Here is a 57,671-nt window from a genome sequence, read left to right as displayed (position 1 = left end):
GTCAGTGTCCCTGCGCCCGGTCTGCGGACCTGCCCCATGAGGTGTTGTGTCACTGTCGGCGCGAGGACGGATTCTCCTCGGGCGGCCGCGCGGACGGCTCGCGTCAGTTCGTCGGGGAGGGCGTCTTTGAGGAGGTATCCGATGGCGCCGGCTTCGATCGCGGGCAGGACGTCGCTCTCGCTGTCGAAGGTGGTCAGGATCAGTACTCGGGTGCCCGGTGCCTGCTCGCGCAGGGCCGCGGTGGCGGCGACGCCGTCCATGCCGGGCATTCGCAGGTCCATGAGCACGACGTCGGCTGCGAGCTGCTTCGCGCGTTCGATGCCCTCGGCGCCGTCGGCGGCCTCACCGACGACGATGATGTCCTCGGCGTCGGCGAAGGTGTCGCGGAGGCCGCCTCGCACGATCGGATGGTCGTCGACGATCACCAGTCGAATCAATGCTCGGTCTCCCCTTCTGCCCTCGTGCCCCCGGGGGCGATCGCCGGAACGCGCGCGCTGACGGATGTCCCTTCACCGGGTGCGCTCTGCACCTCTATGTGTCCGCCGACCCCTCTGATGCGCTGGCGCATGCTCGTCAGGCCGAAGCCGGTGCCGACCTCCGTCGCGAACCCGCGTCCATCATCGCGCACGTCCAGCAGCACCTCGGGGCCCGTGTACGACAGCGTGACGCCGACGCGTGTGGCCTCCGCGTGCTTCGCCACGTTGGTCAGGGACTCCTGCGCGACCCGGAAGAGCGACACCTCGATCGCCGGGCTCAGCGGCTCGCGGGTGCCGGTGACCTCCATCCGCGCGCTGATCCCGTGGTCCCGCGACCAGCGTTCGGTCAGCGTGCGCAGCGCGTCGGGGAGGTGCGCCCGCCCGAGTTCCCGGGGCGCGAGCGCCCGCACGGACCGTCTTGCCTCGGTCAGACTGCTGCGCGCGAGCCGAAGCGCCCGCGCGACGTGCTCTTCGGTCTCGCCTCGCCCACTCGCCGCACGCTGTGCCGCCTGGAGCTGTGTGATGATGCCGGCGAGTCCCTGGGCCAGTGTGTCGTGGATCTCCCCGGCCAGTCGCTGCCGCTCATCCTGCGCCCCGGACTCACGGGCCTGCGCGACCAGCTGCGCGTGGAGTCCGGCGTTCTCGTGCAGCGCCGCTTCGAGTCGCTCGACGAGTTCCTCCCGCTTGCGTTCCTCGGGTTCGCTGCGCGCGGTCAGCAGGATGCCCACCCCGATCGCCGCGGTCTGCACGGCGACGATCAGCACGAACTCCGCGAGGACGTCGGCGGTCGGCTCGGCCCACACGCGCATCGCCGAACCGTTGAGGACCACGGAGGTGGCCAGGACTCCGAGCACTCCCAGCGGCCACGGCCTGAGCAGGTACGCGTGGAAGAAGCCCGCGACGGTGAAGACGATGAAGATGTCGGCGTACGTCATGAGGGCGACGCACAGCACCAGCAGCCCGACGAAGAAGACGGCCGTCGACACGGGCCGAAGCGTCCTCCTCTTGATGGGCAGCGTGTGACCGAACAGCACCCACGGCACCGAGACCGCGACCAGCCCGAGGACGGATGCGCCCTCGGGCCAGAAGCGTTCACCGGAGGCCGGGAGCACCCGTGTGAAATAGATCGCCGTCGAGATCGTCAGCAGGAGCCAGGGCGTGATCAGCTGCAGCAGGTCCCAGACCCGCAGCTGCTCCTTCTTCCAGGCCAGCCGGGAGCGGTGGGCCTCGGCGACGGCGGATTCGTGCGTGCCGAAGCTCGGGCGCTCGCCGGTCCCGGCATCCCGCGTCATCGACATCTACTCCCAGCGGAAGAGTTTGGCGGCGATCGCGCTCCCGGCCACCGCGATACCCGCCATTATCGCGATCTGCAGCCAGAAGGGCCGGCCACCGGCGGTGGCGGTGATCTCGCCCGCTTCTGCCGACCACGCCGCGGTGAGAGCCTGCAGGCCGGGCGGCACGGATTCGCCGGCCTCGCGCAGCACGTCTGGCATGAGCGTTCGGGGGAGGAAGGCTCCGCCGAAGAACATCAGCGCGACGAACAGGAGCGTGCCGATCTGGTTCGCGGCGCTGCTCGTGCGGGCCACGGCCGCGGAGATCATGCCGATCCCGAGCAGTGCCGCGTAGCCGACGACGAAGGCGGCGAGGAATTCCAGGGGACGCTCGGGCGGCGCGATGTCCAGCACCGCCCACGCGAGGAAGATCATGAGCGCCGCGGAGACGACCACGGAGGCGAACGCGACGATCATCTGGGCGAGCAGGACACGCCGCGGCGGCGCGGGAGTGGTCGACAGCCTGCGCAGGATGCCGCGCTCACGATAGGTCGCGATGACCGCCGGGACGTGCTGCACGGCGATCATCACCATCCCGAACACCAGCGCGGTCGGCGCCCAGATGTCGATGGACCGCAGCCCGCCGGTTTCCGGCGACGACTCCTTGAGCGCCGGGATCGAACCCAGCACGAGCAGGAGACCCGCCGGGAACAGCACACCGAACATGACGGTGGCGGAGTCTCGAAGGAAGAGTCTCGTCTCGACCTTGACCATCTTCAGGAGAGCGGGCATCAGGCGCCCTTCCTCTCGGAGGATTCCGGGGACTGCGGGGCGCGTCCGGTGAAGGCCACGAACGCGTCGTCGAGGTTGCGCTGGTCGACGCGGAGGTCCTCCGCCACGACCTGCGCCCTGGCCAGGGCCCCCGCGACGCTGCTCAGCAGCTGCCCCCTGCCGGTGACCAGCCAGCGGCCCTCGGTGATCTCGACGTCGGTCACGTCGGGAAGCCGGGTCAGGACACTCGTGTCCAGCGGTTGACTCACCCGGAACCGGACCTGCTGTACCGGGCTCGACCGCGCGATCAGCCCCGCGGGCGTGTCCACCGCGGCGACCCGGCCACCGTCGATGACGGCGATCCGGTCGCTGAGGCGCTCGGCTTCGTCCATGAAGTGCGTGACCAGGAGGATCGTGACGCCGGTGTCACGAACCCGTTCGATGAGGCTCCAGGTGTCGCGCCTCGCCTGCGGATCCAGTCCCGTCGTCAGCTCGTCGAGGATCGCGATCCGCGGGCCGCCGACCAGGGCGAGCGCGATCGACAGCCGCTGCTTCTGCCCGCCGGAGAGGGCCTTGTAGCGCGTGTCGCGCTTCTCGGTGAGGCCGAGGAGTTCCATGAGCTCGCGCCAGTCGGCGGGGTCGCGGTAGAAGGAGCTGTAGAGGTCGAGGGCTTCGGCGACCTTGATCGCGTCGGGGAAGCTGCTCTCCTGCAGTTGGACGCCGAGTCGCTCGCGTACCTCCGCCCGGTCCTTGATCGGGTCGAGTCCCAGTACGCGGATCGAGCCCGAGTCGGGTGTTCGCAGGCCGGCGATGCTCTCGACGGTCGTCGTCTTGCCGGCGCCGTTGGGGCCGATGATGCCGAAGATCTCGCCTTCCTCGACGGTGAAGGAGACGTCGTCGACGGCGATCTGCCGCCCGTAGCGCTTGTGCAGGTTTCGCACTTCCAATGCGGTCATGCCGCGAAGTTACGGGCGCATCCGGCCCCGCCACATCGACCGCGGCCACGGGGCCGGGGTTGATTCCCGCCTCCACCATTCGGTGGATCGTGAGCGCCTCGCCGGTTCAGGAGTGCCCGAACCCCGGCGTTCCCGCCGAGCCCTCCACCCGCTCACAAGGGCCCGTTGTCCACCACCACGAACGACTCCAGTCGCGACAGCACCTGTTCGCGCCGGTACCGCTCGGGCAGGACCTCGACGCCGTCGCGGTCGATGGCGCCCCACTGCCCGAAGGACGTGCACACCGCGAATCCGCCGGGGTGCGCCAGCACCTGCCGGTACTTCGGTGGCACGACGAGTTTCCCGGACCGGTCGACCGCTCCCTTGCCGCCGCGGCGGTCGATGCCGACCACCCCGTCGACGAACCCGTCGACGGTGCGTCCGTCGGGCATCTCGGTGCGCATCTCGTCGTAGAGGAACGGGACGACGGTGCGGCCCTCGCGGGTGATGGCGCCCCACAGGCCGCGCCGGACGGTGGCGACGCCGCCGCGGAAGTCGCCGACCTGGTCGAAGGCGCTCATGATGACCGAGCGACCTTCGGCGTCCTTGTACCCGTAGCGGCCGGATTCGCGGTCGCGGAAGGGGCGCGGGGCGGGGTGGTGGGCGCGTTCGGCCCATGAACGTGGACGCGGGCCGAAGCCGTAGGCACCGGCGCGGCGGTGGGCGGCGTCGAGGGCGTAGGCGGCGATCGACGTGAGCCATTCGTCGTTGTTGGAGTCGTCGAGTGCGCGCTCCAGGTGGATCAGCGCCTCGATCAGGCGGCCCTGCGCGATGCAGGACAGGCCCGCGTGCAGCCGCACGGAGGCGACGAAGGAGCGGGGGAGTTCACCGGCCTCGGCGAGCGCGAACAGGCGGTCGGCCTCGTCGTGCTCGCTGCGCCAGGCGTGGACGCGGGCCAGTCGCGCGCGGGCGGGGGCGACGATGAGGTCGCGGCCGGTCGCCTCGGCGATCTCCAGGGCCTGCTTCCCGTCGGCCATGGCGGTCTCGAAGTCTCCGAGCAGCCGCGAGGCGACGACCTTGAGGCCGAGCAGCCGGGCCCGGTCGACGTCGAGGTGCAGCGTCGGGAGACGACCGCTCATCTCCTCGCGCACAGCCCACAACGACTCGGCGTCGTCCACGTACTCGCGCAACGTGTTGGGGTCGAAGCGCATGGTGGCGCGCTGCAGCGCCCTGGCCAAGCCTGCCGTTTCCGTCATCTGGGTCCCGATACCGCCCGGTGGCCGCCGTATGCCACCTGCACTAACCACACATCTCTGGCGCCTACTCTGCCATGCCGCCCGAGGCAGCGGAAGATCTGGCCCCGGTTGATATCCCGTGCGCGAGCGCGGTGTACCGCGGGTAAAGTACCCCGTTCGCGCCCTGGACTCGCGAGCCGTAGCCGCTCGCCTGGACTCGTGATCATTTCGTGCTCGTTCGTATCCAGGGAGTTCCTTTGAATGTGCAGAGCGTCGCCATGGGCGCCGCCTTGGCACGTGCCGGTTTCCGCCGTTATTCCACGTATCGACAGGCGACTCTCGCGGGCCTGTCCACCAACATCGTCTTCGGGATGCTGCGCATGTACGTCCTGATGGCGGCCTCCGCCGCGGCCGGCGGCGCCATGGCCGGCTACACGGTCGAACAGCTGGGCACCTACATCTGGGTCGGCCAGGGCCTGCTGGCCACGATCCTGATCTGGGGCTGGTCCGAGCTGGCCGACCGGGTCCGCAGCGGCGACGTCGTCGCCGACCTGCTGCGCCCGGTGACCCGCTGTGGACCTACCTGGCCACCGACCTCGGCCGGGCCGGCTTCGCCGCGCTGACCCGCCTGCTGATCCCGGTGCTGTTCGGCGCGGTGTTCTTTCCCTTCTACTGGCCCGAGCGGCTGGTGAGCTACCCGCTGTTCCTGGTGAGCCTGACGCTGGCGGTGACGCTCTGTTTCGCCTGCCGCTACCTGGTGAACCTCACCGCGTTCTGGCTGCTCGACATCCGGGGCGTGTCCTCGCTGTGGATGGCCGCGTCGAGCGTCCTTTCCGGGCTGTACTTCCCCATCGCGTTCCTGCCCGAAGGCCTCGCCGCCGCGCTCCAGTTCGGCACCCCGTTCCCGTCGCTGATGCAGTTCCCCACCGACGTCGCCGTCGAACGCGACGGCCTGCCCGGTCAGCTGACCCGCATCGGCGTTCAGTTGGCCTGGACGGTGATCCTGTTCGGACTCGCGCTGTACGTGCAGCGAAGGGCCCTGCGCAAGCTGGTGGTCCAGGGTGGCTGAGAACGCCTTCACCGCCTACCGCCGGATGCTCGGCGCGCAGGTGCGCAGCATGACCCAGTACCGGACCTCCTTCGCCATCGACCTGAGCACGCAGACCGTGTTCAGCGTGCTCGACATCGTCGCCATCCTGGTCATCTTCCGGGTCACCCCGAGCCTCGGCGGTTTCAGCCTGGAGCAGGTCCTGCTGGTCAGCTCGCTGTCCGCGCTCGGTTTTGCGACGGCCGACCTGCTGGTCGGCAATGTCGAACGGCTGCGCCACTACGTGCGCACCGGCCTGCTCGACGCCGTCCTCATCCGTCCGCTCTCGGCGCTCGGGCAGCTGCTCGTGCTCGACTTCGCCCCGCGCCGCTTCGGCCGGGTGATCTTCACCGGAGGGCTGCTGGCGACCGTGCTCGCCGTCTCCGACATCGACTGGACGCCCGCGCGCGTGATGCTGCTGGTCGTGACGCCGGTCGCGGCGACGGTGTTCTTCAGCTCGGTGTTCGTGCTGACCGCGTGCGTCGCCTTCTGGTGGATCGACTCCGGGGAGTTCGCCAACTCGCTGACCTACGGCGGCCGGGACTTCACCAGCTACCCCCTGACCGTCTTCGACGGGCTGTTTCGGCGGGTCTTCGGCTTCGTCCTCGGTTTCGGCTTCGTCGGCTACTACCCGGCCCTGGGGATCCTCGGCGTCGCCGACCCCCTGGGCATGCCGTCCTTCTTCGTGTGGGGCGGGCCCGTGGCCGCGGGCGTCGCGGCCCTGCTGGCCGGCATCGGCTGGCGCACCGGACTTCGGCACTACAAGGGAGCGGGATCATGAGCGGGAGAGAAGCGGTCGTCGAGGTCACCGGCCTGCGCAAGGACTTCACGGTCTACAAGAAGATCGGGCGGCTGCGACGCGAGAAGCGGATCGTTTCGGCCGTCGACGGTGTCGACCTGCGCATCGAGCGCGGGGAGATGCTGGGCTACATCGGCCCCAACGGCGCGGGGAAGTCGACGACCCTGAAGATGCTCACCGGCATCCTCACGCCCTCGGCGGGCGAGGTGCGGGTCTGCGGCCTCGCGCCGGTGCCGCAGCGGCTGGCGCTGACCCGCCGCATCGGCGTCGTCTTCGGGCAGCGGTCGGTGCTGTGGTGGGACCTGCCGCTGCGGGAGTCCTTCGACCTGCTCCGGCACGTGTTCCGGGTCCCGGCGGCCGAGCACGCCGCCCGGCTGGAGATGTGCCGGACGCTGCTCGGCCTCGACGAGTTCGCCGACACCCCGGTCCGGCAGCTCTCGCTGGGCCAGCGCATGCGGGGCGAGCTGACCGCGGCCCTGCTGCACGGCCCGGAGATCCTGTTCCTCGACGAGCCGACCATCGGCCTCGACGTGGTCAGCAAGCAGGCGGTGCGGTCCTTCCTCGCGGAGACCTCCCGGCGCGGCGACACCACGATCGTGCTGACCACGCACGATCTGGCCGACATCGAGCGGCTGTGCCGGCGCCTGGTGGTCATCGACCACGGGCGGGTCGTGCACGACGGCTCCCTTGAGGCGCTGCACGACCGCTACGGTTCGCGGCGGCAGGTCGTCGTCGACCTGGAGGACCCGTGGACCGGGGAGCTCTCGGTCGGCGGCGCGGTCGGCGAGCTCGACGCCGAGGACCCCCGCCGGGTCAGTTTCGCGCTGACCAACGGGACCTCGACGGCCGGCGAACTCGTCGCCCGGCTCGCCTCGACCGTCGCCCTGCGGGATGTGTCCATTGTGGAGCCCGACATCGAGGACGTCATCGCGCGCCTGTACGCCACCGCGCACTGAGGCCGGGGCCGCCGGCCCGCGAAGCCGGCGGCCCTCCGCCTCAGCCGACGGCCGCGCGCAGGCAGTCGCCGGTCACCGATCCCCTCGCCGACAGCAGTTCGCGCGGCGTTCCGGTGAACACGATCTCGCCGCCGCGCTTGCCGCCGCCGGGCCCGAGGTCGACGATCCAGTCGGCGCGGGCGATGACGTCGAGGTTGTGCTCGATGACCAGCACGGTGTTGCCGTCGTCGACGAGCCGGTCGAGCAGCGCGACCAGGCCGTCCACATCGGACATGTGCAGTCCGGTGGTCGGTTCGTCGAGCACGTAGATCCCGCTCTCGGCGCCCATCCGGGTCGCCAGTTTCAGCCGCTGCCGCTCGCCGCCCGACAGCGTCGAGACCGACTGCCCGAGGCTCAGGTACGACAGTCCGACCTCGACCAGTGCCTCCAGCTTGCGGGCCGTGGCCTTCCCGCCTCGCAGGCCCTCGACGAACCCGGTCGCCTCCTCGGCGGTCATGTCGAGCAGGTCGGCGATCGATTTGCCGCGCACGGTCATGGCCAGGACCTCGTCGTTGAAGCGGCGCCCGCCGCAGGCCTCGCAGGTGGTGCGGACCGGGTCCATGAACGCCAGGTCGGTGTAGATCTCCCCGCGTCCCCCGCACTCGGCGCAGGCGCCGGCCGAGTTGAAGCTGAACATGCCCGGCTTCACGCCGTGCGCGTCGGCGAAGAGTTTGCGGAAGGCGTCCATGACGCCGATGTAGGTGGCCGGGGTCGAGCGGGCCGAGATGCCGATCGACGACTGGTCGACCACGATCGCCTCAGGGTGCTCGGCGGCGAACACACCCGAGACCAGGCTGCTCTTGCCCGAGCCGGCCACGCCCGTGACGACGGTGAGCACTCCGGCCGGGATCTTCGTCCCGGCCCCCTTCAGGTTGTGCAGGTGCGAGGCCGGCACGTCCAGGTGCCCGTTCGCGGTCCGCACGTCCTCCTTGACCACCGGCGGGCGGCGCAGCCCCCGGCCCGTGGGCGTGTCGGCCTGGATCAGCGCGTCGACGGTCCCTTCGAACACGATCCGGCCGCCGTGCGTCCCGGACCCCGGGCCCATGTCGACGACGTGGTCGGCGGTGGCGATGACGTCGCGGTCGTGCTCCACGACGAGCACCGTGTTGCCCTTGTCGCGCAGCCGGCGCAGCAGGTCGTTGAGCCGGTGCACGTCTCTCGGGTGGAGCCCGATGCTGGGCTCGTCGAAGATGTAGGTCATCCCGGTCAGGCTGCTGCCGAGGTGCCGCACGGTCTTGAGGCGCTGGCCCTCGCCCCCCGACAGCGTTGAGGTCCGGCGGTCGAGGCTGAGGTAGCCCAGTCCGATGTCGTCGATGCGCCGCAGCGCGTCGATCGCGCGGGTCGCGATGGGCGTGCCGACGGGGTGGTCGAGGCCGGCGAGCACCTCGATGAGCTCCCCGACCTCCATCGCCGACATCTCGTCGATGCCCAGCCCGGCGACCCGGGTGGCCAGCGCCGCCTTGTTGAGCCGCGCGCCGCCGCACTCTTGGCAGACGCCCTCGGTCACGAACCCTCGCACGGTCTCGCGGGTCTTGTCGCTCAGCGCCGAGAGGTCGCGCTTGAGGTAGAGACGCTCGAAGTTCTCCGCCAGCCCCCAGTAGGTGTTGTTGTAGGTCGCGTTGGCGCCGCGCCGCTTCACGGTGAAGCCCTTGCCGTACAGCAGCAGCTCCCACTTGTCGGCCGGGAAGTCCTTCAGCGGCAGATCGGCGTCGAAGAGGCCCGACTCGGCGTAGTACTGCCACGCGACGGTGCCCACGGCCATCGGCGGAAAGAGGATCGCGCCGCCGTTGAGCGACCTGGAGGTGTCGACGAGCTTGTCGAGGTCGAGCCGGTAGGTGTGCCCGAGGCCGTCGCACTCCGGGCACATCCCGGCCGGTTCGTTGAACGAGTAGACCGTCGCCTCACCGGCGGAGGGCTCGCCGACGCGGGAGTAGAGCACCCGCAGGATCGAGTAGACGTCGGTCATCGTGCCGACCGTCGAGCGCGCGCCGCCGCCCACGGGCCGCTGGTCGACCACGATCGCCGGTGACAGGCGGTCGATCGCGTCGGCCTTGGGGCGCTCGTACTTCGGGAGCCGGTTGCGCACGAACCACGTGAAGGTCTCGTTGAGCTGCCGTTGCGACTCCACCGCGACCGTGTCGAACACGATCGAGGACTTCCCCGAGCCGGACACGCCGGTGAAAACGGTGATCTTCTCCTTGGGGATCGCCAGGTTCACGTCGCGCAGGTTGTGCTCCCGCGCGCCGTGGATCTCGATGACGCCCGCATGCCCGTTGAGGTCGTTGTTGTCCATGCACTCGACGCTAACCACGAAGCAGGACAGATCCTGTCACCCTTCGGTGGCATGCTGGAAGGCATGGGCGAGATGACGGATGGCGGGCCGGCGGGCCGGTTGCTCAGCCTGCTGTCCCTCCTGCAGACCGGCCGTGAACTGACCGGCGTCGAGCTGTCCGACCGCCTCGGCGTTACCGTGCGCACCGTCCGCCGCGACATCGGCCGGCTGCGCGAGCTCGGCTACCCCGTCGAGGCCGCCATCGGGGCGATCGGCGGCTACCGCCTGGTCGCGGGGACCGCCATGCCGCCGCTTCTGCTCGACGACGACGAGGCCGTGGCCATCGCCGTCGGCCTGCACGCGGCCGCCGCCGACGCCTCGACCGGGCTGGGGGAGACCACCGTGCGTGCGCTGGCCAAGATCGAGCAGGTGCTGCCCGGGAGGCTGCGCGGTCGCGTTGAGGCCGTCACGGGCGCCACGGAGTCCCTCACCGGCATGCTGCGCGGTGGCGCGCCCGCCGCCACGCCCCTCGAACCGGCCGTCCTGTCCGCGCTGGCCGCTGCCTGCCAGCGCGGACAGCGCCTGCGTTTCGGATACGACGCCAAGAACGGCGAGACCACCCGCCGGCACGCCGACCCGCACCGCCTCGTCACCGCCGACGGCCGCTGGTACCTCGTCGCCTACGACCTCGACCGCCACGACTGGCGCACCTTCCGCGCCGACCGCGTCACCGCGCCCGAGGCGACCGGCGCCCGCGCAGCCCGCCACGAACTGCCCGCCGTGGACGCCGCGACCTTCGTCGCCGAGTCCATCACGAGCTTCCGAGCCCGGTGGCGGGCGCGGGTCGTCCTCCACACGAACATCGAGGACGCCCGCGCCCGCCTCCCGGGCGGTACGGGCGTCCTCGAAGAGATCGACGCGCATAACTGCCTGCTGCTCACCGGCGGCGACGCCCTCGACTGGCTGGCCATGCGGCTCGCCCTGCTGGACGTGCCCCTCCATGTACGCGAACCGCCCGAGCTCGCCGCATACATGCGGCGGCTCGGGCGGCGGATGACCGAGGCGGGGTCTTCCCCGTCGGAGACGTCCTAGGCGACCTTGTCGCCGGTCTTGACCTGCGGGCGCGGCATGCGCAGCTTGCGGATCATGATGAAGCGCATGCACACGTACCAGTAGAGGCCCGGCTTCTTCACCGTGGAGTTCGGGAACTTCGCCTTGATCGCCTTGCTGACCTTCCGGCAGATGATCACGGCCTCGACCACGAACGCCAGGAGCATGAACACCCACAGACCCGTGGAGACGTTGCGCACCATCTCCGGCATGCCCGGCTGGCTGGTCACCAGCACCACCAGCACCACCAGGAAGAAGAACTGGGAGATCGTGAAGCGGCTGTCGACGATGTCTCGCGCCAGCTTGCGCTCGGGACCCCGGTCGCGCGGCATGTGGTACTTGTCGTAGGCCGGGTCGCCCCGGTCCAGGCCCGCCTGGATCTCCACCCGCCGGGCCCGCTGCTCACCGCGCTCCTGCTTCGACTTCTCGCGCCGGCGGGCCGCCGACTCCTTGCGGTTGGTCGGCGGCGGGACGTACGGGCCCCGCTTGCCGGTACCGCGCTTGGGCGTGGGGGTGGCCTTGTCACGGCCGGAACCGCTCGCTTTCTTCGGACCGAGGTCGACGGCCTCGGTCTCTTCGGCGGCCTCGGTCACATCAGCGGTGGCCGCGTCGTCTTTTTCAGCGCGGCGGAACAGGGAAGACACGGCCGCAAGGATAGTCGAGGCGGCGGGCCGTCCGTCGAGGCGTACGGCCCGCCGTTCGTCACAGTCGTTCGATCACTCACACCGGGGACCCGGCAGAAGCCTCCCGGCCGGGGCGAGTCCCGTTTCGTGGCTTACTCACGGCGGGGACCCGGCAGGAGCTTTCCCACCGGGGCGCCGAGCCCGATCCCATGCCTTTCAGGCGGTTTCGTTCGCGCCGCCCAAGTCAACAGAGCTAAGGCCGCTCGGTGCGCGCCCCGAGGGCGCCCAGCTTGCCGTCGAAGTCCTCGTAACCGCGCGAGATGTACCGGTCGACGCCGTAGACCCGGGAGGTCCCCTCGGCGGCCAGCGCGGCGATCAGGTGGCTGAACCCGGCCCGCAGGTCGGGGATCTGCAGGTCGGCGGCGTGCAGCTTGCTCGGCCCGGCGATGACCGCCGAGTGGAGGAAGTTGCGGCGCCCCCACCGGCAGGGCGTCCCGCCGAGGCACTCCGAGTAGAGCTGGATGTTGGCGCCCATCTGGCGCAGCTCGGTGGTGTAGCCGAAGCGGCGCTCGTAGACCGTCTCGTGCACGATCGACAGCCCGCGCGCCTGCGTGAGGGCGACCACCAGCGGCTGCTGCCAGTCGGTCATCAGGCCCGGGTGCACGTCGGTCTCCAGCGCGACCGGCTGAAGCTCGCCGCCGGGGTGCCAGAAGCGGATTCCGCCCCCGATGGGGGAGTCGTCGACGGAGAACGCGCCGCCCACCGAGCGGTAGACGTTGAGGAAGGTCATCATGTCGGCCTGGCGGGCACCGCGCACGAAGATCTCGCCGTGCGTGGCCAGTGCCGCCGCGCCCCAGCTGGCCGCCTCGATCCGGTCGGGGATCGGCCGGTGCGAGTAGCCCGAGAGCTTCTCCACACCCTGGATCTCGATGACCCGGTCGGTGTGGACCTTGATGATCGCGCCCATCTTCTGCAGCACGCAGATCAGGTCGACGATCTCGGGCTCGACGGCCGCGTTGCGCAGCTCGGTGACGCCGTCGGCGAGGACCGCCGTCAACAGCACCTGCTCGGTCGAACCGACCGAGGGGTAGTCGAGCTCGTACTTGATACCGCGCAGCCGCTGCGGCGCCGACAGGTGCAGCCCGTCGGGCCGCTTGTCGACGACCGCGCCGAACTCGCGCAGCGCCTGGATGTGGAAGTCGATGGGGCGGTCGCCGATCTTGCAGCCGCCCAGGTCGGGGATGAAGGCGTGACCCAGCCGGTGCAGCAGGGGGCCGCAGAGCAGAATCGGAATGCGGCTCGACCCGGCGTGCACGTTGATCTCGTCGACGGCGGCCCGGGTCACGTTCGCCGGGTCCATCACGAGCTCGCCTTCGGGCCCGGTGCCGACGCGCACGCCGTGCGCCTCCAGCAGCCCGGTGACGATCTCGACGTCCCGGATCGCCGGGACGTCGTACAGCGTCGAGGCCGTCTCGCCGAGTACGGCGGCCACCATCGCCTTCGAGACGAGATTCTTCGCGCCGCGGACCTGGATCTCCCCGCGGAGCGGGGTACCGCCGTGGACTACGAGGACGTCTTCACTCAACACTGGCTCCTTAGGCAAGCATCCGACAGCGCCAGCAAGCGAGCATAACGGTCAACTCTGGGAACCGTTAGGGCAGCGCCAGCATCTGGTCGAGCGCCACCCTGGCGTAATGTGCCGTGTCACTGTCCACAGTGATCTGATTGGGAACACGACCGGCGACCAGCTCTTCGAGAGCCCACACCAGGTGCGGCAGGTCGATACGGTTCATGGTGGAGCAGTAACAGACCGTACGGTCGAGGAACATGACGTTCTTGTCGGGGTGCGCCGCAGCGACGCGCCTCACCAGGTTGAGCTCCGTGCCGACCGCCCAGGACGAGCCCGCGGGCGCTTCGTTGATGACTTTGATGATGTATTCGGTCGAACCGACGTAATCGGCCGCTTCCACGACCTCGTGCTTGCACTCGGGGTGCACAAGGACGTTTACCCCGGGAACGCGCTCTCGAATCTCATTGACGCAGTCGAGTGTGAAACGGCCGTGCACCGAGCAGTGCCCGCGCCACAGGATGATCTTCGCGTCGCGCAGCTCCTGCTCGGTCAGGCCGCCGTTGGGCTTGTGCGGGTTGTAGAGCACGCAGTCGTCGAGGCTGAAGCCCATCTCGCGCACCACGGTGTTGCGGCCCAGGTGCTGGTCGGGGAGGAAGAAGACCTTCGAACCCTTCGCGTAGGCCCACTCCAGGGCCCGCTTGGCGTTCGAGGAGGTGCACACCACACCGCCGTTGCGGCCCACGAAGCCCTTGATGTCGGCCGTGGAGTTCATGTAGGTCACCGGCACGACGTCGCCGGCGATTCCCAGGTCGGTGAACAGGTCCCAGGCCTTCTCGACCTGCGTCAGCGCCGCCATGTCGGCCATCGAGCAGCCGGCCGCCAGGTCGGGCAGCACGACCTTCTGGTGCTCCTTGGTGAGGATGTCGGCCGACTCGGCCATGAAGTGCACGCCGCAGAACACGATGTGCTCGGCGTCGGGACGCGCGGCGGCCTGCTGCGCCAGCTTGAAGGAGTCGCCGGTCACGTCGGCGAACTGGATGACCTCGTCGCGCTGGTAGTGGTGCCCGAGGATGAACACCGAGCTGCCGAGCTTCTCCTTGGCGGCCTTCGCACGCGCGACCAGATCCGGGTCGCTGGGCTCGGGCAGCTCGCCGGGACAGTCGACGCCCTTCTCCGAATCCGCGTCGGTACCGCGGCCGAGCAGCAGCAACGCGGTCGCGGTCGGTGCGGGCTCGGCCCAGGTTTCGGTCATCGCCGTTCCTCTCCAAGGGCCCCACGATTGGTAGGGGTGAGGCAACCGCGTCAATGCTGCCACTCGGCTCCGCCCGCCAGGCCGCTACGGTCCGGTCACTTGTAGCGTTCGGGCCATGCGCGTGTTGATCTGTCCCGACAAGTTCGCAGGTACCTTGTCCGCTCCCGAGGTCGCCGAGGCGCTGGCCGAGGGCTGGGGCTCGGTCGCCGCTGAGAGCAAGCTCACCCGCAGGCCCCTCGCCGACGGCGGTCCCGGCTTCGTGGAAGTCCTGGCCACGGCCCTGGGCGGCACCCGTATCCCGGTCTCGACCGTCGACCCGCTCGGCCGCCCGGCGGCCGGGGAGGTCCTCCTCGCCGACGGCGTGGCCTACGTCGAGAGCGCGCAGGCGTGCGGCCTCCACCTCCTGGCCCCCGAGGAACGCGACCCGCGCCGGGCGACCTCCTTCGGCCTCGGCGCGCTGCTCGCCGCCGCGGCCGAGTCCGGCGCCCGGACGGTCGTCGTCGGCCTCGGCGGCTCGGCCACCAACGACGGCGGCGCCGGAATGCTCGCCGCGCTCGGTGCGGCTCCCGTCGACGCCACCGGGACGGTCCTCCCGTACGGGGGAGCGGCCCTCGCCGACTGCGACCGCCTGTCCGGCACGGCCGCGCTGCGCGGCATCCGCCTGGTCGCGGCCACCGACGTCGACAACCCCCTGTGCGGGCTGCACGGCGCCTCCAACGTCTTCGGCCCGCAGAAGGGCGCGAGCCGCGAGGACGTCCTGACGCTCGACGCCGTCCTCGAACGCTTCGCCGCGGTCTTGGCCCGCGACGTGCCCGGCTGCCCGCCCGGCGTGCGCGACCTGCCCGGCGCCGGCGCCGCCGGCGGCATCGGCGCGGCCCTGTTCGCGCTGGGCGCCACCCGCGAGTCGGGCGTCGACCTGGTGCGCTCGGCCACCGGCCTCGACGCCGCACTCGATGCCGCCGACCTGGTCATCACCGGTGAGGGCTCCTTCGACTTCCAGTCGCTGCGCGGCAAGCTCGTCTCAGGCGTGGCCGCCGCGGCGACCGAGCGGGGCATCCCCTGCGTCGTCGTCGCCGGGCAGGTCAGCGTCGGCAGGCGTGAGGCCTCCTCGGCAGGCGTCACCGAGACCCACTCGCTCGTCGACCACTTCGGCTCCGTCGAGCAGGCCATGGCCGAGCCCGCCGAGGGCCTGCGCGCCCTGGCCGCCAGGCTCGCGCGGCAGTGGGACCGGCCCTCCGGGTGACATGACCCACACGTCGGGGCCACGCCCGGAGGAATAGCGCGGGAATGTGGGCGTGCCGGGCATGGTTCGTTACGGTGGGACCTAGCAACCGTCGACAGGGAGCAGCAAGTGACTAGTACAGAGACCACGCCGGAGGCCACCGAGGCCCCGGTCGCCACGGGCGCCAGCCTGACCGCGAACGCCGCCGAGAAGGTCAAGAACCTCCTCGCGCAAGAAGAGCGCGACGACCTGCGCCTGCGCGTGGCGGTCCAGCCGGGTGGCTGTTCGGGACTGCGCTACCAGTTGTTCTTCGACGAGCGCTCCCTGGACGGCGACCAGACCACCGCCTATGACGGCTTCGAGCTCGTCATCGACCGGATGAGCGTCCCGTACCTCGTGGGCGCCAGCATCGACTTCGTCGACCGGATCGACGCGCAGGGCTTCACCATCGACAACCCCAACGCGGGCGGATCCTGCGCCTGCGGCGACTCGTTCCACTAGTCGCTCGGGGTAGTCACAGGCTCGGGGTGGTCAAAGGCCCGGGGCCGGAGAGCAGCACGGCCGGTTCGTGCCGGACTGCGGCGCGTTTCCCCGAAGGCGCCCGGTGCGCCCATCGGGTCGCGCACCACGCGGATGTGAGGGTCCCGCCCACTTGGGCGGGACCTTTTCCCTTGTCCGGTTCACGCCGCGTCCTGCGCGCCGCCCGGACGGTGCTCCCGCCCACATCGCGGGCCGACACGCTCGCCGTCGGCGATGGCGGGGCGTCTCGCCCCGCTATATTGTTTCGCGGCCCGGCCAAGCCCGTGCGCCGGAAGACCACCGACATCCACAGGGACCTCTCTTCATGAAGATCGCCGTCACCGGCTCGATCGCCACCGACCACCTCATGCACTTCCCGGGCCGTTTCTCCGGTCAGCTCATCGCCGAGAAGCTGGACAAGGTCTCACTGTCCTTCCTCGTCGACGACCTGGTGCTGCGACGCGGCGGTATCGCGGCGAACATCTGCTACGGGATGGCCCAACTCGGTCTCAGCCCGATCCTGGTCGGCGCCGTCGGTGCCGACTTCGACGAGTACCGCGCGCACCTGAAGTCCTACGGCGTCGACTGCGACTCCGTCTACGTCAGCGACACCGCGCACACCGCGCGCTTCGTGTGCACCACCGACGAGGACATGTGCCAGATCGCGTCCTTCTACGCCGGCGCGATGGCCGAGGCGGGCAACATCGAACTCGCGCCGATCGCCGAGCGCTCCGCCGGGCTCGACCTGGTGCTGGTGTGCGCCAACGACCCCGCCGCGATGCTGCGGCACAGCGCCGAGTGCCGCGAACTCGGCCTGCGCTTCGCCGCCGACCCTTCGCAGCAGTTGGCCCGGCTCGACGGTGAGGGCGTGCGCAACCTCATCACCGGCGCGGAGTTCCTGCTCACCAACGAGTACGAGAAGGAACTGCTGGAGAGCAAGACCGGGCTCAGCGACGCCGAGGTCCTCGACTTCGTGACGGTCCGCGTCACCACGCTCGGCAAGGACGGCGTGGAGATCACCGGACGGGGCATGGAGACCATCCACGTGCCCGTCGCCCGCGAGATCAAGGCCTACGACCCGACGGGTGTCGGCGACGGCTTCCGCGCGGGCTTCTTCTCGGCGCTGTCGTGGGGCCTGCCGCTGCGCCGCGCCGCCGAGATCGGCAGCCTCATGGCGACCCTCGTCCTGGAGACGGTCGGCACGCAGGAGTACACCGTCAGCCGCGAGGAGTTCGTCAAGCGCCTCGGCGAGTCCTATGGACCGGCGAGCGCGGCCGAGGCCGCGGGATACCTCGGGGTCTGACCCTTCAGCGACCGCAAGACCCGACAGCGCACGGTGATTCTCACCGTGCGCTGTGTGCTTTCCCGGATGGTTCAGAGCCGAACGTCGTATGCCGCCACGCCATCCACTATGGACACGCCGAGGAACTCACGGTCGCGCATCCGGCACCACGCCGGGATGTCCAGCGCGGCCGCCGGATCGTCGGCCAGAACCCTGACGATCGTTCCGGGCGCGGCATGTCCACTGTGTTTCGCGAGGTTAATGACGGGCAGAGGGCATCGCTTCCCCCGGCAGTCGAGTACGTCCACGCCCTCCAGTCTAGTGATCGGTTCGTCACGCGGCGCATTTCACCCAGCTGGCCACGATCAAGCGACTCATCGGTATCAGCTCGGTAACACCTCTTCCAATCTGGAATGCGCTCGGTCAGGGTGATGGCACGCACGTGGTCCACATGGGAGGCGTGCTTTCCGTGCCCACATATACATAGGAGGCTGAGGATGCGCATCACGCGTGTCATTGCCCTCGCTGCCGCAACGGCGCTCGTGGTGAGTGCATGTAGCAGTGGTGGAGACTCTGGCGAGACCGGGACAGACGGCACGATCACGCTGTCCATGGGAACCGACCCGGGCCACACTCTTCCGCCTGACGCGACCGAGTCCGTCAGTGCGACCTTGATCAACCTGGTCCACGATGGACTGTTCGACTACGACACCACCGGAAAGCTCATCCCGGTGATCGCCGAGGCGGTGCCGACCAGCACCGACAACATCAACTGGACCATCAAGATCAAGTCCGGTCTGAAGTTCCAGAACGGTGAGCCGGTCGACGCCGAGGCCTTCGTGCGCGCCTGGAACTACGGCGCCTACGGCCCTAACGCCATGGGCGGCTCGTACTTCTACAGCCGCATCAAGGGCGCGGCCGACATGACGAGCGAGGACCCGGACGGCGACGGCCCGAAGGAAGCCCCGAAGCCGAAGGCCGAGGCCCTCACCGGTCTGAAGGCCGTCGACGCCACCACCCTGCAGGTCGAGTTGGAGAAGCCCTTCTCCGGCTTCCCGACGATGCTGGGCTACCTGGTCTTCTACCCGATGGCCAAGGCCTGCATCGAAGCCGTGGACACCTGCAAGGACAAGCCGATCGGGAACGGTCCCTTCCAGCTCAAGAGCTGGAACAAGGGCGTCGACCTGACGGTCGAGCGCTGGGAGGAGTACGCGGGCGAGAAGCCGGCCTACAAGACCCTCACCTGGAAGATCTTCCCCGACGGTGCGCCGACCTACCCGGACTTCTTGGCCGGTCAGCTCGACTTCGAGACCGTTCCCGAGGCCGACTACGACACGGCGAAGTCCAGCCTGGGCGAGCGTCTGCTGGAGGTTCCGACCCCCTCGCTGAGCTACCTCGGCTTCCCCGTCTACGACGACTTCTACAAGGACAAGAGGATCCGTCAGGCCCTCTCCCTCGCCGTGGACCGTGAGCTGCTGAACACCGCGCTGTACCAGGGCCGCTACCAGGTCGCGACGAGCTTCTCGCCGGCCGGCATCATCCCGGGCGCGGTCGAGGGCACCTGCGCCTACTGCGTGCTGGACGTCGACAAGGCCAAGGCTCTGATCGAAGAGGCCGGTGGCTGGCCCGAGGGCAAGAAGCTGAAGCTGTGGATCAACACGGCCGCTTCGGGTGCCAACGAGAAGTGGGTCAAGGCCTTCGGTGACCAGATCAAGCAGAACCTCGGCATCGAGTTCGAGTACGAGCTCGTCGAGTGGAACGCCTACCTGGCCAAGACCCAGGCGCACGAGGTCGACGGTCCCTACCGACTCGGCTGGAGCCCGGACTACCCGCTCAACGAGAACTACCTGACCCCGGTCTGGGGCGGCGGAGCCGACCAGAACCGTTCGGGTTACGAGAACCCGGAGTTCACCGCCCTCCTGGAGGCCGGTGACCAGGCGGCGACGCTCGACGAGGCGATCGCCAAGTACCAGGAGGCCGAGCGCGTCCTGGGTGAGGACATGCCCGGTATCCCGATGTTCTACGCCAAGAGCGCGACCGCCATCGGCGAGAACATCGATCTCGACAGTGTCGTGATCAACCCCGTGCTCGGTGGTGTCGACCTGCGGCTGCTGAAGCTGAAGTAGCCGAGACGGTCGAACACGACCAGTCCGGACCGAAGTGGACGGTGGCTGGCGGGAGTGATACCGCCGGCCACCGTTCTTCGGTCGATACACCTGAGTGACCTGCCCTGGAGAGGAGCGATCTGTGGGGCGTTACGTACTCCGCCGGCTTCTGCAAGCGGTGTTGACCCTGTTTCTGGCACTGTTCCTACTGCACTACCTGACCTCGCTGTCCATTCAGATCAACGGCAATCCGGCTTACGCGTTCTTCGGTCCCCAGATCACGCCCACCCAGGCGCAACTCGACCAGGTGGCCGAGCTCTACCACACCGACCACCCCTGCCTCAAAGAGCCGGGTAACTGGTGCATCGAGAACTTCGGCGAGACCCTCTGGCGCTACGTCCACGGCGACTTCGGCACCAACCTTCAGTTCCGCCCGGTGACCGAGCTGGTGGCCGAGAGGTTGCCGAACACCTTGAGAGTCTTCGCCGTTTCGACCACCGTCTGGGCCCTCGCGGGCATCGGATTGGGGATCGTGGCGGCGATGCGGCGGGAGAAGTTCCTCGACTACTTCATCCGCATGGGCACGATCATCGCCGGGGCGGTGCCGATCTTCCTGATCGTTCTCGCCTTGAAGTACATCGGGGGTGTGGCCATCGGGGACTGGCTGCGCGACACCCTCGGTGAGGAGAACGCGCTGTCCATAATCTTCCGGCCGTCCTTCGACGACAACCACCCGTGGCTGACGATCCTCTTGCCGGGTATCGCGCTGTCGGTCGTCGGAGCGGCCGGTATCGCCCGGCTGATGCGGACGAGCATGCTGGAGAACCTGCGGGCCGACTTCGTGCGCACCGCGAAGGCGAAGGGGCTCAAGCCGAGGCGGGTGATGGTCGCCCACACCCTGCGCAACTCGCTGATCCCGGTGATCACGCTGATCGGACTCTCGTTCGGCGGCGCCCTCGGCGGCACGGTCATCACCGAGGGACTGTGGAACATCAGGGGCATCGGCCAGCTCGTCTTCAACGCCGTGCGGCAGAACGACACACCGATCGTCATCGCGGTGGTGACGATCCTGGTGGTCACCTTCCTGCTGTTCAGCCTCCTGATCGACCTGCTCTACGCCGTACTCGACCCGAGGATCCGCTATGAGTGACACCACCGAACTCATCCGGGAGTCCACCGCGCCGATCGCCCCGAGGAAGCCCGAGAAGAACCGCAACCTCTGGAGCGACGCCTTCCACGAGCTGCGCAAGCGGCCGGTGGTGATCGCGTCCTCGCTGATCATCGTGGTGCTCATCTTCATCGCCGCGTTCCCGGGCCTGTTCACTTCGGAGGACCCCGAGGACTGCCGTCTCGAACGCTTCTACGGTGCGCCCTCGGGCGGGCACTGGTTCGGGTTCGACCAGTTCGGCTGCGACTACTTCTCGATGACCATGTACGGCGCTCGTCCGTCCATCGTGGTCGGTCTGGTGGGCACCACGCTCATCGTCATCTTCGGCAGTGTGCTCGGCGCGGTCGCCGGCTACTACGGCGGTATCTGGGACACGCTGGTCTCGCGCGTGATCGACGTGTTCAACGCGATCCCGTTCGTGCTCGGCGCGATCCTGATCCTGGCCATCTGGCGCTCGGCCGGCGACACGGTCTGGCCGACGATCCTGGCGCTGTCGGTGTTCGGCTGGCCTTTCACGGCACGCATCCTGCGGGCGAGCTTCATCGAGGCGCGCAACCTCGACTACGTGCACGCGGCCCGTTCGCTGGGCGCCTCCGACGGCCGGCTGATGTTCCGGCACATCTTCCCCAACGCGATGGCGCCGATGATGAGCGGCGTGCCGTTGACCATCGGGGCGCTGATCGAGGCCGAGGCGACCTTGTCCTTCCTCGGTCTGGGTCTCAAGCCGCCCACGGTGACCTGGGGGAGCATGATCTCCAACAACGTCGACAAGGTGCTCTCCGGCCACCCGCTGCTGCTGATCGCGCCCGCCCTCTTCCTACTCGCCGCCACGATGTCGTTCGCCCTCCTCGGCGACGCGATCCGTGACGCTCTCGACCCGAAGCTGAGGTGACGCGATGACTGCGAAGGTATCGGTGAAGTCGAACGTCCTCGACGGCCTCGACCCGACCGCGCCGTTGCTGGAGGTCGACAACCTGCAGGTGGAGTTCCACACGCGCGACGGGGTCGCCAAGGCCGTCAACGGAGCCTCGTTCTCCGTCGAGCGCAGTGAGACCCTCGCCGTCGTCGGCGAGTCGGGTTGCGGGAAGTCGGTGACCTCGCAGGCGATCATGGGGATCCTCGAATCCCCGCCGGCGAAGGTCGCCGGCGGCCGGGTCCTGTTCCACGGGGTCGATCTGCTGACGCTGCCCAAGGACACCCGGCGCCGTACGCGGGCCAACCACGTGGCCATGGTGTTCCAGGACGCGCTGTCGGCGCTCAATCCTGTGTGGACGGTCGGGTTCCAGCTCTCGGAGTTGTTCCGCCAGCACCGGGGGATGTCGAAGAAGGACGCGATGAAGCGCTCCCTCGAACTCCTCGACCTGGTGAAGATCCCTGCGGCTGCCCAGCGCATCAAGGAGTATCCGCACCAGTTCTCCGGTGGTATGCGCCAGCGCGTGATGATCGCGATGGCGCTGGCCCTCGATCCGGATCTGCTGATCGCCGACGAGCCGACGACGGCTCTCGACGTGACGGTGCAGGCGCAGATCATGCGCCTGCTCAAGGAGATCCAGGTCGAGCGGCAGATGGGCCTGATCCTGATCACCCATGACCTCGGCGTGGTCGCCGACGTCGCCGACAAGATCAGCGTCATGTACGCCGGGCGGATCGTCGAGCAGGCCGAAGTGCACGAGATCTTCGCCAGGCCCGCGCATCCGTACACCAAGGCGCTGCTGAAGTCGATTCCGCGCCTGGACACCAAGGGCCAGCGGCTGGAGATCATCAAGGGCCTCCCGCCGGTGCTGACGAACATCCCGCCGGGCTGTGCCTTCGCCCCGCGCTGCACGTACGTGCAGGACATCTGCCGGTCCCAGGTGCCGCCGCTGACGGTCGTCGCCTCCGGCCGCGCGTCCGCCTGCCACTTCGCCTCGGAGGTGATCAATGATGTCTAGTCCCCAGGGCAACGGGCAGGTGGCTCTCGAAATCACCGACCTCGTCAAGCACTTCCCGATCCGGCAGGGTGTCGTCTTCAAGACGATCGTCGGTCAGGTCAAGGCCGTCGACGGCGTCAGCCTGACGCTGCGCAAGGGCGAGACCCTCGGCGTGGTCGGGGAGTCCGGCTGCGGCAAGTCGACCCTGGCGAAGCTGCTGGTGGGCCTTGAGAAGTCCACCTCGGGCTCGATCTCGGTGCGCGGTGAGGACGTGACCCGGTTGGGCAACGCCGGGATGCGACGGCTTCGCCGGAACGTGCAGATGGTCTTCCAGGACCCTTACACGTCGCTGAACCCCCGTATGACCGTCGGCGACATCATCGGTGAGCCTTTCGCGATCCACCCGGACGCGGTGCCGAGGGTCGGCCGTCGCAAAGCGGTGCAGGATCTTCTCGATGTCGTCGGTTTGAACCCCGATCACATCAACCGCTATCCGCACCAGTTCTCCGGTGGTCAGCGTCAGCGCATCGGCATCGCCCGCGCGCTCGCGCTCAAACCCGAGATCCTGATCTGCGACGAGCCGGTCTCGGCCCTCGACGTGTCGATCCAGGCGCAGGTCATCAACCTCCTGGAGGAACTCCAGGACGAGCTGGGCCTGTCGTATGTGTTCATCGCGCACGACCTGTCGGTGGTGCGGCACATCGCCGACCGCGTGGCGGTGATGTACCTGGGCAAGATCGCCGAACTCGGTACCGAGGACGAGATCTACGAAGCCCCGATGCACCCCTACACGCAGGCGCTTCTGTCGGCCGTTCCCGTCCCGGATCCGACCCTGCGGGGTCACCGCGACGAGATCGTCCTCGAAGGTGACGTGCCCTCGCCGGCGAACCCGCCCTCGGGCTGCCGCTTCCGCACGCGCTGCTGGAAGGCCACCGAGAAGTGCGCCGCCGAGGAGCCCCTGCTCCAGATCCGGGCCGGTGCCCCGCACCCCAACGCCTGCCACTACGCCGCACCCCGCGACGTCGTGCACGCCGTCGAATAGCGGTTCTTTCCACGAGAAGACGGCCGGAGCCCACATCGCACCGTGGGCTCCGGCCTTTCGCCGCCGGGAGGCCGAAATGACCACGGACAGCACCCCGCGCTTCGACGTGCTCGGCCCCACCGCGCTGCGCGCCGGTGAGACGGAGATCCCGCTCGGCGGGATCCGGTCCCGCGCGGTCTTCGCCGCCCTGGTGTGGAAGCTCGGCCGCACCGTCCCGAGCGAGGAGCTGATCGACCTGATCTGGGGCGAGCAGCCGCCGCGCACGGCCGCCAACCAGCTCCAGATCGCCGTCCACGGTGTGCGAACCGCGCTCGCCGCCGCCGGTCTCGACGCCCACCGGACCCTGCGCCGCCAGGACGGCGGGTACGTCCTCGATCCGCCCGCACGGGTCGTCTGCGACCTCGCCGAGTTCCGGCGGGCCACGGCCGCCGGAGAGAACACCGCACGCGACGGGGACTGGCCGGCGGCACGAGGTCACTACCGGGTCGCGCTCGCCCACTGGCGGGGAGCCGCCTTCCAGGACATCCCGTCACTGGCGGAATCGGCCCCGGCGACGGCTCTGGCCGAGGAGCACCTCGGCGCCGTCGAGTCGCGCATGGTCGCCGACCTGGTCACCGGCGACCACGCCGCCGTCCTCGCCGAAGCCGCCGGGCCCCTGGCCGAAAGCCCGCTGCGCGAACGGATCCGGCACCTGCTCATCCTGGCCCACGCCCTGGCCGGCGACACCGAGCGCGCGCTCGCCGAGTACCGCCGCGTCCGGCGGGCGCTGGCCGAGGAACTCGGGCTGGACCCGGGCCCCGAGCTGACCCGGCTCGCCGATGACGTCCGCGACGGCGACACCGCCGGCGCGGTCGGGCGGATCCGGGGCTGGGTCACCGGCCCGTCCTCGGCCGCCGAACCCGCGCGTCCCATGGAACTCCCGGCCCGGATCCGCGACTTCGTCGGCCGCGGGCGCGAACTCGCCCGGATCGGTGCGGCCCTCGGCGAGGACGGCGCCGTCGTCACCGTCTCGGGCATCGGCGGACTGGGCAAGACCGCGCTGGCCGTCCGCGCGGCCGAGGAGAGACTCGCCGACTTCCCCGGCGGCTGCCTCTTCGTCGACCTGCGCGGAGCGGACGAGGAGCCGCAGAGCCCCTACCGGGCCCAGCGCACACTGCTCACCTCCCTCGGCGTCCCCGACCCCGTCATCCCCTCCGATGAAGCGCGCCGATCGGAGCTCTACGCGGCCGTCCTCGCCGAACGGCGGGTGCTGGTCGTCCTGGACAACGCCTTCGACGCCGGCCAGGTCCGGCCGCTGACACCGGCCGGCCGTTCCGCCTTTCTGGTCACCAGCCGCTCGGCGCTGTCGGACCTTCGCGCGGACCTGCGCATCGGCCTCGACGTCCTCAACGACGAGGAGGCCGCCGACCTGCTGTCGAGGTTCACGTCCGTCGCCCCGGGCGACGCCGAGACCCTGCGGGAACTGATGTCGCTGACCGGACGGTTGCCGCTGGCGCTGCGCATCATCGGCGCCCGCATCGCCCGGCGCCGCGACCTCGACCTGCCCGGAATGGCCGCCCGCCTCGCCGACGAGCAGCGCCGCCTGGACCGTCTCACCGACGGCGACCGGCGCATCCGCTCCTGCATCGCCGTCGGTTACGGCCGGCTCGGCCCGGCCGCCGCCGCGATGCTGTGCGCCATGGCCTCCCTGCCGGTCGCCGACTGCTCGCTCGATCTCATCGCCGAGATGACGGCGACGACCGTCGACGAGGCCCGCCGACTCGCCGACGAGCTCGCCGAGGCCGAACTCCTGCGGGCCGACGGACGCCACCCGCGGCTGGGCGAACGCTACGTCGCCCACGACCTGGTGCGGGTGTACGCCCGCGGCGAGGAAGGCGACACCCGGGCGGCGCGCCGCCGCGGATACCGTCTCCTCGTCCACCTGGTCTCCGTCGCCGACGCGCACCTCGGATACTTCGCCTACATCGCACCCGACCGCGACCAGCCCGCACCGCCCGGCGCGGAAGCGGCGATCGCCCGTGCCGCGGCCCACCCCGGACTCTGGTTCACCGTCGAGCGGGAGCTGCTGGTCGGCGCGGTCGCCGACGCCGCCGTCCTCGGCGAGGCCGACACGGCGTGGCGCCTGAGCGCCGGACTCACCAATGCCTTCGACCACCGCGACCTCGCCGACGACCTCGCCCGGCTCCAGGAGGCCACCGAACCGCTGAGGCCCGGGCTCGGCCCCGACGCGCTCGCCGCGCTGGACTGCCAGAAGGGCGCACTGCTGCGGGCACGCGGCCGGCACCGTGAGATGGTGCCGCTGCTGCGCTCACTGCGGCGCAGGTACCTCGCCCTCGGTGAACCGGCTAGAGCCGGGGCGGTCGCCGCCGACCTCGCCAACGCCTATCTGCCACTGGATCGTCGCCGGCTCGCCGAGGCGACGCTGAACTGGGCGCGCGCCACCCTGGCGAGCGCGGAACCGCAGAGCCCGGCCGTCTCGGCGCAGCGGGGCATCGTCGAGTACGGCAGCGGCAACCACGCCTACTTCCACGACCGGGAGGCCGCCGGGCGGCACTTCGCGGCGGCGCACGTGTTCTTTCGCGAGGCGGCAGACCGCAGCGGCGAGGCGGCCGCGCTCAGCGCGATGGGCGCGGTGGCCCAGCACCTCGGCGACATCGAAGGCGCGATCGAACTCCAGAACGCGGCCATCTCCGTGGCCACGAGATCCGGGGACGTCGTGGGGCTGCTCAACATTCGCCACGTCCTTTCCGGCTGCCACACCGCGGCCGGTGACCATGCGACGGCGGCGGCGATCAACGACGAGGTCATCCGGGCCGTCCGGGAGTTCCGTCACGACTCGTTCCTGGCCAGGGCGCTACAACGCCGCGCGGTCATCCGCAACGCCACCGGCTCCCACACCGAAGCCGTCGCGGCATGCGTCGAGGGCATCGAGGTCGCCAGGCACCACGAGCACGCGCTGGTGGAGCAGACGATGACGACACTGCTGGCCGAGTCCTACCTCGGCGCGGGCCGGCTCGACGAGGCCGAGGACGCGGCCCGGCGCTCCCTCGAACTCCTGCCCGACCGGTCCGGCCGACGCTACGAAGACGTCCGCGAGCTCCTCGACAAGATCGAAGACGCCCGCGACCCCGCCTGACCCTCCCGGACCCACGCACTATCCTCGTCCTCCCACATCGAATCGGGGGAGGGGATCATGGCCGCACCAGTGGTACGGGTGCGGATCCTCGGCCCGGTGGAACTGTCGGTCGACGGCGCCGCGGCACGCCTCGGCGGCCCCCGCGGCCGCGCGCTGCTCACCGCCCTCGCCCTGAGGCCCGGGGAGACCGTCGCCCGCGAGCGCCTCATCACGCAGGTGTGGGGCCCCGAACCACCGAAGACGGCCGCCAACCAACTCCAGATCGCCGTCCACCGCATCCGCGCCGCCCTCACCGCCGCCGGACTCGACGCCACGGCCGTCCTGCGCACCAAGGCCCCCGGCTACGTCCTCGCCGGCGTGGCCACCGACCTCACCGACTTCCGGGGCCTCGTCGGCACGGGCGCCACCGCCGCCGCGGCCGGGAACTGGCCCGCCGCGCGGGAGGCCTTCGCCGCCGCGCTCGCCGAGTGGCGCGGACCCGCCTGCCGCGAACTCGCCTCCGCCGCCGTCGCCGCGCAACTGGAGGAGGAACGCCTCGCCGCGCTCGAACAGCGCATGGTCGCCGACCTCGCCGCCGGCGACACCGCGCCCGTCATCGCCGACGCCACCGCCCTGCTCACCTCGCAACCCCTGCGGGAGCGCACCTGGTACCTGCTCACCCTCGCCCACCTCCTTGCCGGCGACGCCACCGAAGCAGCCGACGCCCACCGCCGCGCCCACGCCGTCATCGCCGAGTCCGTCGGCCTCGACCCCGGCCCCGAACTCGCCGGCCTCGACCCCGCCGCCGACCCGCGCCCGGCGCTCGACGCGGCCCGCGCCTGGATCACCGCCCCCAGCCGCCCCGACATTCCCCACCCCATGCAGCTGCCGCCCGAACCCCGCCACTTCGTCGGACGCGACGGCGAACTCGCCGCCATCGCCGGGGCTCTGACCACCGCGAAGTCCCCGATCGCCATCGAGGGACTCGGAGGCGTCGGCAAGACCACCATCGCCATCCGCGCCGCCCACAACGCCGCCCCCCGCCACCCCGACGGCTGCCTCTACACCGACCTGCGCGGCACCGACGACCCCCGCGACCCGCACCGCGTCCTCGCCTCCTTCCTGCGCTCCCTCGGCGTCGCCGACGGCGCCATCCCCGACGACCCCGCCGAACGCGAACACCTCTACCGCTCGACCCTCGCCGGACGCCGCATGCTCGTCGTCCTCGACGACGCCGCCGGCGCCGACCAGGTCCGTCCCCTGCTGCCACCCGCCGGGTCGGCCGCCCTGGTCGTCAGCCGCACCCGGCTCCACGGCCTCGACGCCGAACGCGTCCCCGTCGACGTCCTCCCGCAAAAAGACGCCGTCACCCTCCTCGCGAGACTGTCCGGCCTGCCCGGCGCCGCCGGCCGCAGCGACCTCGCCGAACTCGCCGCCCTCACCGGTGGCCTGCCTCTCGCCCTCGGCGTCGTCGGCCCCCGGCTCGCCCGCCGACCCCACGCCCTCGCCCGGCTCACCGCCCTGCTCACCGACGAGCAGCGCCGCCTCGACGAACTCAGCGCCGGCGACCGCCGCGTCCGCTCCTGCGTCGAGTTCGCCTACCGCCGCGTCAGCCCCGGCGCGGCCGCCATGCTCCGCGCCGTCTCGGCACTCCCGCTGCCCGAGGCCGGCCTCTGGCTCGCCGCCGCGATGACCGGCGCGACGATCGCCGAGGCCCTCCACCAGGCCCGCGAACTCGCCGACGCCCAGCTCATCCGCCCGGTCCGCGCAGGCTGGGGCCCCGGCACCCGCCTGGGCGTCCACGATCTCGTCGGCTTCTACGCCGTCCACGTCGCCGGCACTGCGGAAGCCTCCCGGCGAGCGCTCGCCACCGGCTACCGGGCGCTGCTGCGCTGCGCCTGGGAGGCCGACGCGCACCTGCCCTACTTCCAGCACCTCACCCCCGCCCTCGGTGAACCCGCCGACGCAGACCCGGCGGCCCTCGACCACGTCCGCGCCGACCCGGCGGCCTGGCTGCGCGCCGAGCACGAAACGCTCCTGGCCGCCGTCGCCGACACCGCCAGACTCGGCGAGACCGACACCTGCTGGCGCCTTGCGACCGTCGCCACCAACCACCTCGAACTGCACGGCCACACCGAAGACCTGCGCCAGATGGCCGAGCACACCGAAACCCTCGACCTGGGCACCACCGCCAGGGCACACGTGCTCTTCAGCCGCACCAAGGGAATGCGCCTCGAAGGCCGCGTCGCCGAGACCGTCTCGATCCTGCGCCGCCTGCGCCGCGACTTCCTCCGCGAAGGCGAGCACGCGCACGCCGCGGCCGTCGCCGCCGACCTGTCCATCGCCTCCCGCCAGACCGGCACCCCGCCACGAGCCCGCGAAGCGCAGCTGCGCTGGGCACTCGCGCGGCTCGGCCACCGCGAACGCGACCACCGCGAACGCGGCCTGCGCGGCTGGGTGCTGGTCATGCTCGGCAACCTCCTCGCGCCCGCCGACGCCGCCGAGGACGCCTATACCGAGGCTCTCGCCGAGTTCCGGCGCTGCGGCGACCGCGTCGGCGAGGCCAACGCCCTCACCATGACCGGCGTCGTCGCCTACCGGCGCGGTGACCACGACACCGCCCTGGCCCTGTTCCGGCGCTGCGTCGACCTGCACGCCGAACTCGGCGACACCCCCGGCCGCCTGTTCGCCGAGCAGTACACCGTCGGCGCCCTGGTCTCCGCCGGACGGCTCGGCGCCGCCGCGACCGCCTCCGACACCGTGATCGAAGCCCTCGCCGCCTTCCCCTACCCCGTCCTGCTCATCGGCGCCCTGCGCGTCCGCGGCGTCATCCACCTCCTGAGCGGGGAACACGACCGCGCCGAGGCCGTCCTCGCCGAGAGCGCCCGCCTGGCCACCGCCGCGGACCTTCCCGAACTCGCCGACAAGGCCGCGCGTGTCCTCCGCGACGGACCCGTCCGGCCCGACGAAGCGCTGGAGATCGCGCTGTGAACGCTCACCTCGGCATACTCGGGCATTCGAACTGACCGTCGGCGTCTTCCCGCTCAACGTCGACGGAAGCTGCGCGAGAGCCTGCCGATCGCGAGTCGGCTGCGCCCAGGACGCGTTGCGAGCCGCCGACGTCGTCGTCGGCGGGCCGAGGCGGCCCTGCGGCACTTCACCGAGGCCGGCTCCCGCGTCAGGGATGGCCGGGCGCTGGTGTTCCTCGGCGCGGTGCTCCAGCGACGCCGCGACAACCACTCCGCGCATCGGTCTCCGCGCAGGACCCCGACCTCGAACGCGCCGTAGCCCGTTTCGAGGCCGCGAGTCCCCCGTCGAGCACTTTTCTCCACCATGCGGAAATACCGCCCGTCCGCCCAGCGCACGGCCCTTTCCGCCCACCCCCGACCTGACCCGAAAAGCGTTCCCGGCAGCCCGGTAAACGCCGTTCCACCAGCCGTAAAGCGCAAATAAAGCGCCCGCCTTTACTGTTGCGCCGACGACAACGAAGCCGAAAGCCTTGACCCGTCCACCGGCTCGCACGCAAGCCGGTGTGGGCGGGCTGCCCAAGGCGGCAAGGCGCGACTGGGGCCGGCTTCGCTGTCACCGGGGCGGCAATGACGGGCCGCTTCGGCGAGGTGCCCGCCGGTCAGGTCCAGTGCCCGGGTCCTGACCGGCCGGCCCTCCTTCACAGTCCCGTGACCCCGGACTCCTCGCGCAGCCTGGCCACGATCCCCGGCAGCACACGCAGGAAACGGTCGACGTCCCCGGCGGTCACGCCACGGTGGAGGGACAGCCGCACATTGCCGTGAGAAAGGACACCCATGGCCTCCAGGACATGGGACGGCCGCAGCGTCGAGGAGGTGCACGACGAACCCGACGACACCGCGAAACCCTCCCGGTCGAGCGCCGACAGGATCGCCTCTCCGTCCACGTAGAGACATGAGAACGTCACCAGGTGCGGGAGCCTCTCGTCGGGATCCCCGACCACCTCCACGTCCGGGACCAGCAGCGGCACCTGCTCGCGGACCAGCGCCGTCAGCGACCGCAGCCGCTCCGCCAGCTCCGCCGCCTCGCCGGCCGCCGCCCGCAGCGACGCCGCCGCCGCGACCACGCTGGGCAGATTCACCGCTCCCGGCGCGCCGGTCTCGTTGGCGTCCGACGGCCACGGCGACTCCCAGCGCGTCCCCCGCCGCACCCCGAGGACGCCCACTCCAGGCGGTCCGCCCCATTTGCGGGCGCTCAGCGACAGCAGCGACCAGCCCGAGGGCACCCCGCCCGGCCACGTCGCGCTCTGCGCCGCGTCGACGAACAGCGGCACCCCCGCCTCCGCGCACATCTCCGCGACCGCACCGACCGGCTGCACCGTCCCCGCCTCGTGACTGGCGCTGATCAGCGCCGCCAGCGCCACACCCGGCGCCGACACCGCCTCGGCGAAGGCCCCGGCGTCGACGCGCCCGGCCCGGTCCACCCCGACCGGCACCGCCCGCCCGCCGTCGCGCTCATGGGCCTCGGCGGCGTGCAGCACCGCCGAATGCTCGATCGCCGAGTGAACGAGGACGTCCCCGGCCCGGGCCCGTCCGCGCAGACCGCCGAGCACCGCCGCGTGGGCCGCCTGCGTCCCGTTCGCGGTGAAGTTGATCTCGTCGGGACGCGCGCCGACGACCGCCGCGACGGCCTCGCGAGACGCGTCGAGCAGCTGCCGGGCACGGCGCGAGGCGCTGTACAACTTGGACGGATCGGCCCAGCCGTCGGCCAAAGCCGCAGCCAGTGCCTGGGACGCGGCGGGGTGCAGTGGAAACGCGCTCGCGGCGTCGAAATAGGTCGAGGACACGCACGACAATATTCCACCCCGTGGTGCGACCAAGCCGTTTAGTCCAGTAGTCTGCCGACGTTGGTGCCCAAGGACCGAATCACCGGTCGACGATTCTTCGCCGCACCGTGTCGCCCCCGCCGAAGCGGTGGGAGAGGATCGAAATAGGAAGGCAGGAGCAGGTGGCCGCGAGCCCATCGTCCGCAGCTTCCCGGCGGTTCAGCCGGCTGATCGGTCTCAGCGTCGTCGGCGCGGTCCTCACCACGGTCCTGGCGGGCTGTTCGGTGGAGGACGCCTTCTACTTCGGGTGGCCGCGCACGCAGCCCAGCCCGCAGTCGGAGCAGATGTTCGACATGTGGATCTACTCCGCGATCGCCGCGCTGGCCGTCGGCGTATTCGTGTGGGGCCTCATCTTCTGGTGCGTCATCCGCTACCGCAAGAAGGGTGAGGAACTGCCCCCGCAGACCCGCTACAACCTCCCGATGGAGCTGTTGTTCACGGTCACGCCGTTCATCATCATCGCGGTCCTCTTCTACTACACCGCGATCATCCAGAGCAACGTCACCAAGGTCGACGAGAACCCTGACCAGACCATTCAGGTCACGGCGTTCAAGTGGAACTGGCAGTTCCAGTACCCGGCGACGGGCACCGACCCGAACGCCAAGGACGCCGAGGACGTCACCACCACCGGTGACAGCGACATCATCCCCATCCTCGTGGTCCCCACCGGCCAGAACATCAGGTTCCTCGAGGACAGCGCGGACGTCATCCACTCCTTCTGGGTCCCCGACCTGCTCTTCAAGCGCGACGTGATCCCCGGCGTGACCAACCAGTTCCAGGTCACCATCAACATCCCGGGCGCCTACGTCGGCCGCTGCGCCGAGCTGTGCGGCACGTACCACTCGATGATGAACTTCGAGGTCCGCGCGGTCCCGCTCGACGACTACAACGCCTACATCCAGCACCGGGTAGACGGCATGACCACGCAGGACGCGCTGTCCGCGATCGGTCAGGAGCCCTACGCGGTCACCACCAAGCCGTTCGACACAGACCGCCAGGCCGAGCAGGGCTAAGGGAGTCGTCGAGATGAAAACCGAAGCGAAAATTTTCCACGTCATCTGGGTGACCCTCCTCGTCTTCGCCGGCGGCTACGTCTGGTGGGCCAAGGCCGTCGACGGGAAGATCGAATGGGTCGGCACCGTCGCGCTGGTCCTGTCGGCCTGCCTCATCGCCATGTGCGGTCTCTACTTCTCCTTCGTCGCGCGCCGCATCGACCCGCGCCCCGAAGACCGCGAGGACGGGGAGATGGCCGAAGGCGCCGGCGAGGTCGGCTTCTTCAGCCCCGGCAGCTACTGGCCCTTCGGCATCGCGGCCACCTGCACCATCGCCGGAGTCGGCGTGGTGTTCTGGTACCCGTGGCTGATCGCGGTCGGCCTCATCGCCGTCCTGGTCACCGTCGGCGGGCTGCTGTTCGAGTACTACACCGGTACCCGCCGTCTCGGTCCCGAATAGCCAGCGGACCCTTCCACCCCGATGTCCCCCCTCGCTATCGGGCTGGTCGTGTGCGCAGCTATCGCGCACGCCAGTTGGAATCTGTACGCGAAGCGAGCCTCCACGGGAGGCCCTGTCTTCGTCTGGTTGGCGTGCGCCGCCTCGACCGTTCTCTACTTCCCGGTCGTGGCGGGCGTCGCGCTCGCGGTCAAACCCGACTGGAGCCTCAAGCTCCTGCTCGGTGTCGGTGTCAGCGGACTTTTACATCTCAGCTACATCCTGTTCCTGCAACGCGGGTACGCCAAAGGGGACCTCTCCGTGGTGTACCCGCTCGCGCGTGGGACCGGGCCCCTGCTCTCGGTCATCGTCGCGGTGGTGTTCCTCGGTGAGCGCCCCAGCGTCATAGCGCTGCTCGGCACCGGCGTGGTGGTCTGCGGGATCCTGGTCATCGGTCTCGGCAGCTCCAGCGGCGAGCGGATGGGCGCCATGACGGGCGTCCTCTACGGCGTCGGCAGCGGTGTGATGATCGCCGCCTACACCGTCTGGGACAGCTACGCGGTCAGCGAACTGGCCATCATCCCGCTGGTGATGCAGTGGGGGACCGGGTTCGTCCGGACGGTCGCGCTGGCCCCCTACGCGCTGCCGAGGGTCGGCGAGCTGAAGAAGGTCTGGCGCGAGCACCGCAAGCCGGTGTTCGTTGTCGGGATCCTCGAACCCCTCGCCTACCTGCTGGTCCTCTTCGCGTTCAAGTACGCGCCGGTCACCGTCGTGGCGCCGTCGCGGGAGTTGTCCATCGTGGTCGGCGCGCTGTTCGGCTGGCTTCTGCTGGGCGAGTCGCAGGCCGTGCGGAGAATCGCCGGTGCGCTGATCGTGTTGGGAGGCATCGTCGCGCTGGCGGCCACGTAGCTTTGAAGGGCTAGGATCCGCCGTCGGGATTGCTCGACTCGATCTCCTCGACCATTCGGAAGGACCCAGGTGACCTACCCCCCTCAGCCGGGCCAGCCATACGACCCGGCGCAGCAGCCCGCTGCCCAGCCCGACCCGTACGGCCAGGGGCAGCCCGCGCCCGACCCGTACGCCCAGCCCGCGCCCGATCCCTACGCGCAGCCCGCGCAGGACCCGTACGCGCAGCCGGGGCAGTACCCTCCTCCGCAGCAGCCCGGCGCCTATGGCCACACCTCCGGCGCGCCCTACGGTCAGCCCGGCGGGGACCCCTACGCCCAGCAGCCGCCCACCCAGCACTTCCAGGTTCCCCAGCAGCCCATGTACGCAGCGCCGACGGCCCCGCAGAAGTCGAAGGTCGGCCTGTTCGCCGCCATCGGCGGCGGTGCCCTCCTGGTCGTCATCCTGCTGGTCGTGCTGATCGTCGCCCTCAGCGGCGGAGGTCCCGGCGGCGTCGTCGAGGAGTACCTCGAAGCCGCCAAGGCCGCCGACTTCGAGGAGGCCAACAACCTCGTCTGCTCCCTCGACAGCGACACCTACCTCGACCCCACGGCGTTCTCCGACCCCGCCGACCGGGCGGAGTGGGAGGCCGCGGTCGCCGACATGGAGTGGGAGGTCCTCAGCGAGTCCGAGGTGGGCGACAGCGCATCGGTCGTCGTCAAGATCACCAGCTCCTCGGAGTTCCTGGCCGGGACCGAGACCTTCACGCTGGAGAAGATCGACGGCGACTGGAAGGTCTGCAGCAGCGGTAGTTAGACCATGGGCCGGACCGCTGCGACGGGCCGGCCGACAACGGGAGGGAACCACGTGAGCGACCAGCCGGACGAGGCCGTACCGGGCGCCGAGACCGAGACGGTGCCCGAGTACGCACCCGAGCCCCAGCGGAGCCGTAAGGGGCTGCTGATAGGGCTTGGAGCGGGTGCCGTGGCCATCCTCGTGGCCATCGCGCTGCTCGTGGTGTTCGTGCTGGACGCCAACGGGCCCTCGGACGTGGTCGACGACTACTTCGGGGCCCTCAAGGACGCCGACATCGCCGAGGCCCGCGGCTACCTGTGCGAGGCCGAGCGCGTCGGTGCGGGTGAGCAGGACGCCGACGCGCAGGCCGCGCTGGCCGGCCTGGTCGCCGAGCTGGAGTGGGAGATCACCGGGGAGAGCGTCCGCGGGGACACCGCTACCGTCACGGTCGAGCTCAAGGGCCTCGGTGAGGCCGGCGAGGACACCGTGAAGCTCGTCACCGAGGCGGGCGACTGGAAGATCTGCGGGAACTCCCTGTAGGAGGGGCACGCCACGGCCGGTCAGCGGACCTGACCGGCCGCAGCGTCACTCCGCGTCGAAGCCGATCGCGAAGGTCTCCTCCAGGTCGTGCTTGGAGTAGGCGCGAAACGCGATGTGGGTGTCGGTGTCGGCGACGCCCTCGACCTTGCTGATGCCGCCGGCGATGACCTCGGCGATCTGCTCGAACTCGCGGACCCGCACCATCGCGATCAGGTCGACGTGCCCGGCGGTGGAGTAGACCTCGCTGACGCCCGGCAGCTCGGCGAGCTTCTGGGCGACCTCGGGAATGGCGTCGGTGGCGCAGTCGATGAGGACAATGGCGGTGATCACAGCTTCGCTCCTTCGATCGTGGCCGCGTGCCGGTCGGCGGCGGCCAGCCGCTGCGGGGTACCGCAGTCGATGAACACTCCATCATGGGCGACGGGCCGCAGCTCGCCGTCCCGTTCGGCCGGGCGCCACACGGTGTGCACCAGTTCGCCCGGCACGGCCTCCAGGTCCTTCACCCGCGCCCACGGCAGCAGGGACGCGCCGGCGAAGGCGAGACCGCTGAACAGGTGCGGTTCCTCGGGCGCCACGACTCCCAGCAGCCGCACCTCCCGCCGGTCCCACCCGTCGAGCAGGCGGCGGTAAGGCTCGACACCGCCGTCGAGGTAGGCGTCGGAGTTGCACACCAGCACGTCGCGGCCGTCGATCCAGTCCTTGATCGCGGCGACCCCGCCGGAAGTCCCCAGCGGGGGAGGTTCCTCCACCGAAAGGCGCGCGCGGCCGTCCACGGCCGCCACGATCTGTTCCGCCAGGTGGCAGGCGTTGACCGCGACCAGCTCCGGCCCGGCCAGACCCACGCCGGCGACACGGGCGAGCGTGCGGTCGAGCAGCGAGACACCGCCGACCGGCAGCAGCGGCTTGGGGGTGGTCAGCGTGACCGGCCGCAACCGCCGCCCCTCGCCCGCGGCGAGGACGACGGCGCACAGCCGCTCGGGCACGCTAGTCATGGACCGGTTCCCCGAGGCTCTCGGTGTAGGGCCCGATCCCATAGTGCGACAGCAGCTTCGCGCTGGCCGGGGTCAGCGGCGGGAGAGCCGACAGCTCGTGCCACTGCGCGTCGAGGACCTCGGCGCCGTCGACGCTGACCTCGACCTCGTCGGGATCCACGCGGGCGGTGAACACGACGTCTACCCAGCGGCCGCTGGTGTGCACGACCGCGCTCGGCTCCGCCGGGACCAGCTGCGTGCCGCCCTCCAGCCGCACGCCGGTCTCCTCGGCGAGCTCGCGAACGGCCGCGACCTGGGGGCGTTCACCGCGGTTGATGAGCCCGGCGGGCAGGCCCCAGCCGTGGCCGGGAGGCTGGCGCAGCAGGAGCAGCCGCTCGCCTTCCAGGTCGTGCAGCAGCACGACCGCGCCCAGAATGTACTTGGGAGAGATCCGCCTCGCCAGGAAGCGCTGCATGCGCCGCGGCAACCGGTAGAAGACGCGGTAGACGGTGCCGCGCAAGAGCCCGGCCCGACGACGATTCACCATGACGGCATACCTTACGCAGCGCCCGCCGCGGCTCAGGCGGCCGCCACCTCGACCCAGCGGGCGAGGGTGCGCCTCGCGTCACCGGAGTCGACGGCCTGAGCCGCGCGATCCAGGCCGCGCCGCAGCGCGCCGGGCAGGTCGGCGGCCCACTCGTCGTCGGCGGACTGGAGTCCCTCCTGCGCGGCGAAGGCGGCGGCGGCGTTGACGAGGACGGCGTCGCGGACCGGTCCGGTCCGGCCGGCCAGCAGATCGCGGGTGACCTTCATGTTGAAGGCCGCGTCGTCTCCGCGCAGCGCCGCCGGCTCGACCCGGGCCAGGCCGAGGTCGACGGCGTCGAGGACGCTGAAGGTGACCTCGCCGCGGTGGGCGAGCCAGACCTGCGTCGGCGAGGTGGTGGTGAACTCGTCGAGGCCGTCGACTCCGCGCAGCACCAGGGCGGTGCCCCCGCGACGGGCGATCACGCCGGCCATCACCGGGGCCATGGTCTCGTCGGCGCAGCCGATCGCGCCGATCTTCGGCCGCGCCGGGTTGGTCAGCGGGCCGAGGAAGTTGAAGAAGGTGGGGATGCCCAGCTCGCGGCGGGTCACCGCGGCGTGCCGCATCCCGGAGTGGAAGCGCGGGGCGAAGCAGAAGCCGATCCCGGCCTCGCGGACGCAGCGCACGACGGCCTCGGGGGACAGGTCCAGGGGAACGCCCAGCGCCTCGATCAGGTCGGCCGAGCCGCACTTCGAGGAGGCCGCGCGGTTGCCGTGTTTGACGACGGGCACGCCGCCGCCGGCGACCACGAGCGCGGCCATGGTGGAGATGTTGACGGTGTGGGCCTGGTCTCCGCCGGTGCCGACGATGTCGGCGGCCACCGGCAGCTCGCCGGGAAGCTGCACCGCGTGCGCGACCATCGCCTCGACGAGACCCCCGACCTCCTCTGGCGTCACGCCCTTGGCCCGCAGCGCCACGGCGAAGCCCGCGACCTGCACGGGAGTGGCCTCACCGGCCATGATCTCGCCCATCGCCCAGGCGGTGTCCTCGGCGGACAGGCGCGTGCCGGACAGCACGGTGGACAGGAGGTGCGGCCAGGTACGCGCGCCCATGATGGGCCTCCGGGTCTATCAGGTGTTGGCGGGGGAACGGCGCTTCTTGAGCAGGGCGACGACCGACTCGGCGGTGGTCACCGGGTCGAGCGGGTGCGTGAGGGTCGCGTCGGCGCGCGACCAGGCGCCCAGCCACTCGTCGGCGGCGCGGGCCAGCACGACGCAGGAGGTGGGCGGCTCGTCGAGCTCATCGCGCAGCTGGCGCGCCACGCCCAGCCCGCCGGCGGGCTGCGCCTCACCGTCGAGGAGCATGAGATCGACCTCATAGTCGTCGATGAGCCGGACGGTCTCGGCGTAGTCGGACGACTCGACGTACTCAATGTGGACGTCGGCGGCCGGGTTGTCGCCGATGGCCGAGCGCATGGCCTTTCGCACCGCCGTGTTGTGGCTGTACAGAAGGACGGTGTACTCGGTGCTCATGCTGACTCCGCGGTAGCTCTTGGCGGACCCGACGGGTGACGGGGTCCGTGCGCCGGTGGGGCACACTGCGGATCGTACTCGCCGCCGGACGGCCGCCCGGGACCCACCGGGGATGGGCGCCGTCGAGTTACCGCGTCGCGACGCACCGATCGTTGTGGCTGCTCAGCGCGCGTCGACTACATGAGACACGCGCGGATTACGCACCCCTCTACAACTCGTCGACGATCAACGGTAATAATGACCGCGTGACAGCGGCCCAAGCCACCATCGACAAGAGCCGGATCCATTCGCTGACCCGTCCCAACATGGTCAGTGTCGGCACGATCGTTTGGCTATCCAGCGAACTGATGTTCTTCGCGGCGCTGTTCGCCGCGTACTTCTCCATCCGGGCGCACGTGCCCGAGTTGTGGGAGCATCACGCGGCGAACCTGAACGTGCCCTACGCGCTCACGTTCACCATCATCCTGGTGGCCTCCTCGGTCACCTGCCAGATGGGGGTGTTCGCCGCGGAGAAGGGCGACGTCTACGGTGTGCGCCGTTGGTTCGCGATCACCTTCGTGATGGGCCTGGTCTTCGTGCTCGGACAGGTCAACGAGTACCGCAACCTCGTTCACGAGGGCATGCCGCTCGACCTCGACGGATACAGCACGATGTTCTACCTGACGACCGGCTTCCACGGACTTCACGTGACCGGCGGTCTGATCGCGTTCATCTTCTACATGATCCGTACGACCATGGGGCGCTTCACGCCTGCCCAGGCGACCTCCGCGATCGTTGTGTCCTACTACTGGCACTTCGTCGACATCGTCTGGATCGCACTGTTCGGCATGATCTACTTCCTGAAATAAGTGAGGATGACCGTGGCTGCAGAGAGCAGACCTCGAAGCCGTCAACGCGGGCGGTTCCGTCGGCTCGGCAAGGTGGCGCGCTTCATCGCCGCCCTCGCCTTCGTCGGCGCCACCTACACGGCTTTCTCGCCCGGCATCTACGCCGACGAGCCCACCGACGCCGCCCTGACGCTCGACGCGCAGAAGGGCAAAGAGCTTTTCGACCAGAGCTGCATCAGCTGTCACGGCGCCAACGCCCAGGGCGTCGACGACCGCGGTCCCAGCCTGATCGGCGTGGGTTCGGCCGCCGTCGAGTTCCAGGTGAACACCGGCCGCATGCCGATGGTGCGCCAGGAGGCCCAGGCCGAGCGCAAGCCCCCGATGTTCACGCCGGAGGAGGCCGCCTTCCTCGGCGCCTACATCCAGGCGATCGGCGGCGGTCCCGAGGTGCCCGAATCGGTCGACCTCGAAAACCTCGAGGGCGCCGACATCGCCACCGGCGGCACGCTGTTCCGCGTGAACTGCTCCAGCTGCCACGCCTTCTCGACGGGCGGCGGAGCCCTGTCCTCCGGCAAGTACGCGCCGAGTCTCTACCCGGCCTCGTCGGTGGAGATCTACCAGGCGATGCTGTCGGGCCCGCAGAACATGCCGGTCTTCGCCGACAACCAGCTCACCCCTGACCAGAAGCGCGACCTGATCGCCTACATCAAGTACATCCAGGACGACCAGGCGCAGGGTGGCTGGGACCTCGGGGCCTTCGGGCCGTCGACCGAGGGCCTGGCGATCTTCCTCGTGGGAATTGTGGCGCTGGCGATCGCCACGCTCTGGATTGCAGGGAAGTCATGAGCACCGAACTACCGGCGAGCGGGGAGCACGGCGAGAAGGCGGAGCCCTTCGACGTCCTCGACCCGAACGCAGCCCGTTTCGAGCTCGTCAAGGAGGCTCTGCGCCGCGACGGCATCGAGATCCTCCATTACGAGCCGCGCTTCCCGGTCCCGGGGACCAAGGAGGAGAAGCGGATCGTCCGGACGATCTCCTTCTTCTTCGTGCTGTCCGGCCTGGCCGCGCTCGGCTTCATCGTCGCCTACATCTGGTGGCCGTGGGAGTACGAGTTCGGCGGCGCCGACACCTGGTCGAAGTGGTACACGCCCGTCCTCGGCGCGCTCCTCGGCATCGCGCTGGGCGGCATCGGCATCGGCATCCTGACCTGGTCGAAGAAGCTCTTCCCGGTGGAGGAGCTGGTCCAGGAGCGCCACGACGGCGCCTCCGACCCGGTCGAGCGCAGGCTCACCGGCGCGACCCTGGCCAACATCGGCGACGAGACCGGCATCGCCCGCCGTCCCATGCTCAAGCGCGCGCTGCTGTTCGGCGCGGCTCCGCTGGGTCTGGCCGCGCTCATGCCGATCGGCGGTCTGATCAAGGACCCTGGTGACGCGCTGTTCACCACCGGCTTCGACGCCGAGAAGTTCAACGGCGGCAAGCCGGTGCGCCTCATGCGCGAGGACGGCACCCTGGTGCGTCCCGAGGACGTCAGCGTCGGCGGTCAGATCACGGTCTTCCCGGCGATCCCGGGAGGCGCGACGCTCAAGCACGCCGACTCCCCGACGCTGCTGATCCACCTGCGTGAGCCCGACGGCGCCGAGGCGCGCGCGAACGCCTACGAGATGAACCGCGGCTCGCAGTGGCAGAACTTCATCGCGTACTCGAAGATCTGCACGCACGTCGGCTGCCCGGCCAGCCTCTACGAGCAGCAGACCAACCGGCTGCTCTGCCCGTGCCACCAGTCGCAGTTCCACATCACCGACAACGCCATGCCGATCTTCGGCCCGGCGACCCGCGCCCTGCCGCAGCTTCCGATCGACGTCGACGAAGAGGGATACTTCTACGCGGTGTCGGACTACAAGGTCGCGATCGGCCCGGCCTTCTGGGAGCGTGAGAAGAAGTGAAGCGTCGCAAACTCGACGTCAAGCAGCTCCCCGCGAAGGCGGCCGGAGAGCTCGACGACAGGTTCCAGCTGGCGAGCCCGCTGCGCAAGGTCCTGACCAAGGTCTTCCCCGACCACTGGTCCTTCCTGCTGGGCGAGATCGCGCTGTTCTCGTTCATCGTGCTGCTGCTCACGGGCACGTTCCTCGCGCTGTTCTTCGACCCGTCGATGACCGAGGTGCACTACGAGGGTTCGTACGCGCCGCTGCGCGGCATCGAGATGTCGAAGGCCTACGAGTCGAGCCTGACCCTGTCCTTCGACGTCCGCGGCGGCCTGATCCTGCGGCAGATGCACCACTGGGCGGCGCTGCTGTTCATGGCCGCGATCATCGTCCACATGGGCCGCACCTTCTTCACCGGCGCGTTCCGCAAGCCGCGTGAGACGAACTGGCTCATCGGCGTGCTGCTGTTCTGGCTCGGCTTCGCCGAGGGCTTCATCGGCTACTCGCTTCCCGACGACGCCTTGTCGGGTACGGGTCTGCGGATCGCCGGCGGTATCGCCGAGTCGATCCCGCTGGTCGGTTCCTGGGTCTCCTTCGCCCTGTTCGGCGGGGAGTTCCCGGGCGACTCGGTGATCCCGATGTTCTACATCCTGCACGTGTTCCTGCTGCCGGGCATCCTGCTGGCGCTGATCGGCATCCACGTCGGTCTGGTGTTCATCCAGAAGCACACGCAGTGGCCGGGGCCGAGGCGCACCGAGCACAACGTGGTCGGGTACCGCATGTTCCCGAACTACGTGTCGAAGCAGGGCGGGTTCTTCATGCTCGTCTTCGCGGTGATCGCGCTGATGGCGGGCCTGTTCCAGATCAACCCGATCTGGCTGTTCGGCCCGTACAAGGCCGAGGTCGTGTCGGCGGGTTCGCAGCCCGACTTCTACGTGATGTTCCTCGACGGGATCGTGCGTCTGTTCCCGGCGTGGGAGATCACCGCCTTCGGGTTCACGATCCCGGCGGTGTTCTGGCCCGGCATCGTGGGCATGGGCCTGTTCACCATGCTGCCGCTGATGTACCCGTTCCTGGAGCGCCGGTTCACCAAGGACAAGGGGCACCACAACCTGCTCCAGCGTCCGCGTGACGTTCCGGCGCGCACCGGTGTCGGCGCGATGGCCCTGGCGTTCTTCGTCATCTGCACGCTCTCGGGCGCCAACGACGTCATCGCCGACAAGTTCGACATCAGCCTGAACGCGATGACCTGGGCCGGCCGCATCGGCCTGCTGGTCGTCCCGCCGATCGCGTACCTGATGGCCTACCGGATCTGCCTGGGCCTCCAGCAGCACGACCGCGAGGTGCTGGCGCACGGTGTCGAGACGGGCATCATCAAGCGTGACGCCGACGGCCGCTTCTACGAGGTGCACCAGCCGCTGGCGCAGCCCGACGAGCACGGCCACACCCACCTCGAGTACAACGGCTGGACCGTCCCGAAGAAGATGAACCGCCTCGGTGCCCTGGCGCCGACGCTGAAGGGCTTCTTCCGGCCGATCGAGCAGCCGCCGGTCCCGCCCACCGCCGATGGCGGCGAGGTCGAGGGCGGCGAGAAGCGCGAGGAGATCACCGCCGGCAAGTAACGGCGGAGTTCTCGGCGACGAGCCCCGGTCCCCTTGTGGGGACCGGGGCTCGTCTCGTCGGCGGCTCAGGCGGCGGCGATCAGGTCCCGGTACACGCCGAAGGCCTTCTTGGGCGTGTAGTCGTCGGTCATGAGCCCGAAGCGGTGGAACAGGCCGGGCCCGGCGCTGTCGGCGTCGCGCAGGGAGAAGTGCGTGTAGGCGCCGAGGTTGAGTCGCCCGGCCTGGTGCAGGACCGCTTCCAGGGTGGTCGCGAGGACCTCGGCCTGGCGCTCGGGAGTGCGGTCCGGGCCGGTCGGCCAGCCGTTCTCGGTGATGTGCAGCGGCACGTCCGCGCCGATCCCGGCGGCGCCGAGGATCTGCTCGCGGTGGTAGGAGAGCAGCCCGCGAACGGTGGCCCCGAGTTCGGCGGCCGGCACTGGCCGGAACACGTCGGGGAAGAAGTCGAGACCGACGTAGTCGAGCGCGTCGACGAAGTCCGGTCCGCCCAGGGCGGTCAGTCCAGCGACGAACCCGGCCGAGGGCCCGAACAGCACGGTGGTGTTGAAGCCGACGCGCAGTTCCGTGAGCCCTTGTACGCGGGCTTCGTCCTTCGCGGCTTGCACGCCGGCGACGAGCGCCTCGTTCACGCGGGGGTAGTGGCCGTCGAGAGTGGGGTTGCCGGTGACGTTGGCCTCCTCGGTGATCTGGAGGGTGGCGATGGACGGGCCGAGCCTGCGGACCTCCTCGCGGACGAAGTCGGTGTAGCCGGCGACGTCTCCGGTGGGGGACTGGTACTGGAGGACCAGGTCGAGGCGGCGGCCGGGCGCGACGTACAGCTCGAACCGCTCGGGTGTGGAAGGGCCGGTGCCCTCGCCGGTGTAGGTGAGATAGCCGCGGACGAGGCCGACGCCGAGCTCGTCGAGAGCCTCGGCGACGGCGGAGGGGTCGTCGGGGGAGCCCGTGAGGACACGGCCCTGATCGTCGCCGAGGGCTCCGCCGGGATAGATGCCGAAGATCATGTGCTCTCGCTTCCTGTGGGGTCGGCCGGCCAGGCCAGGGTCCCGTCGCGGATCTCCTCGGCGACGGCGGTGATCCAGGCGCGTTCGCCGTCGAGCATGTGGAGGGCGAACTCGGCCTCGATGACGTAGAGCCGCGGGACGGTGCCGGCGGCCAGCACCTCGTCGAGAGTGCGCCGCTCGGCGGTGATGATGGCGTCGAGGCGTTCTCGGCGTTCGCGGAGGGCGGCCAGGGCGCCCTCGGGGCCGAGTGCGCCGATGTAGGCGACGGCGGTGAGGAAGCGCGGGTACTCGCGGTGGGGCAGGCTGATCTGGCGGTCGAGGCGGGCGGTGAATTCGGCCCGGCCCTCGGGGGTGAGCTCGTAGACGGTGCGGGTGGGCCGGCCGCCCTCGCGCTCGGTGGCCGTCGCCCGGATCCAGCCTTCGGCTTCGATGGTTCGGACGACGTCGTAGAGAGAGCCGCGGTTGACGCGCACGGTGGCGTCCTTGCCGCGTTCGCGCAGGACCGCGGCCATCTCGTAGGGGTGCATCGGGCGTTCCATCAGCAGGCCCATGAGGGGGAGGGCCAGCGGGTTCTCGGTGCTCCGTTTTGGCATAGTCGACTCCTGATAGCAGAGTTCGACTATAGCGCCTTCCGGTCCGGCTCCGAGACCGGCCTCGTCTCCGCTAATCCACTTGCGGCGCCGTCCTCACCTGGCCTAACGTCCGGTTCACATGGGCCGTTCGGGTGTCAGCCGGCGGACATGCGTCAGATCGGAGAACGGAAATGACCACTCAGCTCTACGCCCTCAGCGTCGACGCCCACGATCCGCGCGCCCTCGCGCGCTTCTGGAGCGGAGTCCTGGGCTTCGAGCTGGTCGACGACCCGCGCGACGGGATCGTCCTCCTGCCCGATGACGACACCGGGTTCCGCCTGCGGTATCTGCCCGGTGGCCGGCGGGAGAAGATCGGTTCCAACCAGGCGCACTTCGACATGACCAGCCAGTCGCCGGAGCATCAGGCGGCGACGGTCGCCAAGGTGCTCGAACTCGGCGGAAGCCACCTCGACATCGGCCAGGGCGACGTGGACCACGTGGTCATGGCCGACCCCGAGGGCAACGAATTCTGTGTGCTCGAACCGGGCAACAACTTCCTCGCCGGCTGCCCGTTCATCGGCGCCGTCTCCTCCGACGGCTCCCAGGCCGTCGGCTACTTCTGGAGCAAGGCCCTCGACTGGCCGCTGGTGTGGGACCAGGACGAGGAGACCGCGATCCAGTCCCCGCACGGCGGCCCGAAGATCACCTGGGGCGGGCCCCCGATGGACGAGCGGGAAGGCAAGAACCGCCTCCACTTCGACCTCGTCACGCCCCCGGGCGGCGACCTGCGGGCCGAGGTCGACCGTCTCATCTCGCTCGGCGCGAAGTCGCTCGACATCGGCCAGGGCGACGTCGAGCACGTGGTCCTCGCCGACCCCGACGGCAACGACTTCTGCGTGTACCCGCCGCGTTGATCCGACCGGTTCCGGCGGCTCGCGCGTCGCCGGAACCGGCCCTCCTATGTGGACGCTGAGTGCCCTCCCGCCGACCCGCCGAAAAGGCACATCGAAACACTTCACTCCACGTCGCACCACCTGTGCGACACCGCCTCCAGCACCGATGAATCGTCCGATCGGATGAGCGACACTTCGCCCTCGATCACTAGGTTCTGCCCAGTCGTCCCATTAGGATCGCCAAAGACGCGACATCAGGCGGACGGAGGTGCGACGTGCTGCGAGCCATCCTCTCAAGGTCGAGTGAGGCCAACGACGGGCTCAGCGCCCTCGTGGATCAGCTCGTGCGCACACATCGCGCCGAATACGCCAGTCCCGACATCCCCCTGCTCCGCAAGGCCTACCGCATCGGCGAGCAGATGCACCGCGGCCAGATGCGCAAGAGCGGCGAGCCGTACATCACCCACCCCCTCGCGGTCACCCAGATCCTCGCCGAACTCGGCATGGACACCACCACGCTGGCCGCCTCGCTCCTCCACGACACCGTCGAGGACACCAGCTACACCCTCGAACAGCTGCGCGCCGACTTCGGCACCGAGGTCGCCTGGATGGTCGACGGCGTCACCAAGCTCGACAAGGTCTCCTTCGGCGAGGTCGCCGAGGCCGAGACCACCCGCAAGCTCATCGTCGCCGCCGGCCGCGACATCCGCGTGATGGTGATCAAGCTCGCCGACCGGGTGCACAACATGCAGACCCTCGGCTTCAAGTCGCGCCCCTCGCAGGTCCGCATCGCCAAGGGCACCCAGGACGTCCTCATCCCCCTCGCCGACCGGCTCGGGCTCTACGTCCTCAAGCGCGAACTCGAAGACCTCGTCCTGGGCATCATCGAACCCGAGCTGTACAAGGAGATCGACGCGTTCCTCTCGCGCGGCGGCGAGCGCAACGCGAGGGTGGAGGCGGCGCGGCGCAAGCTCGCGCCCCAGTTGCGCGAGGTCCGCGTCAGCGCCGAGATCGTCGACCGGCCCCGTCACCACTACTCGGTCTACCGGGAACGCAACGCCGGGCGCCCCAGCGGCCGCCAGGACCCGCTGCGCCTGGTCCTGCTCGTCGACGGCTCCGACACCGACTGCTACGCCGCCCTCGGCGCCGTGCACAACACCTGGCAGCCGATCCCCGGCCGGTTCAAGGACTTCATTGCCTCGCCGAAGTTCAACATGTACCAGTCGCTGCACACGACCGTCTTCGGTCCCGACCACGAGCCCATGGACGTCATGGTCCGCACCCGGCACATGAACCGGGTCGCCGAGCTCGGCATCATCGCGCAGCTCTCGCCCAGCGGACAGCGCGCCCACCGCGGCCCCGAGAAGCTGCTGTGGCTCACCCGCCTGCTCGACTGGCAGCGCGAGACCAACGACTCGGCGAAGTTCCTCGAGTCGCTGCGCTGCGACCTCGCCGACGAGCAGATCCTCGTCTTCACCTCCCAGGGCCGCCAGGTCCTGATGCCGCTGGCCGCCACACCCGTCGACCTCGCCTACAGCGTCGACACGCGCATCGGCGACCGCCTCATCGGCGCCTACGTCAACGGCCGGCTCGTCCCGCTCTCGCGCGGACTCGCCGACGGCGACCTCGTCGAGATCATCACCGCCGAAGGCGGCGACTACCCCGGCCCCTCCCAGGAGTGGCTGCTCACGGCCAAGACCCCGCAGGCGCAGCTCCAGATCAGCCAGTGGTTCGCCGGGCACCGCGACGACCGCATCCCCGAGAAGGCCCTCGCCGAACGCATCACCGCCGGCCGGGCCGCCCTCAAACAGGCCCTCCACCAGCGCGACCGCGGCCTGTCGACCGACGAGCCGCTCATGCGCCTGGGCCGTGACCTCGGCTACCGCGACGTCGACGCCCTCTGCTTGGCCGTCAGCGACGGCAAGATAGACGCCGGGCAGCTCGCCGACCGGCTCATCGACATCGTCGACCGCGTGCCTTTAGACTCCGTCCCCCCGGAGAACTGGCAGCACCCCCTGCGCGTCGACGGCTGACTCAGCGCCGAAGCGGCGACCGTAAGTCCGCGTCCTCCGCCTTCGCCAGCAGCCACCCGTAACGCCCCGCGGCCCTCGCCGGCGAAGACCAGCCCTCACTGCTGCGCACCAGACGCGTGTCCGAATGCTCCAGCCAGTGCAGGATCCGCTCCGTCTCGGCCGCATAGGCCGCCGGAAGAACCCCCACGACCGTCTCAGCGGTCGCCACGAGCACCTCGACCGTCTGCATCGGATCCGCGCCCGGCGGACTGTGCCCCGCCGAGACCAGACGACCCCGACGCACCACCGCCACATCCCAGCCGCGGTCGGCCGCACGACGCGCGGCCACGAACTCGCCGATACGGGTGATCGACGCCAGCCGCTGCGTACGGATCGCCGCGCGCAGGAAATAGACCAGCCGCTCCCGGACCGCCGCCGCCTCCTCGAAACGCTCGGCCGCCGCCAGCGTCTCGATACGCGTCAGCAGCGGCCCCACGACCGCCTCCGGGTCACCCGTCATCGCCTCCGACAAGGCGCTGACCATCACGCCGTAGTCCTCGACCGAGATCTCGTGCACACACGGCGCCGGGCAGCGACCCAACTCCGCCAGCGCGCACACCGGACTGACCTTGCGCACCGACAAGCGGGTCGTGCACTGCCGCAACGGAATCGCGTCGACGATCGCGTTCATCGTCGCCTCCGCCGCCCCACGCGAACGAAACGGCCCCAGCCAGCTCCCGTCGCCCTCCGACAGCTTCCGCACGATCGACAGGCGCGGATAGGCCTCGTCGGTCAACTTCAGCCACGTCACGCCCTCAGGATGCTTCGAGCGGCGATTGAAAGGCGGCTTGTGCGCCGCGATCATCCGCAACTCACGCACCTCCGCCTCAAGACCGTGCGAACACTCCACCGTCTCGATCCGGGCCGTCCGGCGAACCATCTCCCGCATCTGACGACGCGTCTCACCCGCCGTGAAGTAACTGCGCACCCGCGCCGCCATGTTGATCGACGTGCCCACGTACAACGGCTGATCATCCGCGTCACGAAAGATGTACACACCAGGCGCGCTCGGAACCTTCTGCGCCAGATGACGCTTCTTGCGCAACTCCGGCGGAACCGCCCGGCCGAACTCCGCCAACTCCTCATAGGTGTGCACACCATGGCTGCCCAGCCGCTCGATCAGAGCGTGCAGAACATCCACCGTCGCCCGGGCATCCGCCAACGCCCGGTGATTGGGCGACACCGTCGAGCGGAAATAGCGAGCCAAAGTGCCAAGACGCTTATTGGGCACCTCATCGCGATCCACCAGACGCCGAGCCAACACCACCGTGTCCACCACACGAGGCTTCGGCCACACATACCCGCAACGATCCGCCGCGGCCTTCAAGAAACCGACATCGAACGGCGCGTTGTGCGCCACCAGAACACACCCCGCCGCGAACTCCAGAAAGGACGGCAACACCTCACGGATCGGCGGGAAGTCACGCACCATCTCGTCATTGATGCCCGTCAACATCGTGATCCGCGCATCGATCGGCTCACCCGGATTGACGAGCGTCCCGAACTCCCCCAGGATCTCCCCACCCCGAACCTTCACCGCACCGATCTCCGTGATCGCCGCCGAATCCGACGCCACCCCCGTCGTCTCCAAGTCCACCACCACGAACGTGATATCCGACAACGGCTCCCCACGATCAAGAAGCGAAGGCTGCACCGCCCTCACCCGCGAGCTCCCCTGAACAGGAACACCCCTGCCGTTAACGTCCACCACGCCCGGGACCCTACCGCCCACCACCGACAGTGTTGCTTGGCGGCAGTGTTTCTTGGCGGCTTCGCCGCGGCCGCGCTTCGCGCGCTTGCCGCTGGGCGGGGCGGTCGCCTCCGCCGTCGGGGTCGCCGTGCGGGGATGGTCGCGGTGGACGGCTTTGGCGACCGCCCCGTCGTACGCGGCAGAGTTTGCCGACGTGGGGGAGGGGTGGAGGTGGGTGCGGGTGGGCGGGCGGGTGCGGGTGGGTGTGAGGGGCTTCAGTGGCGGGGTTGTTGGCTAGATTCGCCTGCCGCCTGCCGCCTGCCGCCTGCCGCCTGCCGCCTGCCGCCTCAACTCACTCGCCCGGAGCCCTCCTGCCCGTGGCAGGCATTGGTCTCGCCGGACGCAACGCCCGTCGAGCAGGCCTCAGCTCAACTCGCCCACCGGACCTGCCCGCATCGATCGCCGGATTCGCCTCCCCGCCCGCCCTCTCCCACCGCCGCTCCTGCTCGCCGCTCGTCGAAGGCTCGCGGCGCACGGTTTCGCTGACCGCGCCTGGCGTGCGCGGCGAGGTCGGCCGACGTGGCGGGAGTCATAGCGGGGGACCGGCGGGCAGGTCAGCGGCACCGGTCGGCGGCGGACGGGTGCGGGGCCCGGGGTTGCGGTGACGAGCGGCCGTCACGTTGACGCGTGGGGGTTCGTCAGGGAGGCGTGGAGCGATCGAAGTCCACACCGAGACCTTTGGAGTCCCACAACAGGGGAGAACAACCGATGTCCACTGACACGCATCCTTCGGCCCTCGGGCGCGCGAGCGCCTGGGCCCTGCCGGTCATCGCCGCGGCGCAACTGCTCATGGTGATGGACGGGACCATCGTCACCGTCGGCCTGCCCAACATCGGGCGCGGCCTCGCAATGACCGACGGCGACCTCAACTGGGTCCTGACCGCCTACGCGCTCACCTTCGGCGGACTCCTCCTCGCCGGGGGACGAGCGGGTGATCTGTTCGGGCGCCGTCGGCTCTTCCGCGGAGGGCTCGTGCTCTTCACCGTGGCGTCCCTCTTGGGAGGTGTCGCCACCAACGGCGGCTTGTTGATCACCGCCCGCGCGCTGCAAGGGCTGGCCGCCGCGGTCATCGCTCCGGCCGCGCTCTCCCTCCTCGCCGACGCCTATCCCCCCGGGCCAGGACGCAACAAGGCCCTCGGCGTCTACGGAGCCATGGGCGGCCTGGGATCCGTCGCCGGACTCCTGCTCGGCGGTGCGCTCACCGAATACCTCGGCTGGCGCTGGATCATGTTCGTCAACATCCCCATCGCCCTGGCCGTCCTCGCCGGAACCGCGGCCCTGCCCGCGGGCAGCCGACAGCGCGGCGGAGTCGACGTGCCCGGCGCCCTCACCGTGACCCTCGGCCTCGGTTCCCTCGTCTACACGATCAACCGCGCGGGCAGCCACGGATGGGACGACGCCGTGACCCTGACGACCCTTGCCGTCGCGGCCGCCCTCTTCACCGCCTTCGCCGTCATCCAGCGCCGCACCCGGCATCCCATCCTGCCCGGCGCCGTCATCGCCGACCGCCGACGCCTCGGCGCCAACCTCGTCATGTTCCTGATGGGCGGCGGCATGCTCGCCACCTTCTACTTCCTCACCCTCTACATGCAGGCCGTCAAGGAATACCCGCCCATGCTGACCGGCATCGCCTACCTCCCCATGGCCGCCGCCATCGGCATCGGCTCGGGCGTCATCGGCCCCAAACTCCAAGCCGCCACCTCGACCCGCACCCTCACCGCGATCGCGATGGCCGTCGCCACCGCCGGAATGGCATGGTTCGGGCTCCTCACACCCGACCAGAATCCCTGGCTGGTCCTCATCCCCGCGCAGGCCGTCGTCGGCGCCGGACTGGGCATGGGCTTCGTCGCGTGCACCATCGCCGGCGTCCGCGACATCCCCCCGCACAACACCGGCATCGCCTCCGGCCTCATCAACACCAGCCAGCAGATTGGAGGCGCGCTAGGCCTCGCCCTCCTCGCCGGACTCGCCACCACCGTCACCACCAGCCACGCGACGACCACCACCGTCCATGAAGCACTCACCCACGGATACACGACCGGCCTCATGGCCGGCGCACTCACCTTCCTCGCCGGACTCATCGTCGCCCTTTACACGCTGCGCGAGGACCGAGGAGGCCGATAACGATGGTGTGGGGCGGCTGTGTTTGCCGGCGGCTGCGCCGCGGTCGCGCTTCGCGCGCTTGCCGCTGGGCGGGGCGGGCGCCTCCGCCGTCGGGGGTCGCCGTGGGTGGGTGGTTGCGGTGGACGGCTTTGGCGACCGCCCCGTCGTACGCGGCAGAGTTGCCGGCGTGCGCGAGGGGTAGCCGGCGCGGTGACCGGTCACCGGTCACCGGTCACCGGTCACCGGTAACAGGGCGGCAGAGTCGCCCGCGGGGGGCGTGGGGGCGGGAGGACGTGAGGCGTGGGAGGTGGCGGGGCGTGGCGGGTGGAGGGTCGTAGGCTCGGTCGGGGGCGGGTGGCCTGGGCGGTGAAGACGGCTGTGAAGGGCATCCGCTGCCTGCCCTTGCCCCGTCCTTCCACATGTGTGGGTCCGCCCGCCCCATTACGTGCGTCAGAGGGCGCAGGGCGCAGGGCGTGGGGCGTGGGATCTGGCTTGCTCCGCCACGCGTGCCAGAGCTCGGCAGCGTGGGGTATAGGGCGAGGGCTCACCTACTCCGCCACACGCGCCAGCTCGGTGGCGTGAGGCTGGGTCCGCTCGCCCCGTTCCGCGCGCCAGAGTCCATCGGTGCGGTGCGGTGCGGTGCGGTGCGGTGCGGTGCGGTGCGGTGCGGTGCGGTGCGGTGCGGTGCGGTGCGGGCCGCCCTCACGCACGCCAGAATTCGCTGGCGTGAAGCGTGAAGCGTGAAGCGTGAAGCGTGAAGCGTGAACCGCGCGAGAGGGGCGGGAGCCAGGGTCCGTCCGCGTCCGTCCGCCCATTACGCACGCCAGAGTTCGCTGGCGTGGGGGAAGTGGGGCGTGCGCGCGCTCGCCCCGCCACGCGCGCCAGAACTCGCTGGCGTGAGGTTGGGCTAGGCCGGGTGTGGGTGGCATGGGCGGTGGAGCGCGTCCGCCCTCCGTCCTCGCCGGCCCTTGTCCCTGCCCATCCACATGCCTGGGCCCGCCCCGCTACGTGCGCCAAAGTCCGCGAGGCGAAGGCCGGGCCACACGCCAGGGCGCGGGCGCGGGGCGCCGGCCGGGCCACGCAGATCCCCGTGGGCGTGGCGGGTGGGGTTCGGGCTCGCCAGCCCCACTACGCGCCAGAGTTGGCTGGCTTGGACTCGTCCTTCCCGCGCCGCGCCAGAGCTCGGAGGCGTGGGGCGAGTAGCAGGAGCTCATCCCGCCGTACGCGCCAGAGTCAACTGGTATGGGCTCGTCTTCCTCGCCACGCACCAGAGTTCACTGACCTGGAGCGGGGGTTCGGGCTTGCCCACCCCGCCACGCGCTCAAGAGTTCGCCGGCGTGGGCTCATTCGCGCCGCCAAACTCCGGAATCCACTGCTGAGGGCTGCGGGGTGCGGGGTGGTGGCTAAGCCGACTCGACCAACCCGTCACCTCGTGCCTACGCCGCCCAACCACCCGCCAGCCCCACTCCCCCTCTCCCCATGCACAGCCCCACGCCACACCCTTCCCCGCACGTGCACGCGCTCCCCGACGTAGACACCCACCCCACACCACACCGCACCTGGCACCCCTCACACCCACACCCGGCCCCGCCCTTCCCCCACAAGGGCGGGGCCGGCCCCGCCACGCAGCCCCGGTCACGCGCCCCGGTCACGCCCCCTACTCCGCCGCATCCACCGCGATCTCGCCGGCGAACACGACCGTGTCGGGGAGCTCGGTGATGTCGTCCCCGTAGTTCGGGGAGACCTCCACCCGCAACTTCGTCTCGTCGGGCCCCATCACGCAACCGAAGTCGCCGGTGGCCTTCTTCCCGTCCCCGACGGTGCCGGTCAGCTGGCCACCGAGGCCCTCGTCGAAGACTTCCTCGGCGGCGTCGCCGGCCTCGCCGGTCTTGCAGATCACCGTGAACAGGCCCAGGTCGACGGGCTTGCCGACGTTGTTCTCCACCTGGATCGTGAAGCCGATGAAATCGGTGTCGGCCGGCAGCGCGGTGTCGGAGGACTTCCCGCGCTCGAAGTCCGACAGGGCGACGCCGAAACCATCGGGGTAGACGTACGGGGTCTCCAGCGCCTGCTCACCGGACTGCTCCTCACCCGTGGGCGTCGGGGAGGCGGAGTCGGCGGGCTTGTCGTCGTTCTCCACCGGTTCCTCGGCCGGCCCGCACGCGGCGAGCAGGGCGACGGCGACGAGTGCGGCGGAGGTGGCGAGAGTCTTCTTCAAGGCTTGTCCTCTTCGGGCTCGGCTTTTCGTGGGCCGGACTGCCGGTGACCACGGTCGAGGCTAGGAGGCGACGAGATCGACTCGCTGACGGATTCGTGCCATCGTGGCCTGCGGCACGAGAAAAGCACGACAAAAGCACCCTAGGGGCGCTGATTTTTCGGTCGAGCGTGGGTGCGGGCGGAGTTTCGCCCGTCCTCAGGTGCGGCTGAGGCGGCGCAGGAGCGTGTCCGACGACAGGGGGTAGGCGCCGTGGCGGCGTGTCCCGTCGGCGACCTCCTTGTCGGAGGAGATCACGATGACCGGCCGTCCGTTGGGCTCGGCGCGCACCAGCGCGCGGATCACCTCGTCGGCGGTCTCGCCCTTGCGGCTGAACAGGACCCGCACGCCCCTGGGCGCCGGCGGCAGCCCGTGGATGCGTTCGGCCCCGTCGAACACGATCGTCGTCTCCGCGCCGGTCTGCGCCGCCAGCCCCGACATTCCCCGGATGAGCCGCGCGCGCTGCTGTTCGAGCGAGAGGTCCTTGTACCCGCGCATGGTGACGTTGTAGCCGTCGACGACCATGTGCGCCTTCGGCAACGCCAGCAGATCGTCCAGCCTGGACGGATCGTCGGCCTCCAGGCCGCGCGCGGCGGAGGCGGCGGTCGCGCCGGGCAGTTCGGCGACGACACCGCCGATCAGGTCGGCGGGCGTCCGCTCGGCCGGCTCCAGCGCGAGCTCGCGACGCAGCCCTTGCGCCGCCTCGCCGATCGTCTCCAGCAGCAGCCACAACCGCGCGTCGTTGAGCGCGCGGGCGTCCCGGGCGCCGTGCCGGGCCTGTTCGAGAGCCCTCTTCGCCTGCTCCAGCTCCTGCCGCAGCCGGCGCACCTCCAGCTTGTGGTCCTCACCGGCCTTGTTGAGGCGACCGCGCTCGGCGGCGAGCGAGTCGCTCGCCTTCTGCTCGCGGCGGGCCGTCTCGCGCAGGTCCTTGGTCAGGCCTCGGTTGGCCGCGCGAAGGTCCACGACCTCGGTGCGCAGCTCCGACAGCTCCGCGCGCAGCTTCTCGGCCTCGCGCTCGGCGGCGGCCTTGTCGTGCTCGGCGTGCGCGACGAGCTGCTGCGCCTCGGCGAGTTGCGCCGAGACGGCCGCTTCCTCGTCCTTGGTGCGCACCGCGGCGCCGGCCACGTCGAGCATGTCCAGCCAGCCGACGGGCCGCGTGAGATAGGCCAGGGCGGCGACCTCGACCGGATCCGCCGCGGCGGGCGGATTTCCCGCGGCCACGGCCGCGCCCAGTTCACCGGTGCCCTCGACGACCTTCGCGGCGATGATCTGCCGGAACGCGGTGTCCGAGGCCAGCTGCGCCGCGATCGTCGAACCGCCAAGACGCGCACGCTGTTTCGGCGCGAACTTCGCGACCTTCCGCAGCGGCATCGGCAGCTCGTCACGGCGCAGCGCGGGAAGCGTCTGCGCGGTCAGGTGCACGATCCGCTGGCGCGTCGCCTCGGGCAGGTCGGGTTCGGCCTCGCCACGCCCGGCGTCCCCGGGTCCGGCGCCGTGCGCCTCGGCCTCGGGGAGATTCGGCCCGGCCGCCATATCGTCGACCCCGACCTCCACCGCCTCCCCGGGGCGGATCTCGTCGGCGTCGGCCGGGTCACCGCCCGGCCGGGCGGTCATGGCGCTGCCGGTACGGGTGAAAAGAGCGCAGCGTGCCCCGAGGACACGACAAGCCGCCACTCGCGGCGCGCTGGGGTCCGTACCGACATGCGTCAAGTGTGGCACTTGCCCGGCGGGTTCGGGCCGCGCAGCCTAGGGTTCATACCGCGCGTGGCCCATATCTCGCCACACACCACCTGAACGGACGACGGTACGGTACCTCATGGCCGTGTCCCAAGCAGTTCGGCAGCCCGCCTTCATCGCCTTCGCGGTGCTCCTGCTCATCCTCGTCGCCGCGGCCGTCGTCCTCATCCCCTGGCAGCACCCGCCGACCCCCTCGCGTTCGGCGCAGCTCGCCGCGCTCGCCGAAATCCCGGCATCCGCGGTGGCCAAGGGCAAGGAGTTCGCCGCGGCCACCCGGCCCGGCGGCTACCTGTCGATGGCCGCCGGGCTGATCGCGGCCCTCGTCCTCGGGCTCACCCCGCTAGGTGCCCGGCTCGTCGCCGCATGCGGGCGTCCTTTCGGCGGTCACTGGCTTGCCGAGGCCGCGCTCGGCGGACTCGCCGTACTGCTCGCCGCGCAGCTCGTCACGCTCCCGTTCACCGCCTGGCGGCACACGGTCCTGGTCCGCTATGGACTGTCCACACAGAACTGGGGCGGATGGGCCGCCGACCTCGCCAAGTCCTACGCGATCACGATCGTGTTCGGACTGGTCGCGCTGATCGCCTTCTACGGGCTGACGCGCCTCGCCCCGCGCTTGTGGTGGGTCTTCGCGGCGACCGGCGCGGCGCTGCTGGTCGTGCTGATGTCGCTGATCTACCCGGTCCTGGTCGAACCGGTGTTCAACAAGTTCGAGTCGATGCCGGCGGGCGAGCTGCGCACCGAACTGCTCGACCTGGCCGCTCGTGACGGTGTCCCCGTCAAGGACGTCCTGGTCGCCGACGCCTCCCGGCGCACGCGCGCGGTCAACGCCTACGTCTCCGGCATCGGCCCCACTCGCCGCATCGTCGTCTACGACACGCTCCTCCACGAGGCGCCCGACGACGAGGTCGTCATGGTCGTCGCCCACGAACTCGGCCACGCCAAGAACAACGACGTCGTCATCGGCACCGCGCTCGGCGCGATCGGCGCGGCCGCCACCGTTTGCGGCATCGCCGTTCTCGGCGGCTTCCCCGGCCTGCTGCGCCGGGCCGGCGTCGACTCCATCACCAGTCCCCGGGCCGTCGCCCTGCTGCTCGCGGTGATCGCCGTCGTCGGACTGGTCGGAACCCCGATCCAGAACCTCGTCTCGCGCCGGGTCGAGGCCGCCGCCGACGAGCACGCCCTGGTCCTCACCGGCGACCCCGGCACCTTCGCGTCCATGCAGCAGCGGCTCGCGACGGCGAACCTCGGCGACGTGGACCCGCCGGCGGTGCTGTTCTGGCTGTTCGCGTCCCATCCCAGCACCGTCCAGCGCATCGCCGCCGCCCGCGTGCACGCCGACGGCGGCTGACCCGGCCACCCGTCTTGTCGGCTATCGTCCCCAGCGTGCGCCGTACCCTGCTCGTCACCAACGACTTCCCGCCGCGACCGGGCGGCATCCAGTCGTTCGTGCACAACCTCGCCGTCCGGCGGCCCCCCGGCTCCCTCGTCGTCTACTCCTCCACCTGGCGGGACCCGACGGCCTTCGACGCCGAACAGCCCTTCCCAGTCATCCGTGAGAAGACCGGCGTCCTCCTGCCGACCCCCGCGGTCTCCCGCCGTGCCGTCGCGCTGGCACGCGAGCACGACTGCGACTCGGTGTGGTTCGGCGCGGCGGCGCCCTTGGGTCTGCTCGCGCGCGCCCTGCGCGACAAGGCGGGCATCACCCGCGCGATCGGGCTCACCCACGGCCACGAGGTCGGCTGGGCGGCCCTCCCCGGCGCTCGGGCGGCGCTGCGGCGCATCGCGCGCGGCAACGACGTCCTGACCTACCTCGGCGAGTACACCCGCGAGCGGCTGGCCCCGGTCGTCGGGGAGCTCACCGAGCTGCGGAGGCTGGCGCCCGGCGTGGACGTCGAGAACTTCACCCCCGAAGTCGACGGAACCGAGGTGCGCGAGCGCTACGGCCTGACCGGCCGGCCGGTGATCGTGTGCGTTTCCCGCCTGGTGCCGCGCAAGGGCCAGGACACGCTCATCGACGCGTTGCCCGCGATCCGCGCGAAGGTCCCCGACGTGGCCCTGCTGCTGGTCAGCGGCGGGCCCTACCGCAAGAAGCTGAAGGCCCTGGCCGAGAGCCGCGGTGTGGCCGACGCGGTGTTCTTCACCGGCGCCGTTCCCTTCGCCGAACTGCCGGCCCACTACGCAGCCGGGGACGTCTTCGCCATGCCCTGCCGAACCCGCAACGGGGGCCTCGACGTCGAAGGGCTCGGCATCGTCTACTTGGAGGCCTCGGCGACGGGGCTGCCGGTCGTGGCGGGCGACTCCGGTGGCGCGCCCGACGCGGTCAGGGAGGGCGAGACCGGCTACGTCGTGGGCGGCACCGACACCGCCGCCCTCGTCGAACGGCTGGTGACGCTGCTCGGCGACCGCGCGCTGGCCGCGAAGCTCGGCGCGGCCGGGCGGTCGTGGGTGTGCGAGGAGTGGACCTGGGACCGGCAGGCGGCCCGGATGGCCGAGCTGTTCGACGTTCAGGGCTAGGGTGTGTCGTCAAAGGGTGGGTAGCCATTGGTGGATGGCGGCGAGGGTGATGGCTGCCTGGTAGGACTGGTGGGTTTTGTCGTATCGGGTGGCGATGCCCCGCCACTGCTTCAACTGGT

General features: G+C 70.3%; 50 protein-coding genes and 1 pseudogene (1 of these 51 running past the window's edge). 29 read left to right on the top strand and 22 right to left on the bottom strand.

Annotated features, from left to right (window positions below):
• The 5 genes from AB0I28_RS37430 to AB0I28_RS37410 form a co-directional block, all read right to left on the bottom strand.
• On the bottom strand, positions 1-437 hold the 5' portion of the coding sequence (locus AB0I28_RS37430; protein WP_357500828.1) for a response regulator transcription factor. The gene continues 184 nt to the left of window position 1, outside the view; 437 of the gene's 621 nt are visible here — the first part of the coding sequence; the start codon lies at positions 435-437; its stop codon lies beyond the left edge, outside the window.
• Entirely contained in the window at positions 434-1,768 is a 1,335-nt protein-coding gene (locus tag AB0I28_RS37425) for a sensor histidine kinase (protein WP_357500826.1), read from the bottom strand. Before AB0I28_RS37425 ends, AB0I28_RS37430 begins: the two co-directional genes overlap by 4 nt.
• Before the next feature lie 6 nt (positions 1,769-1,774).
• A complete protein-coding gene (locus AB0I28_RS37420) occupies positions 1,775-2,539 on the bottom strand; it encodes an ABC transporter permease (RefSeq protein ID WP_357500824.1) in 765 nt (254 codons plus the stop codon).
• The gene (locus AB0I28_RS37415; RefSeq protein WP_357500822.1) at positions 2,539-3,474 is read right to left on the bottom strand and encodes an ABC transporter ATP-binding protein; all 936 of its coding nucleotides are present in this window, start codon (positions 3,472-3,474) and stop codon (positions 2,539-2,541) included. The genes AB0I28_RS37420 and AB0I28_RS37415 overlap by 1 nt, the downstream gene beginning before the upstream one ends.
• Positions 3,475-3,626: 152 nt before the next feature.
• A complete protein-coding gene (locus tag AB0I28_RS37410) occupies positions 3,627-4,709 on the bottom strand; it encodes a tetratricopeptide repeat protein (protein WP_357500820.1) in 1,083 nt (360 codons plus the stop codon).
• Between the two features lie 236 nt (positions 4,710-4,945).
• Between AB0I28_RS37410 and AB0I28_RS37405 the strand changes: the two genes are divergently transcribed.
• Genes AB0I28_RS37405 through AB0I28_RS37390 form a run of 4 tightly spaced genes read left to right on the top strand, consistent with a single transcriptional unit; the run spans position 4,946 to position 7,530 of the window.
• On the top strand, positions 4,946-5,311 hold the full coding sequence (locus AB0I28_RS37405) for a hypothetical protein (protein ID WP_357500818.1): 366 nt from the start codon (positions 4,946-4,948) through the stop codon (positions 5,309-5,311).
• 32 nt (positions 5,312-5,343) lie between these two features.
• The gene (locus tag AB0I28_RS37400; RefSeq protein WP_357500816.1) at positions 5,344-5,757 is read left to right on the top strand and encodes an ABC-2 family transporter protein; all 414 of its coding nucleotides are present in this window, start codon (positions 5,344-5,346) and stop codon (positions 5,755-5,757) included.
• Positions 5,750-6,556 (top strand): ABC-2 family transporter protein, encoded by an 807-nt coding sequence (locus AB0I28_RS37395; protein WP_357500814.1) that lies wholly within the window; start codon positions 5,750-5,752, stop codon positions 6,554-6,556. The genes AB0I28_RS37400 and AB0I28_RS37395 overlap by 8 nt, the downstream gene beginning before the upstream one ends.
• Positions 6,553-7,530 (top strand): ATP-binding cassette domain-containing protein, encoded by a 978-nt coding sequence (locus AB0I28_RS37390; RefSeq protein ID WP_357500812.1) that lies wholly within the window; start codon positions 6,553-6,555, stop codon positions 7,528-7,530. The genes AB0I28_RS37395 and AB0I28_RS37390 overlap by 4 nt, the downstream gene beginning before the upstream one ends.
• Positions 7,531-7,570: 40 nt before the next feature.
• Here AB0I28_RS37390 and AB0I28_RS37385 read toward each other — a convergent pair whose 3' ends face one another.
• The gene (locus AB0I28_RS37385) at positions 7,571-9,862 is read right to left on the bottom strand and encodes an excinuclease ABC subunit UvrA (RefSeq protein WP_357500810.1); all 2,292 of its coding nucleotides are present in this window, start codon (positions 9,860-9,862) and stop codon (positions 7,571-7,573) included.
• Between the two features lie 63 nt (positions 9,863-9,925).
• On the opposite strand from AB0I28_RS37385, the gene AB0I28_RS37380 reads away from it, so the two are divergent.
• Positions 9,926-10,933 carry a YafY family protein gene (locus AB0I28_RS37380; protein ID WP_357500808.1) on the top strand — a complete coding sequence of 336 codons (1,008 nt, stop codon included), beginning with the start codon at positions 9,926-9,928 and terminating at the stop codon, positions 10,931-10,933.
• On the opposite strand, the gene AB0I28_RS37375 is transcribed toward AB0I28_RS37380, so the two are convergent.
• The 3 genes from AB0I28_RS37375 to nadA form a co-directional block, all read right to left on the bottom strand.
• Positions 10,930-11,595 carry a DUF3043 domain-containing protein gene (locus AB0I28_RS37375; RefSeq protein WP_357500805.1) on the bottom strand — a complete coding sequence of 222 codons (666 nt, stop codon included), beginning with the start codon at positions 11,593-11,595 and terminating at the stop codon, positions 10,930-10,932. The genes AB0I28_RS37380 and AB0I28_RS37375 overlap by 4 nt on opposite strands.
• A 232-nt stretch (positions 11,596-11,827) precedes the next feature.
• Positions 11,828-13,159 (bottom strand): UDP-N-acetylglucosamine 1-carboxyvinyltransferase, encoded by a 1,332-nt coding sequence (gene murA / locus AB0I28_RS37370; RefSeq protein WP_357500803.1) that lies wholly within the window; start codon positions 13,157-13,159, stop codon positions 11,828-11,830.
• A 67-nt stretch (positions 13,160-13,226) separates the two neighbouring features.
• Positions 13,227-14,396 carry a quinolinate synthase NadA gene (gene nadA, locus AB0I28_RS37365; protein WP_357500801.1) on the bottom strand — a complete coding sequence of 390 codons (1,170 nt, stop codon included), beginning with the start codon at positions 14,394-14,396 and terminating at the stop codon, positions 13,227-13,229.
• 115 nt (positions 14,397-14,511) lie between these two features.
• On the opposite strand from nadA, the gene AB0I28_RS37360 reads away from it, so the two are divergent.
• The 3 genes from AB0I28_RS37360 (at position 14,512) to AB0I28_RS37350 (ending at position 17,440) form a co-directional block, all read left to right on the top strand.
• Complete coding sequence (locus tag AB0I28_RS37360; RefSeq protein ID WP_357500798.1) at positions 14,512-15,639, top strand: glycerate kinase; 1,128 nt, start codon at positions 14,512-14,514, stop codon at positions 15,637-15,639.
• A gap of 108 nt (positions 15,640-15,747) precedes the next feature.
• Entirely contained in the window at positions 15,748-16,119 is a 372-nt protein-coding gene (locus AB0I28_RS37355) for an iron-sulfur cluster assembly accessory protein (protein WP_357500796.1), read from the top strand.
• Positions 16,120-16,462: 343 nt separating this feature from the next.
• Positions 16,463-17,440, top strand: a complete 978-nt coding sequence (locus tag AB0I28_RS37350; RefSeq protein WP_357500793.1) for a carbohydrate kinase family protein — start codon at positions 16,463-16,465, stop codon at positions 17,438-17,440.
• Positions 17,441-17,511: 71 nt separating this feature from the next.
• Here the strand turns inward: AB0I28_RS37350 and AB0I28_RS37345 are convergent, their stop codons facing one another.
• Positions 17,512-17,736, bottom strand: a complete 225-nt coding sequence (locus tag AB0I28_RS37345) for a sulfurtransferase TusA family protein (protein ID WP_357500834.1) — start codon at positions 17,734-17,736, stop codon at positions 17,512-17,514.
• 354 nt (positions 17,737-18,090) lie between these two features.
• On the opposite strand from AB0I28_RS37345, the gene AB0I28_RS37340 reads away from it, so the two are divergent.
• From AB0I28_RS37340 to AB0I28_RS37310, 7 genes are all read left to right on the top strand, one after another.
• Entirely contained in the window at positions 18,091-19,545 is a 1,455-nt protein-coding gene (locus AB0I28_RS37340) for an ABC transporter substrate-binding protein (RefSeq protein WP_357500790.1), read from the top strand.
• Positions 19,546-19,702: 157 nt separating this feature from the next.
• Positions 19,703-20,674, top strand: a complete 972-nt coding sequence (locus AB0I28_RS37335) for an ABC transporter permease (protein ID WP_357500787.1) — start codon at positions 19,703-19,705, stop codon at positions 20,672-20,674.
• Entirely contained in the window at positions 20,667-21,584 is a 918-nt protein-coding gene (locus AB0I28_RS37330) for an ABC transporter permease (RefSeq protein ID WP_357500784.1), read from the top strand. Before AB0I28_RS37335 ends, AB0I28_RS37330 begins: the two co-directional genes overlap by 8 nt.
• A 4-nt stretch (positions 21,585-21,588) precedes the next feature.
• The gene (locus AB0I28_RS37325) at positions 21,589-22,623 is read left to right on the top strand and encodes an ABC transporter ATP-binding protein (RefSeq protein ID WP_357500782.1); all 1,035 of its coding nucleotides are present in this window, start codon (positions 21,589-21,591) and stop codon (positions 22,621-22,623) included.
• On the top strand, positions 22,616-23,644 hold the full coding sequence (locus tag AB0I28_RS37320) for a dipeptide ABC transporter ATP-binding protein (protein ID WP_357500779.1): 1,029 nt from the start codon (positions 22,616-22,618) through the stop codon (positions 23,642-23,644). Before AB0I28_RS37325 ends, AB0I28_RS37320 begins: the two co-directional genes overlap by 8 nt.
• A 76-nt stretch (positions 23,645-23,720) precedes the next feature.
• On the top strand, positions 23,721-26,780 hold the full coding sequence (locus AB0I28_RS37315; protein WP_357500777.1) for a BTAD domain-containing putative transcriptional regulator: 3,060 nt from the start codon (positions 23,721-23,723) through the stop codon (positions 26,778-26,780).
• A 57-nt stretch (positions 26,781-26,837) separates the two neighbouring features.
• Entirely contained in the window at positions 26,838-29,750 is a 2,913-nt protein-coding gene (locus AB0I28_RS37310; RefSeq protein ID WP_357500774.1) for a BTAD domain-containing putative transcriptional regulator, read from the top strand.
• A 676-nt stretch (positions 29,751-30,426) separates the two neighbouring features.
• On the opposite strand, the gene AB0I28_RS37305 is transcribed toward AB0I28_RS37310, so the two are convergent.
• Complete coding sequence (locus tag AB0I28_RS37305) at positions 30,427-31,572, bottom strand: aminotransferase class V-fold PLP-dependent enzyme (RefSeq protein ID WP_357500771.1); 1,146 nt, start codon at positions 31,570-31,572, stop codon at positions 30,427-30,429.
• A 161-nt stretch (positions 31,573-31,733) separates the two neighbouring features.
• Here AB0I28_RS37305 and coxB point away from each other — a divergent pair, with 161 nt between their 5' ends.
• The 5 genes from coxB (at position 31,734) to AB0I28_RS37280 (ending at position 35,259) form a co-directional block, all read left to right on the top strand.
• The gene (gene coxB, locus AB0I28_RS37300; protein ID WP_357500769.1) at positions 31,734-32,624 is read left to right on the top strand and encodes a cytochrome c oxidase subunit II; all 891 of its coding nucleotides are present in this window, start codon (positions 31,734-31,736) and stop codon (positions 32,622-32,624) included.
• 13 nt (positions 32,625-32,637) lie between these two features.
• On the top strand, positions 32,638-33,063 hold the full coding sequence (locus AB0I28_RS37295; protein ID WP_357500767.1) for a cytochrome c oxidase subunit 4: 426 nt from the start codon (positions 32,638-32,640) through the stop codon (positions 33,061-33,063).
• 21 nt (positions 33,064-33,084) lie between these two features.
• Complete coding sequence (locus AB0I28_RS37290) at positions 33,085-33,948, top strand: DMT family transporter (RefSeq protein ID WP_357500764.1); 864 nt, start codon at positions 33,085-33,087, stop codon at positions 33,946-33,948.
• A gap of 69 nt (positions 33,949-34,017) precedes the next feature.
• Complete coding sequence (locus tag AB0I28_RS37285) at positions 34,018-34,740, top strand: hypothetical protein (RefSeq protein WP_357500761.1); 723 nt, start codon at positions 34,018-34,020, stop codon at positions 34,738-34,740.
• A 51-nt stretch (positions 34,741-34,791) separates the two neighbouring features.
• Complete coding sequence (locus AB0I28_RS37280; RefSeq protein WP_357500759.1) at positions 34,792-35,259, top strand: hypothetical protein; 468 nt, start codon at positions 34,792-34,794, stop codon at positions 35,257-35,259.
• A 45-nt stretch (positions 35,260-35,304) separates the two neighbouring features.
• Here AB0I28_RS37280 and AB0I28_RS37275 read toward each other — a convergent pair whose 3' ends face one another.
• The 5 genes from AB0I28_RS37275 to AB0I28_RS37255 are packed head-to-tail and all read right to left on the bottom strand — an operon-like array spanning position 35,305 to position 38,285.
• Positions 35,305-35,589: an Lrp/AsnC ligand binding domain-containing protein gene (locus tag AB0I28_RS37275; protein ID WP_184787666.1), complete on the bottom strand. Its 285-nt coding sequence runs from the start codon at positions 35,587-35,589 to the stop codon at positions 35,305-35,307.
• Positions 35,586-36,251: an NTP transferase domain-containing protein gene (locus tag AB0I28_RS37270; protein ID WP_357500756.1), complete on the bottom strand. Its 666-nt coding sequence runs from the start codon at positions 36,249-36,251 to the stop codon at positions 35,586-35,588. The genes AB0I28_RS37275 and AB0I28_RS37270 overlap by 4 nt, the downstream gene beginning before the upstream one ends.
• A complete protein-coding gene (locus AB0I28_RS37265; RefSeq protein WP_357500754.1) occupies positions 36,244-36,777 on the bottom strand; it encodes an NUDIX domain-containing protein in 534 nt (177 codons plus the stop codon). Before AB0I28_RS37265 ends, AB0I28_RS37270 begins: the two co-directional genes overlap by 8 nt.
• 32 nt (positions 36,778-36,809) lie before the next feature.
• Positions 36,810-37,865, bottom strand: coding sequence for an anthranilate phosphoribosyltransferase (gene trpD / locus AB0I28_RS37260; protein ID WP_357500753.1), 1,056 nt, complete (start codon positions 37,863-37,865; stop codon positions 36,810-36,812).
• Between the two features lie 18 nt (positions 37,866-37,883).
• Positions 37,884-38,285 (bottom strand): hypothetical protein, encoded by a 402-nt coding sequence (locus AB0I28_RS37255; protein WP_357500751.1) that lies wholly within the window; start codon positions 38,283-38,285, stop codon positions 37,884-37,886.
• 245 nt (positions 38,286-38,530) lie between these two features.
• On the opposite strand from AB0I28_RS37255, the gene AB0I28_RS37250 reads away from it, so the two are divergent.
• The 4 genes from AB0I28_RS37250 to AB0I28_RS37235 are packed head-to-tail and all read left to right on the top strand — an operon-like array spanning position 38,531 to position 42,659.
• Positions 38,531-39,133 (top strand): heme-copper oxidase subunit III, encoded by a 603-nt coding sequence (locus AB0I28_RS37250; RefSeq protein ID WP_357500750.1) that lies wholly within the window; start codon positions 38,531-38,533, stop codon positions 39,131-39,133.
• A 6-nt stretch (positions 39,134-39,139) separates the two neighbouring features.
• A complete protein-coding gene (locus tag AB0I28_RS37245) occupies positions 39,140-39,958 on the top strand; it encodes a cytochrome c (protein WP_357500748.1) in 819 nt (272 codons plus the stop codon).
• The gene (locus tag AB0I28_RS37240; RefSeq protein WP_357500746.1) at positions 39,955-41,058 is read left to right on the top strand and encodes a Rieske 2Fe-2S domain-containing protein; all 1,104 of its coding nucleotides are present in this window, start codon (positions 39,955-39,957) and stop codon (positions 41,056-41,058) included. The genes AB0I28_RS37245 and AB0I28_RS37240 overlap by 4 nt, the downstream gene beginning before the upstream one ends.
• Positions 41,055-42,659 carry a cytochrome bc complex cytochrome b subunit gene (locus tag AB0I28_RS37235; RefSeq protein ID WP_357500744.1) on the top strand — a complete coding sequence of 535 codons (1,605 nt, stop codon included), beginning with the start codon at positions 41,055-41,057 and terminating at the stop codon, positions 42,657-42,659. Before AB0I28_RS37240 ends, AB0I28_RS37235 begins: the two co-directional genes overlap by 4 nt.
• Before the next feature lie 65 nt (positions 42,660-42,724).
• On the opposite strand, the gene AB0I28_RS37230 is transcribed toward AB0I28_RS37235, so the two are convergent.
• A complete protein-coding gene (locus AB0I28_RS37230; RefSeq protein ID WP_357500742.1) occupies positions 42,725-43,657 on the bottom strand; it encodes a hypothetical protein in 933 nt (310 codons plus the stop codon).
• A complete protein-coding gene (locus AB0I28_RS37225) occupies positions 43,654-44,250 on the bottom strand; it encodes a PadR family transcriptional regulator (RefSeq protein ID WP_357500740.1) in 597 nt (198 codons plus the stop codon). The genes AB0I28_RS37230 and AB0I28_RS37225 overlap by 4 nt, the downstream gene beginning before the upstream one ends.
• 170 nt (positions 44,251-44,420) lie before the next feature.
• Between AB0I28_RS37225 and AB0I28_RS37220 the strand changes: the two genes are divergently transcribed.
• Positions 44,421-45,143 carry a VOC family protein gene (locus tag AB0I28_RS37220; RefSeq protein ID WP_357500738.1) on the top strand — a complete coding sequence of 241 codons (723 nt, stop codon included), beginning with the start codon at positions 44,421-44,423 and terminating at the stop codon, positions 45,141-45,143.
• A gap of 254 nt (positions 45,144-45,397) precedes the next feature.
• Positions 45,398-47,155: an HD domain-containing protein gene (locus AB0I28_RS37215; protein ID WP_357500736.1), complete on the top strand. Its 1,758-nt coding sequence runs from the start codon at positions 45,398-45,400 to the stop codon at positions 47,153-47,155.
• 1 nt (position 47,156) lies between these two features.
• Here AB0I28_RS37215 and AB0I28_RS37210 read toward each other — a convergent pair whose 3' ends face one another.
• Entirely contained in the window at positions 47,157-48,857 is a 1,701-nt protein-coding gene (locus AB0I28_RS37210) for a DEDD exonuclease domain-containing protein (protein WP_357500734.1), read from the bottom strand.
• Between the two features lie 795 nt (positions 48,858-49,652).
• Here AB0I28_RS37210 and AB0I28_RS37205 point away from each other — a divergent pair.
• The gene (locus AB0I28_RS37205) at positions 49,653-51,068 is read left to right on the top strand and encodes an MFS transporter (protein ID WP_357500732.1); all 1,416 of its coding nucleotides are present in this window, start codon (positions 49,653-49,655) and stop codon (positions 51,066-51,068) included.
• Between the two features lie 1,636 nt (positions 51,069-52,704).
• On the opposite strand, the gene AB0I28_RS37200 is transcribed toward AB0I28_RS37205, so the two are convergent.
• Positions 52,705-53,265: a hypothetical protein gene (locus AB0I28_RS37200; protein WP_357500731.1), complete on the bottom strand. Its 561-nt coding sequence runs from the start codon at positions 53,263-53,265 to the stop codon at positions 52,705-52,707.
• Between the two features lie 195 nt (positions 53,266-53,460).
• Positions 53,461-54,834: an NYN domain-containing protein gene (locus AB0I28_RS37195; RefSeq protein ID WP_357500832.1), complete on the bottom strand. Its 1,374-nt coding sequence runs from the start codon at positions 54,832-54,834 to the stop codon at positions 53,461-53,463.
• Positions 54,835-55,153: 319 nt separating this feature from the next.
• On the opposite strand from AB0I28_RS37195, the gene AB0I28_RS37190 reads away from it, so the two are divergent.
• Both AB0I28_RS37190 and AB0I28_RS37185 read left to right on the top strand, forming a co-directional pair.
• Positions 55,154-56,386: a M48 family metallopeptidase gene (locus AB0I28_RS37190; RefSeq protein WP_357500830.1), complete on the top strand. Its 1,233-nt coding sequence runs from the start codon at positions 55,154-55,156 to the stop codon at positions 56,384-56,386.
• 35 nt (positions 56,387-56,421) lie between these two features.
• Positions 56,422-57,552 (top strand): glycosyltransferase family 4 protein, encoded by a 1,131-nt coding sequence (locus AB0I28_RS37185; protein WP_357500729.1) that lies wholly within the window; start codon positions 56,422-56,424, stop codon positions 57,550-57,552.
• A gap of 9 nt (positions 57,553-57,561) precedes the next feature.
• Here the strand turns inward: AB0I28_RS37185 and AB0I28_RS37180 are convergent.
• Positions 57,562-57,671: pseudogene (locus AB0I28_RS37180) on the bottom strand (IS5/IS1182 family transposase); the annotation flags it as partial.

The organism is Phytomonospora sp. NPDC050363 (assembly GCF_040655735.1).
In the GTDB taxonomy this organism is placed as follows: domain Bacteria; phylum Actinomycetota; class Actinomycetes; order Mycobacteriales; family Micromonosporaceae; genus Phytomonospora.
Note: the sequence above shows the minus strand (reverse complement) of the source record. Positions and strands in the feature narration are given on the sequence as shown.

What these genes read in the sequence shown, in the direction of transcription:
- AB0I28_RS37425 (WP_357500826.1), bottom strand. Translation starts at nt 1,768, where the DNA reads ATGACGCGGGATGCCGGGACCGGCGAGCGCCCGAGCTTCGGCACGCAC.
- AB0I28_RS37420 (WP_357500824.1), bottom strand. Translation starts at nt 2,539, where the DNA reads ATGCCCGCTCTCCTGAAGATGGTCAAGGTCGAGACGAGACTCTTCCTT.
- AB0I28_RS37415 (WP_357500822.1), bottom strand. Translation starts at nt 3,474, where the DNA reads ATGACCGCATTGGAAGTGCGAAACCTGCACAAGCGCTACGGGCGGCAG.
- AB0I28_RS37410 (WP_357500820.1), bottom strand. Translation starts at nt 4,709, where the DNA reads ATGACGGAAACGGCAGGCTTGGCCAGGGCGCTGCAGCGCGCCACCATG.
- AB0I28_RS37390 (WP_357500812.1), top strand. Translation starts at nt 6,553, where the DNA reads ATGAGCGGGAGAGAAGCGGTCGTCGAGGTCACCGGCCTGCGCAAGGAC.
- AB0I28_RS37385 (WP_357500810.1), bottom strand. Translation starts at nt 9,862, where the DNA reads ATGGACAACAACGACCTCAACGGGCATGCGGGCGTCATCGAGATCCAC.
- AB0I28_RS37380 (WP_357500808.1), top strand. Translation starts at nt 9,926, where the DNA reads ATGGGCGAGATGACGGATGGCGGGCCGGCGGGCCGGTTGCTCAGCCTG.
- nadA (WP_357500801.1), bottom strand. Translation starts at nt 14,396, where the DNA reads ATGACCGAAACCTGGGCCGAGCCCGCACCGACCGCGACCGCGTTGCTG.
- AB0I28_RS37360 (WP_357500798.1), top strand. Translation starts at nt 14,512, where the DNA reads ATGCGCGTGTTGATCTGTCCCGACAAGTTCGCAGGTACCTTGTCCGCT.
- AB0I28_RS37350 (WP_357500793.1), top strand. Translation starts at nt 16,463, where the DNA reads ATGAAGATCGCCGTCACCGGCTCGATCGCCACCGACCACCTCATGCAC.
- AB0I28_RS37330 (WP_357500784.1), top strand. Translation starts at nt 20,667, where the DNA reads ATGAGTGACACCACCGAACTCATCCGGGAGTCCACCGCGCCGATCGCC.
- AB0I28_RS37325 (WP_357500782.1), top strand. Translation starts at nt 21,589, where the DNA reads ATGACTGCGAAGGTATCGGTGAAGTCGAACGTCCTCGACGGCCTCGAC.
- AB0I28_RS37320 (WP_357500779.1), top strand. Translation starts at nt 22,616, where the DNA reads ATGTCTAGTCCCCAGGGCAACGGGCAGGTGGCTCTCGAAATCACCGAC.
- AB0I28_RS37315 (WP_357500777.1), top strand. Translation starts at nt 23,721, where the DNA reads ATGACCACGGACAGCACCCCGCGCTTCGACGTGCTCGGCCCCACCGCG.
- AB0I28_RS37310 (WP_357500774.1), top strand. Translation starts at nt 26,838, where the DNA reads ATGGCCGCACCAGTGGTACGGGTGCGGATCCTCGGCCCGGTGGAACTG.
- AB0I28_RS37295 (WP_357500767.1), top strand. Translation starts at nt 32,638, where the DNA reads ATGAAAACCGAAGCGAAAATTTTCCACGTCATCTGGGTGACCCTCCTC.
- AB0I28_RS37290 (WP_357500764.1), top strand. Translation starts at nt 33,085, where the DNA reads ATGTCCCCCCTCGCTATCGGGCTGGTCGTGTGCGCAGCTATCGCGCAC.
- AB0I28_RS37270 (WP_357500756.1), bottom strand. Translation starts at nt 36,251, where the DNA reads ATGACTAGCGTGCCCGAGCGGCTGTGCGCCGTCGTCCTCGCCGCGGGC.
- AB0I28_RS37265 (WP_357500754.1), bottom strand. Translation starts at nt 36,777, where the DNA reads ATGGTGAATCGTCGTCGGGCCGGGCTCTTGCGCGGCACCGTCTACCGC.
- trpD (WP_357500753.1), bottom strand. Translation starts at nt 37,865, where the DNA reads ATGGGCGCGCGTACCTGGCCGCACCTCCTGTCCACCGTGCTGTCCGGC.
- AB0I28_RS37255 (WP_357500751.1), bottom strand. Translation starts at nt 38,285, where the DNA reads ATGAGCACCGAGTACACCGTCCTTCTGTACAGCCACAACACGGCGGTG.
- AB0I28_RS37245 (WP_357500748.1), top strand. Translation starts at nt 39,140, where the DNA reads ATGACCGTGGCTGCAGAGAGCAGACCTCGAAGCCGTCAACGCGGGCGG.
- AB0I28_RS37240 (WP_357500746.1), top strand. Translation starts at nt 39,955, where the DNA reads ATGAGCACCGAACTACCGGCGAGCGGGGAGCACGGCGAGAAGGCGGAG.
- AB0I28_RS37230 (WP_357500742.1), bottom strand. Translation starts at nt 43,657, where the DNA reads ATGATCTTCGGCATCTATCCCGGCGGAGCCCTCGGCGACGATCAGGGC.
- AB0I28_RS37225 (WP_357500740.1), bottom strand. Translation starts at nt 44,250, where the DNA reads ATGCCAAAACGGAGCACCGAGAACCCGCTGGCCCTCCCCCTCATGGGC.
- AB0I28_RS37220 (WP_357500738.1), top strand. Translation starts at nt 44,421, where the DNA reads ATGACCACTCAGCTCTACGCCCTCAGCGTCGACGCCCACGATCCGCGC.
- AB0I28_RS37205 (WP_357500732.1), top strand. Translation starts at nt 49,653, where the DNA reads ATGTCCACTGACACGCATCCTTCGGCCCTCGGGCGCGCGAGCGCCTGG.
- AB0I28_RS37195 (WP_357500832.1), bottom strand. Translation starts at nt 54,834, where the DNA reads ATGGCGGCCGGGCCGAATCTCCCCGAGGCCGAGGCGCACGGCGCCGGA.